This window comes from Zavarzinia compransoris, from assembly GCF_003173055.1.
GTDB lineage: Bacteria > Pseudomonadota > Alphaproteobacteria > Zavarziniales > Zavarziniaceae > Zavarzinia > Zavarzinia compransoris.
Genome location: NZ_QGLF01000001.1, coordinates 1 through 55,670, shown reverse-complemented (window position 1 = coordinate 55,670; position 55,670 = coordinate 1). Strand labels below are relative to the sequence as shown.

53 protein-coding genes, 3 tRNA genes and 1 pseudogene (1 of these 57 running past the window's edge) are annotated in these 55,670 nt (G+C 67.2%); 31 read left to right on the top strand and 26 right to left on the bottom strand.

Annotation, left to right across the window (positions count from 1 at the left end; translation table 11 throughout):
* From DKG75_RS00285 to DKG75_RS00275, 3 genes are all read right to left on the bottom strand, one after another.
* Positions 1-741, bottom strand: the 5' portion of a protein-coding gene (locus tag DKG75_RS00285) for an ABC transporter permease (protein WP_166646454.1). 387 nt of this gene lie to the left of the window's left edge; only the first 741 of its 1,128 coding nucleotides appear in the window; the start codon lies at positions 739-741; its stop codon lies off the left edge, out of view.
* A 181-nt stretch (positions 742-922) separates the two neighbouring features.
* Positions 923-1,267, bottom strand: a complete 345-nt coding sequence (locus tag DKG75_RS00280) for a PepSY domain-containing protein (protein ID WP_109919085.1) — start codon at positions 1,265-1,267, stop codon at positions 923-925.
* 253 nt (positions 1,268-1,520) lie between these two features.
* Positions 1,521-1,594, bottom strand: a tRNA-Gln gene (locus DKG75_RS00275).
* 213 nt (positions 1,595-1,807) lie between these two features.
* On the opposite strand from DKG75_RS00275, the gene rpsD reads away from it, so the two are divergent.
* Together rpsD and DKG75_RS00265 are read left to right on the top strand one after the other, a co-directional pair.
* Positions 1,808-2,419, top strand: a complete 612-nt coding sequence (gene rpsD / locus DKG75_RS00270; RefSeq protein WP_109919084.1) for a 30S ribosomal protein S4 — start codon at positions 1,808-1,810, stop codon at positions 2,417-2,419.
* 88 nt (positions 2,420-2,507) lie between these two features.
* Positions 2,508-3,074 carry a hypothetical protein gene (locus tag DKG75_RS00265; RefSeq protein ID WP_109919083.1) on the top strand — a complete coding sequence of 189 codons (567 nt, stop codon included), beginning with the start codon at positions 2,508-2,510 and terminating at the stop codon, positions 3,072-3,074.
* A gap of 484 nt (positions 3,075-3,558) precedes the next feature.
* On the opposite strand, the gene DKG75_RS00255 is transcribed toward DKG75_RS00265, so the two are convergent.
* Positions 3,559-4,878 (bottom strand): DEAD/DEAH box helicase, encoded by a 1,320-nt coding sequence (locus DKG75_RS00255; protein WP_109920084.1) that lies wholly within the window; start codon positions 4,876-4,878, stop codon positions 3,559-3,561.
* Between the two features lie 353 nt (positions 4,879-5,231).
* Between DKG75_RS00255 and DKG75_RS00250 the strand changes: the two genes are divergently transcribed.
* Entirely contained in the window at positions 5,232-5,765 is a 534-nt protein-coding gene (locus tag DKG75_RS00250; RefSeq protein ID WP_109919081.1) for a dihydrofolate reductase family protein, read from the top strand.
* Here the strand turns inward: DKG75_RS00250 and DKG75_RS00245 are convergent.
* Both DKG75_RS00245 and DKG75_RS00240 read right to left on the bottom strand, forming a co-directional pair.
* The gene (locus tag DKG75_RS00245) at positions 5,747-6,664 is read right to left on the bottom strand and encodes a DUF429 domain-containing protein (RefSeq protein WP_109919080.1); all 918 of its coding nucleotides are present in this window, start codon (positions 6,662-6,664) and stop codon (positions 5,747-5,749) included. The genes DKG75_RS00250 and DKG75_RS00245 overlap by 19 nt on opposite strands.
* Positions 6,661-7,104, bottom strand: a complete 444-nt coding sequence (locus tag DKG75_RS00240) for a MerR family transcriptional regulator (RefSeq protein ID WP_109919079.1) — start codon at positions 7,102-7,104, stop codon at positions 6,661-6,663. Before DKG75_RS00240 ends, DKG75_RS00245 begins: the two co-directional genes overlap by 4 nt.
* 74 nt (positions 7,105-7,178) lie before the next feature.
* Between DKG75_RS00240 and DKG75_RS00235 the strand changes: the two genes are divergently transcribed.
* The 3 genes from DKG75_RS00235 to DKG75_RS00225 all read left to right on the top strand — a co-directional run bounded on the left by DKG75_RS00235 (position 7,179) and on the right by DKG75_RS00225 (position 11,676).
* Positions 7,179-9,338 (top strand): heavy metal translocating P-type ATPase, encoded by a 2,160-nt coding sequence (locus tag DKG75_RS00235; RefSeq protein ID WP_109919078.1) that lies wholly within the window; start codon positions 7,179-7,181, stop codon positions 9,336-9,338.
* A 55-nt stretch (positions 9,339-9,393) separates the two neighbouring features.
* Entirely contained in the window at positions 9,394-10,146 is a 753-nt protein-coding gene (locus DKG75_RS00230) for an SDR family oxidoreductase (protein ID WP_109919077.1), read from the top strand.
* A gap of 102 nt (positions 10,147-10,248) precedes the next feature.
* Positions 10,249-11,676: a DHA2 family efflux MFS transporter permease subunit gene (locus tag DKG75_RS00225; RefSeq protein WP_109919076.1), complete on the top strand. Its 1,428-nt coding sequence runs from the start codon at positions 10,249-10,251 to the stop codon at positions 11,674-11,676.
* Here DKG75_RS00225 and ilvA read toward each other — a convergent pair whose 3' ends face one another.
* Complete coding sequence (gene ilvA, locus DKG75_RS00220; protein ID WP_109919075.1) at positions 11,677-13,185, bottom strand: threonine ammonia-lyase, biosynthetic; 1,509 nt, start codon at positions 13,183-13,185, stop codon at positions 11,677-11,679.
* A gap of 112 nt (positions 13,186-13,297) precedes the next feature.
* Here ilvA and DKG75_RS00215 point away from each other — a divergent pair, with 112 nt between their 5' ends.
* Both DKG75_RS00215 and DKG75_RS00210 read left to right on the top strand, forming a co-directional pair.
* Complete coding sequence (locus tag DKG75_RS00215; protein WP_109919074.1) at positions 13,298-13,963, top strand: hypothetical protein; 666 nt, start codon at positions 13,298-13,300, stop codon at positions 13,961-13,963.
* 86 nt (positions 13,964-14,049) lie between these two features.
* Complete coding sequence (locus tag DKG75_RS00210; protein ID WP_109919073.1) at positions 14,050-15,504, top strand: flavin-containing monooxygenase; 1,455 nt, start codon at positions 14,050-14,052, stop codon at positions 15,502-15,504.
* Between the two features lie 12 nt (positions 15,505-15,516).
* Here the strand turns inward: DKG75_RS00210 and DKG75_RS00205 are convergent, their stop codons facing one another.
* Positions 15,517-16,185 (bottom strand): TetR/AcrR family transcriptional regulator, encoded by a 669-nt coding sequence (locus DKG75_RS00205; protein ID WP_109919072.1) that lies wholly within the window; start codon positions 16,183-16,185, stop codon positions 15,517-15,519.
* 134 nt (positions 16,186-16,319) lie between these two features.
* On the opposite strand from DKG75_RS00205, the gene DKG75_RS00200 reads away from it, so the two are divergent.
* From DKG75_RS00200 to DKG75_RS00190, 3 genes are all read left to right on the top strand, one after another.
* Positions 16,320-17,333: an NAD(P)H-dependent flavin oxidoreductase gene (locus tag DKG75_RS00200; RefSeq protein ID WP_109919071.1), complete on the top strand. Its 1,014-nt coding sequence runs from the start codon at positions 16,320-16,322 to the stop codon at positions 17,331-17,333.
* Between the two features lie 210 nt (positions 17,334-17,543).
* Positions 17,544-17,611: transfer RNA gene (locus tag DKG75_RS00195), tRNA-OTHER, on the top strand.
* Positions 17,612-18,013: 402 nt separating this feature from the next.
* Positions 18,014-19,159 (top strand): slipin family protein, encoded by a 1,146-nt coding sequence (locus tag DKG75_RS00190; protein WP_109919070.1) that lies wholly within the window; start codon positions 18,014-18,016, stop codon positions 19,157-19,159.
* A 44-nt stretch (positions 19,160-19,203) separates the two neighbouring features.
* Here DKG75_RS00190 and DKG75_RS00185 read toward each other — a convergent pair whose 3' ends face one another.
* The 4 genes from DKG75_RS00185 to DKG75_RS00170 all read right to left on the bottom strand — a co-directional run bounded on the left by DKG75_RS00185 (position 19,204) and on the right by DKG75_RS00170 (position 22,554).
* Positions 19,204-21,006, bottom strand: coding sequence for an NAD(P)/FAD-dependent oxidoreductase (locus DKG75_RS00185; RefSeq protein ID WP_109919069.1), 1,803 nt, complete (start codon positions 21,004-21,006; stop codon positions 19,204-19,206).
* Between the two features lie 131 nt (positions 21,007-21,137).
* Entirely contained in the window at positions 21,138-21,398 is a 261-nt protein-coding gene (locus tag DKG75_RS00180) for a hypothetical protein (RefSeq protein ID WP_109919068.1), read from the bottom strand.
* Positions 21,399-21,443: 45 nt separating this feature from the next.
* Entirely contained in the window at positions 21,444-22,067 is a 624-nt protein-coding gene (locus DKG75_RS00175) for a glutathione S-transferase family protein (RefSeq protein ID WP_109919067.1), read from the bottom strand.
* Positions 22,068-22,071: 4 nt separating this feature from the next.
* On the bottom strand, positions 22,072-22,554 hold the full coding sequence (locus DKG75_RS00170; RefSeq protein WP_109919066.1) for a hypothetical protein: 483 nt from the start codon (positions 22,552-22,554) through the stop codon (positions 22,072-22,074).
* A 125-nt stretch (positions 22,555-22,679) separates the two neighbouring features.
* Here DKG75_RS00170 and gabD point away from each other — a divergent pair, with 125 nt between their 5' ends.
* The 3 genes from gabD to gor are packed head-to-tail and all read left to right on the top strand — an operon-like array spanning position 22,680 to position 26,181.
* A complete protein-coding gene (gabD, locus tag DKG75_RS00165; RefSeq protein ID WP_109919065.1) occupies positions 22,680-24,140 on the top strand; it encodes an NADP-dependent succinate-semialdehyde dehydrogenase in 1,461 nt (486 codons plus the stop codon).
* A complete protein-coding gene (locus DKG75_RS00160; RefSeq protein ID WP_109919064.1) occupies positions 24,137-24,796 on the top strand; it encodes a hypothetical protein in 660 nt (219 codons plus the stop codon). The genes gabD and DKG75_RS00160 overlap by 4 nt, the downstream gene beginning before the upstream one ends.
* Entirely contained in the window at positions 24,793-26,181 is a 1,389-nt protein-coding gene (gene gor, locus DKG75_RS00155; protein WP_109919063.1) for a glutathione-disulfide reductase, read from the top strand. The genes DKG75_RS00160 and gor overlap by 4 nt, the downstream gene beginning before the upstream one ends.
* On the opposite strand, the gene DKG75_RS00150 is transcribed toward gor, so the two are convergent.
* Complete coding sequence (locus DKG75_RS00150) at positions 26,182-26,457, bottom strand: FecR/PupR family sigma factor regulator (protein ID WP_109919062.1); 276 nt, start codon at positions 26,455-26,457, stop codon at positions 26,182-26,184.
* 62 nt (positions 26,458-26,519) lie between these two features.
* A complete protein-coding gene (gene scpA / locus DKG75_RS00145) occupies positions 26,520-28,670 on the bottom strand; it encodes a methylmalonyl-CoA mutase (protein ID WP_109919061.1) in 2,151 nt (716 codons plus the stop codon).
* Between the two features lie 142 nt (positions 28,671-28,812).
* On the opposite strand from scpA, the gene DKG75_RS00140 reads away from it, so the two are divergent.
* The gene (locus tag DKG75_RS00140) at positions 28,813-29,820 is read left to right on the top strand and encodes a lipid A deacylase LpxR family protein (protein WP_166646455.1); all 1,008 of its coding nucleotides are present in this window, start codon (positions 28,813-28,815) and stop codon (positions 29,818-29,820) included.
* A gap of 39 nt (positions 29,821-29,859) precedes the next feature.
* On the opposite strand, the gene DKG75_RS22605 is transcribed toward DKG75_RS00140, so the two are convergent.
* From DKG75_RS22605 to DKG75_RS23835, 3 genes and pseudogenes are all read right to left on the bottom strand, one after another.
* Positions 29,860-30,042, bottom strand: coding sequence for a hypothetical protein (locus tag DKG75_RS22605; RefSeq protein WP_133636914.1), 183 nt, complete (start codon positions 30,040-30,042; stop codon positions 29,860-29,862).
* Positions 30,043-30,072: 30 nt separating this feature from the next.
* Positions 30,073-30,693 carry a hypothetical protein gene (locus DKG75_RS00135; protein ID WP_109919059.1) on the bottom strand — a complete coding sequence of 207 codons (621 nt, stop codon included), beginning with the start codon at positions 30,691-30,693 and terminating at the stop codon, positions 30,073-30,075.
* Between the two features lie 228 nt (positions 30,694-30,921).
* Positions 30,922-31,146, bottom strand: a pseudogene (locus DKG75_RS23835) (IS701 family transposase); the annotation flags it as partial.
* 595 nt (positions 31,147-31,741) lie between these two features.
* On the opposite strand from DKG75_RS23835, the gene DKG75_RS00125 reads away from it, so the two are divergent.
* From DKG75_RS00125 to DKG75_RS00075, 11 genes are all read left to right on the top strand, one after another.
* On the top strand, positions 31,742-32,983 hold the full coding sequence (locus DKG75_RS00125; protein ID WP_243746513.1) for a tyrosine-type recombinase/integrase: 1,242 nt from the start codon (positions 31,742-31,744) through the stop codon (positions 32,981-32,983).
* 304 nt (positions 32,984-33,287) lie between these two features.
* Positions 33,288-33,533 carry a helix-turn-helix transcriptional regulator gene (locus tag DKG75_RS00120; RefSeq protein WP_109919057.1) on the top strand — a complete coding sequence of 82 codons (246 nt, stop codon included), beginning with the start codon at positions 33,288-33,290 and terminating at the stop codon, positions 33,531-33,533.
* Positions 33,534-33,545: 12 nt separating this feature from the next.
* Positions 33,546-33,896: a hypothetical protein gene (locus DKG75_RS00115; RefSeq protein WP_109919056.1), complete on the top strand. Its 351-nt coding sequence runs from the start codon at positions 33,546-33,548 to the stop codon at positions 33,894-33,896.
* On the top strand, positions 33,893-36,364 hold the full coding sequence (locus tag DKG75_RS00110) for a primase-helicase family protein (protein ID WP_109919055.1): 2,472 nt from the start codon (positions 33,893-33,895) through the stop codon (positions 36,362-36,364). Before DKG75_RS00115 ends, DKG75_RS00110 begins: the two co-directional genes overlap by 4 nt.
* Positions 36,365-36,427: 63 nt before the next feature.
* Positions 36,428-36,991, top strand: coding sequence for a hypothetical protein (locus tag DKG75_RS00105; RefSeq protein WP_109919054.1), 564 nt, complete (start codon positions 36,428-36,430; stop codon positions 36,989-36,991).
* Between the two features lie 573 nt (positions 36,992-37,564).
* A complete protein-coding gene (locus tag DKG75_RS00100; protein ID WP_109919053.1) occupies positions 37,565-38,191 on the top strand; it encodes a recombinase family protein in 627 nt (208 codons plus the stop codon).
* Positions 38,188-38,616 carry a hypothetical protein gene (locus tag DKG75_RS00095; protein ID WP_109919052.1) on the top strand — a complete coding sequence of 143 codons (429 nt, stop codon included), beginning with the start codon at positions 38,188-38,190 and terminating at the stop codon, positions 38,614-38,616. The genes DKG75_RS00100 and DKG75_RS00095 overlap by 4 nt, the downstream gene beginning before the upstream one ends.
* Entirely contained in the window at positions 38,600-40,006 is a 1,407-nt protein-coding gene (locus tag DKG75_RS00090; RefSeq protein WP_109919051.1) for a PBSX family phage terminase large subunit, read from the top strand. The genes DKG75_RS00095 and DKG75_RS00090 overlap by 17 nt, the downstream gene beginning before the upstream one ends.
* A 208-nt stretch (positions 40,007-40,214) precedes the next feature.
* Positions 40,215-40,967, top strand: coding sequence for a hypothetical protein (locus tag DKG75_RS00085; RefSeq protein WP_109919050.1), 753 nt, complete (start codon positions 40,215-40,217; stop codon positions 40,965-40,967).
* Positions 40,968-41,157: 190 nt separating this feature from the next.
* Positions 41,158-41,346, top strand: coding sequence for a hypothetical protein (locus DKG75_RS00080; RefSeq protein WP_109919049.1), 189 nt, complete (start codon positions 41,158-41,160; stop codon positions 41,344-41,346).
* 117 nt (positions 41,347-41,463) lie between these two features.
* Complete coding sequence (locus DKG75_RS00075; protein WP_109919048.1) at positions 41,464-42,333, top strand: GIY-YIG nuclease family protein; 870 nt, start codon at positions 41,464-41,466, stop codon at positions 42,331-42,333.
* A 6-nt stretch (positions 42,334-42,339) separates the two neighbouring features.
* Here DKG75_RS00075 and DKG75_RS00070 read toward each other — a convergent pair whose 3' ends face one another.
* The 4 genes from DKG75_RS00070 to DKG75_RS00055 form a co-directional block, all read right to left on the bottom strand.
* A complete protein-coding gene (locus DKG75_RS00070) occupies positions 42,340-42,789 on the bottom strand; it encodes a hypothetical protein (RefSeq protein WP_109919047.1) in 450 nt (149 codons plus the stop codon).
* Positions 42,790-42,793: 4 nt separating this feature from the next.
* Positions 42,794-43,027 carry a hypothetical protein gene (locus tag DKG75_RS00065; protein ID WP_133636916.1) on the bottom strand — a complete coding sequence of 78 codons (234 nt, stop codon included), beginning with the start codon at positions 43,025-43,027 and terminating at the stop codon, positions 42,794-42,796.
* 171 nt (positions 43,028-43,198) lie between these two features.
* Positions 43,199-43,291, bottom strand: a tRNA-Ser gene (locus DKG75_RS00060).
* Between the two features lie 112 nt (positions 43,292-43,403).
* On the bottom strand, positions 43,404-45,026 hold the full coding sequence (locus tag DKG75_RS00055) for an acyl-CoA dehydrogenase family protein (protein ID WP_109919045.1): 1,623 nt from the start codon (positions 45,024-45,026) through the stop codon (positions 43,404-43,406).
* 65 nt (positions 45,027-45,091) lie between these two features.
* On the opposite strand from DKG75_RS00055, the gene DKG75_RS00050 reads away from it, so the two are divergent.
* On the top strand, positions 45,092-45,883 hold the full coding sequence (locus tag DKG75_RS00050; RefSeq protein WP_109919044.1) for a hypothetical protein: 792 nt from the start codon (positions 45,092-45,094) through the stop codon (positions 45,881-45,883).
* Positions 45,884-45,931: 48 nt separating this feature from the next.
* On the opposite strand, the gene DKG75_RS00045 is transcribed toward DKG75_RS00050, so the two are convergent.
* From DKG75_RS00045 to pstS, 3 genes are all read right to left on the bottom strand, one after another.
* Positions 45,932-46,930 carry a DUF808 domain-containing protein gene (locus DKG75_RS00045; RefSeq protein ID WP_109919043.1) on the bottom strand — a complete coding sequence of 333 codons (999 nt, stop codon included), beginning with the start codon at positions 46,928-46,930 and terminating at the stop codon, positions 45,932-45,934.
* Between the two features lie 118 nt (positions 46,931-47,048).
* On the bottom strand, positions 47,049-48,776 hold the full coding sequence (locus DKG75_RS00040) for a Na/Pi cotransporter family protein (protein ID WP_109919042.1): 1,728 nt from the start codon (positions 48,774-48,776) through the stop codon (positions 47,049-47,051).
* A 124-nt stretch (positions 48,777-48,900) separates the two neighbouring features.
* Positions 48,901-49,986 carry a phosphate ABC transporter substrate-binding protein PstS gene (gene pstS, locus DKG75_RS00035; RefSeq protein WP_208112037.1) on the bottom strand — a complete coding sequence of 362 codons (1,086 nt, stop codon included), beginning with the start codon at positions 49,984-49,986 and terminating at the stop codon, positions 48,901-48,903.
* Between the two features lie 421 nt (positions 49,987-50,407).
* Between pstS and DKG75_RS00030 the strand changes: the two genes are divergently transcribed.
* The 4 genes from DKG75_RS00030 (at position 50,408) to DKG75_RS00015 (ending at position 54,070) form a co-directional block, all read left to right on the top strand.
* Positions 50,408-51,154, top strand: a complete 747-nt coding sequence (locus DKG75_RS00030) for an acetoacetate decarboxylase (protein ID WP_109919041.1) — start codon at positions 50,408-50,410, stop codon at positions 51,152-51,154.
* Positions 51,155-51,168: 14 nt separating this feature from the next.
* Entirely contained in the window at positions 51,169-52,341 is a 1,173-nt protein-coding gene (locus tag DKG75_RS00025; protein WP_109919040.1) for a patatin-like phospholipase family protein, read from the top strand.
* A gap of 124 nt (positions 52,342-52,465) precedes the next feature.
* Complete coding sequence (locus tag DKG75_RS23145) at positions 52,466-52,909, top strand: hypothetical protein (protein ID WP_208112038.1); 444 nt, start codon at positions 52,466-52,468, stop codon at positions 52,907-52,909.
* 195 nt (positions 52,910-53,104) lie between these two features.
* Positions 53,105-54,070 (top strand): magnesium and cobalt transport protein CorA, encoded by a 966-nt coding sequence (locus DKG75_RS00015; protein WP_109919039.1) that lies wholly within the window; start codon positions 53,105-53,107, stop codon positions 54,068-54,070.
* Between the two features lie 48 nt (positions 54,071-54,118).
* Here the strand turns inward: DKG75_RS00015 and DKG75_RS00010 are convergent, their stop codons facing one another.
* Both DKG75_RS00010 and DKG75_RS22830 read right to left on the bottom strand, forming a co-directional pair.
* Complete coding sequence (locus DKG75_RS00010) at positions 54,119-55,126, bottom strand: YDG domain-containing protein (protein ID WP_109919038.1); 1,008 nt, start codon at positions 55,124-55,126, stop codon at positions 54,119-54,121.
* Positions 55,035-55,652 carry a YDG domain-containing protein gene (locus tag DKG75_RS22830; protein ID WP_425319008.1) on the bottom strand — a complete coding sequence of 206 codons (618 nt, stop codon included), beginning with the start codon at positions 55,650-55,652 and terminating at the stop codon, positions 55,035-55,037. The genes DKG75_RS00010 and DKG75_RS22830 overlap by 92 nt, the downstream gene beginning before the upstream one ends.
* Positions 55,653-55,670: the final 18 nt, after the last annotated feature.

Here is a 55,670-nt window from a genome sequence, read left to right as displayed (position 1 = left end):
AAACAGCCAGTGATCGGCATTGAGCGCACGGAATTCGGCCGTCGTCAGGACCTCGGCGGACGGCAGGCGCCTTGCGAGTTCGGCCTGCACCCCGGCCGGCGCGGCGCCCTCCTCCAGTTCGATCGTCAGGTAGGTTGCGGCGCCGGTCTCGAGACCAAGGGCGTTCCGCGCCCGATCGATCCTGGTGAAGACGTAGGGCGAGGTCGTGAACGACCGGATGCCGTGCGTGAAGCCCGCGATCCTTGCCCGGCTCTCCTCGATCTGCACCAGTTCACCCGAACGGGCGATGCCGAGATCGCCGGCATAGGTCCGATCGACGACGACGGCATCGGGCTGCCGCAGCGCCGTGCCGGCGTCCACCTCCGACGACCACGGCAGATGCCGGTCGGCGCCGGCGGTCGTGCCGATCAGGATGACGGACGTGGCATCGCCTCGGGCGGCCTGCCAGCGCGCGAACCCCACGACCAGCGGGCTTGCGCGGCTTACGCCCGGCACGGCCGCGGCGGCGGTGGGATCGATCCCCAGGGTGCCGGCCGGATCGTCGAAGTTGCTGGTGCCCTTCGGCACCACCCAGAGCGCCGCGCCGGCATGATCGATCATGGCCGACGTCATCTGCCGGAAGCCCAGGAACAGGCCAAGCTGGACATGCACCAGGGTGATCGCGATCGCCACCCCTGCGGCAACCAGGCAGAGATTGACCCGGTCGTGCAGGAGATTCCGGCAGGCCAGAACCAATCTCATGGCCGCCTCCCGCGCTCTTTCGACGACATCCGCTCGGCCTCCGTCGCTTCGCCTTCGCCGCGCCATGCCCGTGACCGGGCAAGGCGGCACAGAGCGAATAGCAGCCGCAAATTATCCGGGACTTAGCCGCACGATCGGCACCGGACGCTCCGCCCGGTGCCGATCGTGGCCGCGACCGCGATCAGTCGTCGTCGTGCTCCCCGTCACCGTCGCCGCCGGCCGCCTCGCCGGGCAGCACGGCGCCGGTCATCGCATCGACGAACACGGTCTTCACGGCGTCGCCCTGCGCCAGTTCGATTTCGTAGCGGGGCTTTCCGTCATCGGTCGCGAGGTCCGCGCTGACCGCCAGGGCACCGGCGGCCTGCGCCGCGGTGACCGCATCCGCCAGGGAAATCTTCACCTGGCCGGCCAGCGCCGCGTCTGCGGCATCCCGGTCATGATCCTTGCTCTCGGCATGCGCGCCGCCAGCCAGCGCAACCAGGGCGACCGCCGCAAAGGCGGCCAGACCTAGGGAACTATGCGTCATTGTCTTCTCTCCTGACACAGGGCCATCGGCGGCCCTCGGTCACGACAATGCTTCGCCAACCTGAAGCCGACATCGCCGACGCCATACTGTTTGGTAAGATTCGATTGCGCCGGCAGGGAAACCGGTCCGCTGCCACGCCAGGCGCGGACCGACCACAGGCCTGGGCCGCAACGCGACCCGGACGCCGGAGAGAAGCCCCGGCCGGGCCTGGAAAGACGGCAATTTCATGGGTTTGCGCGGACGAAAGGAGCGATGGCTGGGGGACCTGGATTCGAACCAGAGCTACCGGAGTCAGAGTCCGGGGTTCTACCGCTAAACTATCCCCCAGCGGGATCGTCGCGACGAGGCCGGCGTTATAGTCTTGCGAATCCCGGCTGTCAATCGGCTTTGCGGCGTTGAAACGGGTTTGACATTTGGGGCCGGCTGGCTATAGTCCGCCACCTACGCCGGGGTGTCATAGCCCCGGCTCATCATTTTTACTGGTTCCTACCCGCTCGGTGCGGGACGCGAAAAGCGGAAAATGCTGGCGGCATCGGAAACATGAGCAAGCGCGTTCAAGCGAAGTACAAGATCAACCGTCGTCTCGGCGTCAACCTCTGGGGTCGCCCGAAGAGCCCGGTCAACAAGCGCGAATACGGCCCGGGCCAGCATGGCCAGCGCCGCAAGGGCAAGGTCTCGGACTTCGGCATCCAGATGGCCGCCAAGCAGAAGCTGAAGGGCTATTACGGCAACCTGACCGAGCGTCAGTTCCGTAACCTCTATGCCGAAGCCGTGCGCCGCAAGGGCGACACCGGCGAGAACCTCGTCGGCCTGCTCGAACAGCGCCTGGACGCGATCGTCTACCGCCTGAAGTTCGTGCCCACCGTCTTCGCCGCCCGCCAGCTGGTGAACCACGGCCACGTCAAGGTGAACGGCCGCCGCGTCAACATCGCCTCCTATCAGGTGAAGATCGGCGACGTGATCGAACTGACCCAGCGTGCCAAGGAGATGGCCCTGGTCATGGAAGCGCAGCAGTCGTCGGAGCGTGAAGTGCCGGACTACCTGTCCTTCGACGGTACCAAGGCCACCTATATCCGCGTGCCCGGCCTTTCGGACGTGCCTTACCCGGTGCAGATGGAGCCGAATCTGGTCGTCGAGTTCTACTCGCGCTGATCGGCCGTCAGGCTTTTCGGAAACAAAGGGCGGCAGCGATGCCGCCCTTTTTTCTTTTCGTTCGCCAGATCGAATCGAGGGGTGCGGCATGCTGGAACATCGCGGGCGCGGCCTTGCCTTCGGCCGCCGGACCGTCTGGCGCCTCCACGACGATCGCCTGGAGCATGCGGTGGAGGGGCGTGACGCCGTCGCCATTCCCCTGCGGGACATCGCCGCCCTTTATGTCGGCCATGATCCGGCCAAGGGGGTCAGCCAGCGCTATCGCTGCGATATCGAATGGCAGGGCGAGACCTTCACCCTGTTTTCCTGCGACATGGGCGCGCTGAGCAGCGCCGACGGCGCCGAGACTTACGTTCCCCTGGTGCGCGCCCTGATCGCCGCCATCGCCAGGACCAACCCGCGCTGCCGCTTCATCAAGGGGCGGCGCCTGCCGTTCTCGCTTCTGATGCTGCTGATCGGGCCGGGAATCAGCCTTTTCGCCTTCGGTCTCGGCGCGTTCGCGGGCATGGGCGACGATGAGCGGGAGACCTTCGCTCTCCTTGCCCTGGTCGCCGGCCTGCTGGCCAGCCTGCCGACCGCCTGGGCGCGCTGGCCGCGCCCCTTCCCGCCCGAATCGCCGCCGGCGGATGCGCTGCCGGCGGCATCGAAGGGATGACGGGGAAGGGATGACGGGCGGCCAAGCCCCCCTCCCCGCCTCGACGAACGACCCGACGCTCGCGGCCTGTTCTTTCAGATAATTATTTGAATGAAACCGTCAGTCATCGCTCTCGCGCAGCTTCATCACACCAAAACCAGAAATCCATATTGAGGGGGAAAAACTCCACCAGGCCGAGGATGCACGTTTCATCACGATCACTCATCCAGTGATACTCATGATGCCGCCACCCTCCCCGCACCTCGACCGGGCCGGAATACTTGCTGCAATCAATACCCCTGCGCTCACACGTCAAATCGAGATCCTCCCGCACCCTCTCGACCAGAACGGGGGACACGGTCATATACTCATAGATGCTGTAGACCAGGAATAAAGCCGCCACGGCAGAAAAGGCGTAAAAGAAAACTATTACGCCTGATCGCATCTTCATCTTTCCGGGGTTAAACTTGATCGTTTCCCAATAAATTCAACCCCGGAACCTTCCTTACCCCCGGGCGCGGCGGCGGTCACCGCCGCCGGACGGGCCCTGGCCGCGCGCCTTCTGCGGCTGGCCCTGCGGCCTTTGGCCCTGGGGTTTCCGCCCTTCGCCCGGCCCGCCCTGGGGCCGGCGATTCTGGCTGCCCTGGGGCCGGCGCGGCTGTGCCTTCGCCGGCGCCGCTTCCGCCGGGGCGGAAGGGTCGGCGCGGCGGTCGATCACCGGCAGCTTCTGGCGCGTCACCTTCTCGATGTCGCGGAGATAGGCCACCTCGTCGCGGTCGCAGAAGGAAATGGCGATGCCGTCATTGCCCGCCCGCGCGGTGCGGCCGATGCGGTGGACATATTGTTCCGGCACATTGGGCAGCTCGAAATTGACGACATGGCTGATGCCGTCGATGTCGATGCCGCGGGCGGCGATGTCGGTCGCGACCAGCACCTTCACCGTGCCGGCCTTGAAGCCGTCGAGGGCGCGCTCGCGCTGGCCCTGGCTCTTGTTGCCGTGAATGGCGGCGGCCGACAGGCCGTAAGCCTCGAGGTGTTCGGCCACCCGGTCGGCACCGCGCTTGGTGCGGGTGAAGACGATCGGGCGCACCACTTCCTGCTTCGAGAGCAGTTCGAGCAGGAGGCCGCGCTTGCCCCCGGCTTCGATCAGATAGACCTGCTGGGTCACGCGCTCGGCGGTGGTCGCGACCGGCGTCACCTCGACCTTCACCGGCTCGCGCAGCATCTCGCCGGCGAGGGTGGCGATTTCCTTCGGCATGGTGGCCGAGAAGAACAGGCTCTGGCGCCGGCTGGCGAGGCGGCTGACGATCTTGCGGATGGGCACGACGAAGCCGAGGTCGAGCATGTGATCCGCCTCGTCCAGCACCACCACCTCGGTATGGTCGAGGCGGCAATGGCCGGATTCGATATGGTCGAGCAGGCGGCCCGGCGTCGCCACCAGGATATCCACCCCGCGCGAGAGGGCGCGGATCTGGGCGCCATGCGGCACGCCGCCGAAGATCACGGCGACGGACAGGCGGGTGAAGCGGCCATAGGCGCGGAAACTCTCGCCGATCTGGGCCGCCAACTCGCGGGTCGGGGCCATGATCAGGGCGCGCACCGTGCGCGGCACCGGCCGTGCCGGATTGTTCAGCAGGCGGTTGAGGATGGGCAGGGCGAAGGCCGCGGTCTTGCCGGTGCCGGTCTGGGCGATGCCCAGCATGTCCCGGCCCTCCAGCAGGGCGGGGATGGCGCGGGCCTGGATCGGGGTCGGGGTCGCGTAGCCCTCTTCATTGAGGGCGCGAAGCAAAGGCTCGGCGAGGCCGAGATCCGAGAATTGAGTCACCAATAATCTTTCACAAACGGCCCCGGCGACACCGCCCCGCCGATCATGCGGCGTCAGGCGATGCCCACCTCGGGCATGTGAACCTGGCAGCCCCGCGTGCCTGGGCAGCCAATGTCGGGAAAATCGATGCGCCCCTGAGGATCAACCCGTCGTCTGTTGCGACGGTCCTACGCGGCGGGGGCGCCTGATGCCGGCACCGCCGGACGTGCTCTTATCGCAGATGCGAAAGGCGAAGTCAAACCATCCTGCGACAACGGCAAAAGCCCGGCCCCGGTCGTCGACGCCCTTCGCCTTTTGACCGATGCTCGGCTAGAACCACGGGCCTAGCCTTCATCGCCATGCCGGAACCGTCCATGCCCCGTCCCCGCGTCTCCGTCTATATCGCCGCCAGCCTCGACGGCTTCATCGCCCGCGCCGACGGCGGCATCGAATGGCTGTCCGTGGTCGAGGACGAGCATGGCGAGGATTACGGTTTCGGCGAATTCATCGCCGATGTCGATACGGTGGTCATGGGGCGCAATACCTTCGACATGGTGGCGGGCTTCGAGCCCTGGCCCTTCGCCGACAAGCGGGTGGTGGTGCTCAGCCACCGGCCGCTGGAAGATGCCCCCGCGGGCGTCGCCCGCCACGACGGGGCGCTGGCCGACCTCATCCTCGCCCTGGGCGAGGAGGGGGTGCGGCGGGTCTATCTCGACGGCGGCGAGAGCATCCGCCAGGGCCTGGCCGAGGATCTGGTGGACGACCTGACCCTGTCCCACATCCCGGTCATGCTGGGCCGGGGCCGGCCCCTGTTCGGGCCCGAAGTGCCCCACGGCCGCTGGCAACTGCTGGGCGCCCGCCATTTCCCGACCGGGCTGGTGCAAGCGACCTACCGCAGGCTGGAATAGGCCTGCCCCAGGATCCAGCCTTCGAACCGGCGGATCACCGGATCCTCCTCCGGCCCCGGAGGGCGGTGCCCGGCGGCGACCTCGATCAGGCCGAGGAGGCCGATCAGGGCATCGAAGGCATCCTCCCCCGTCGGCGCGGGGCCGAAGCCGGCCAGCACCGCCGCCCGGGCCGGCAGTTCGAAGACCACATCGTGCCGCGCCGCCCAGTCGAGCAGCGGGGCCGCGCGGGCGCGCCGGTCGTCCTGCCGGCGCTTGCTGTCCCCGCCCTGGAAACGGCAGCCGAGATGGTCGTAGATCTCCCCCGGATAGCATTCGGCCAGCACCGTGCCGGACAGGCTCGCCAGCGGCCCGTCGAAGGGCCAGAGCTTGGCGCCTCGGGCCAGGGCCGGGCGGATCACCTCGCGCCAGCCGGCGATGGCGGCCTTGCCCACCTGATTGCCGCCGAGGGTCCAGAACAGGGCGGCGGCGGCCCGGCGCCGCGCCGTCGCCCGTTCGCAGCGGCGGTGCAATTCGTCCAGCGCGGCAACGCCATGGGCGGCGAGAAAGGGCGCCTGCCGCACCCCGGCCGTGGCCCGGGCGGGATAGAAGGGCCGGTGCAGGCCGACCTCCGCCACCCTGTCGGCCACGGTGAAGACATCCGCCCAGGCGCCCTCACCGAAAGCGGCCAGGGCGGCGCGGAAATCGGCAAAGCCCGTGCGCCGGCCATAGGCATCGGGCAGGCCGATCGGGAAGTCGAAGCCCGCCAGCACCGGCGCCGCCAGCAATTCGTCGAGAAAGCCGTCACCGACCGGTGCCGGCGCCGACACCAGCCAGCGCCCGCCCGACCACACCGCCCGCGCGGCAAAGCGCTTGCGCCGGTCGACGCTCCAATCCGCATGGACGAGGCGGGTGAACCTCAATGGCCGTGCCCGCACAGGGCATGGTCGGACAGGACCTCGATCACCCGGCAATCGGCGATCGAGCCGCCGTCGCACCGGTGCTGGTCGATCATGCGCTTCAACTCTTTCTGCAGGGTGCGCAGGCGCTTGATCCGGTCCTCCACCTCGGCCAGATGGCGGCGGGCGATGGCATCGGCATCGCCGCAGGGCTGCTCCGGGTGGTCCGACAGGCGCAGGAGATCGCGGATCGCCTCGACCGGGAAGCCGAGGTCGCGGGCATGGCGGATGAAGGCGAGGCGCCGCAGGGTGGACAAGCCATAGACCCGTTGCTTGCCCTCGGTGCGGGCCGGCGCGGGCAACAGGCCGATCTCTTCGTAATAGCGGATGGTCTGGACCTTGGTTTCCGTTCGCCTGGCCAGATCGCCGATGGACAAGTCTTTGATTTCCAGCGGGTTTCTCATCGAAATTTTCCCCTTGAAGCTCCAGTGGCTTCAGGTTCCATGGTGATCCTCACAAGATGGTGAGGACAAGTGTCATGAACAAGACTGCGCCCCGGCACCGCCTGAAGGTGGAAGGCATGGATTGCGCCAGCTGCGCGATCAAGATCGAGACGGCGTTGAAGCGCCTGCCCGGTGTCGACGAGGTCAATGTGAATGTGACCGGCGGTACGGTCGCGGTCACCGAGGGGGCGGTCTCCCCGTCCCTGGCCGACATGCAGGCGGCGATCCGCCGCCTCGGCTTTACCGTGATCGACAACGAGGCCCGGCACGATCACCAGTCCCACGACCATGGCCACGATCACGACCATGATCACAGCCACGACGATCCGGCCGACCGGGGCAAGCCCTGGTGGCGCACCGCCAAGGGGCGGCTGGTGCTGGCTTCCGGCGCCCTGCTTGGCCTTGCCTTCGCCGTGGAGATGGCGGTGCCGGCGGCCGGGCCCTGGGCCTTCGGCCTCGCGACCCTGATCGCCCTGCTGCCGGTGGCGCGCCGCGCCCTGGCCGCCGCGACCGCGGGCAGCATCTTCACCATCGAAATGCTGATGACGATCGCCGCCCTCGGCGCCCTGGCCATCGATGCCGGGGAAGAGGCGGCGGTGGTGGTCTTCCTCTTCGCCGTGGGCGAAGTGCTGGAAGGCTATGCCGCGAGCCGGGCCCGGCGCAGCATCGAGGCCCTGGCCGACCTGACGCCGCGCACCGCGCTCCGCCTGGCCGGCAGCACGACGGAGGAGATCCCGGCGGATCAGGTGAAGGTGGGCGATTTCCTGCTGGTCCGCCCGGGCGACCGGGTGCCGGCCGACGGCATCATCTGGGAAGGCATGTCCAGCCTAGACGAATCGCCGGTGAACGGCGAATCCGTGCCCCGGGCCAAACAGCCGGGCGACGACGTCTTCGCCGGCACCATCAATCTCGACGCCGCCCTGAAGCTGGAAGTGACCCGGGGTGCCGAGGACAATACCATCGCCCGCATCATCCGCCTGGTCGAGGAAGCGCAGGAGGCGAAGGCCCCGGTCGCCCGCTTCATCGACCGCTTCGCCCGCATCTACATGCCGGCGGTGGTGGCGATCGCCCTCCTCGTCGCCCTGGCGCCGCCCTTGCTGGCGGGCCAGGATTGGGGCACCTGGGTTTACCGGGCGCTGTCGCTGCTGCTGATCGCCTGCCCCTGCGCCCTCGTCATCTCGACCCCGGCCGCCATCGCCGCCGGTCTCTCCACCGGCGCGCGCCAGGGCCTGCTGATCAAGGGCGGCGCCGTGCTCGAAGCCCTGGGCGGGCTGAAGACCGTCGCCTTCGACAAGACCGGCACATTGACCGAAGGCCGGCCCCAGGTGACCGACGTAGTGCCGCTGGCCGCGACGAGGGACGAGGTTCTCGCGCTTGCCGCCGGCCTCGAGGTCGGCTCCAACCACCCGCTGGCCCGGGCGATCCTGGCCGAGGCCGGCCCCCGCGCCCTCGTCCCCGCCGACAATGTCGCCGCCCTGGCGGGCCAGGGCCTGACCGGCACGATCGCGGGCGAGCTGCTGTTCCTCGGCAGTCCGCGGGCCGCCGCCGAACGCGCCGCCTTCGATGCCGGCCCGGTAGCGGCGCTGGAGGAAGCGGGCAAGACCGTCGCCGTGCTGACCCGGGGCGAGCAGGCGCTGGGCCTGATCGCACTGCGCGACGAGGCGCGCGACGATGCCCGCCAGGGCCTGGCCCGGCTGGCCGCCATGGGCATCGAGGGCGTGATGCTGACCGGCGACAACCGCCGGACGGCCACCGCCATCGGCGCCGATCTCGGCGTCGAGGTCCATGCCGAACTGATGCCCGCCGACAAGGCCCGCATCGTCCGCGACCTGGCCGCCGCCGGCAAGGGCCCGGTCGGCAAGGTCGGCGACGGCATCAACGATGCCCCGGCGCTGGCCGCCGCCGCCGTCGGCATCGCCATGGGTGGCGGCACCGACGTCGCGCTGGAAACCGCCGACGCCGCCCTGCTGCACAACCGGGTCGGCGGCGTTGCCGACCTGATCGCCCTGTCGCGGGCGACGCTGGCCAACATAAGGGTGAATGTCGCCCTGGCGCTGGGCTCCAAGGCGATCTTCCTGGTCACCACCGTGCTCGGCCTGACCGGCATGTGGATCGCGGTGCTGGCGGATACCGGGGCGACCGTCCTCGTCACCCTGAACGCGCTGCGCCTGCTGCGCTTCCGGGCCTCGTCGTGACCCGCCTGCCTGTCGTATCGTCCCGTATTTCCGGCTTGAAGGCGCAGGTGATGGGATGAGTTTCGATCTGACCGGCGGCGTGGCCCTGGTGACCGGGGCCGGGCGCGGCCTCGGGCGGGAGATCGCCCTGGCGCTGGCGGCGGCGGGCGCCCTGGTGCTGGTCCATGGCCGCGCCCTCGAACCGCTGGAAGCCGTCGCCGGGGAAGCCATCGCCCGGGGCGGGCAGGCCGTGCCCCTGCCCTTCGACCTCGGCGACGAGGCGTCGGTGGCCGCCGCCCTCGACTGGGCGGGGCAACGTTTCGGCCCGGTCACCATCCTGGTCAACAATGCCGGGGCGCGGGACCGCCGGCCCCTGGCCGATCTCGACCGGGGCGCGGTCCGGGCGCTGCTCGAAATCGATCTCGTCGCCCCCTTCGATCTTGCCCGGCAGGTGGCGGCGGCCATGCCGGCGGGCGGGCGGATCGTCAACATCACCTCGATCGCGGGGCCGATCGCCCGGGGCGGCGATGCCGCCTATACCGCCGCCAAGGGCGGGCTGGACGCGCTGACCCGGGCACTGGCCGCCGAACTCGGGCCGCGCGGGATCACGGTGAATGCGGTCGCCCCCGGCTATTTCGCCACCGAGGCCAACCGCGCCATGGTCGAGGACGCGGGCGTGGCGGATTGGCTGGCGCGGCGCACCTCGCTCGGGCGCTGGGGCCGGCCGGCGGAGATCGCGGGGGCGGTGGTCTTTCTCGCCTCGCCCGCCGCCGCCTATGTCACCGGGCAGACGCTGGCGGTCGACGGCGGCTATCTGGGGCATTTTTGAACGCGTCGAACCTGCATGGCAGGCATGGCAAAGCCTGCCGTACCGCCCCGCGCCGAATCCCGGCATAAGGGGCTACCACAGCGACAAGAGCGGCGTTCCCCCATGACAGGCGCAGACGAGACCGGCCGCGGCCCGCCGGGTTACCGCACCATCGCCCTGATCATCGCCGCCGCCCTGTTCATGGAACAGCTGGACATCACCATCCTGGCGACGGCCCTGCCGGCCATGGCGCGGGATTTCGGCACTTCGGCACCCAATCTGTCGCTGGCCCTGACCGCCTATATGCTGTCGCTGGCGATCTTCATCCCGGTTTCCGGCGTCATCGCCGACCGGTTCGGCACGCTGAACGTGTTTCGGGTGGCGATCGTGGTCTTCACCCTCGGCTCCGCCCTGTGTTCCCTGGCGGAGGGGCTGGCCTCGATCGTCGCCGCCCGCCTGCTCCAGGGCCTGGGCGGGGCCATGATGATGCCGGTCGGGCGCCTGATCCTGCTGCGCGCCGTCGACAAGAAGGACATGGTGGCGGCAACCGCCTGGCTGCTGGTGCCGGCCCTGGTCGGGCCTATCGTCGGGCCGCCGCTGGGCGGTTTCATCGTCACCTATCTCGACTGGCGCTGGATCTTCTACATCAATGTCCCGATCGGCCTGCTCGGGATCGTGCTCTCCAGCCTTTACATTCCGAACCTGAAGGTGGCGCCGGCACCGGGCCAGCGGTTCGACCTTGCCGGCATGATCCTGTCGGGGATCGCGCTCGGCGGCCTGTTCTTCGGCGCCGAAATGGCCAGCCGCGAGGGCGAGGGGCGGGTCGCCGTCGGGCTGGTCGCCCTCGGCCTGGTCTTCGGCGCGCTTTACCTGCGCCATGCCCGGCGCCACCCCTCGCCCATTCTTGACGTGTCGCTGCTTCGGGTGGAGACGTTCCGCCTGTCCATGGTCGCAGGCTCGCTGGCCCGGATCACCCAGGGGGCCCATCCCTTCCTGCTGCCGCTGATGTTCCAGCTGTCCTTCGGCCTCAGCGCCGCCGAGGCCGGCGGCCTGATCCTGGCGACGGCGCTGGGCGCCACCGCCATGAAAGCCTGCGCGCCCTATCTGCTGCGCCGCTTCGGCTTTCGCGACTGCCTGACCGTGAACGGGGTGCTGTCCAGCCTGACCTATGGCGCTTGCGCCTTCTTCACCCCGGACTGGCCCCATGGGGCGATCCTGCTCGTCCTGTTCTGCAGCGGCTTTTCCATGTCGTTGCAATTCACCGCCTATAACACCATCGCCTATGACGAGATCGGCCCGGAACGGATGAGTTCCGCCACCAGCTTCTACACCACCTTCCAGCAGTTGATGCTGTCGGCCGGTGTCTGCGCCGCCGCCGCCGTCCTCCATATCGCTTTGGCGCTGGGCGGGCGCGATGCCCAGGCGCCGGGGGATTTCTCCGCCGCCTTCCTGGTGGTGACCGGGATTTCCCTGCTCGCGACGCTCTGGAACCGCCGTTTCGCCCCCGATGCCGGCAGCGACATCAGCGGCCACCACCTGCGCGACCGCTGATCACAGGAACAGGCGATAGGCCGGGTTGCCGGTCTCTTCCTCGTGGGGGTAGCCGAGCGCATCGAGCATGGCATCGAAGCGCGGGCGCTGGCCCGGCGGGACTTCGATCCCGACCAGCACCCGGCCGTAATCGGCGCCGTGGTTGCGGTAGTGGAACAGGGTGATGTTCCATTCCGCCCCCACCCCGTCCAGGAAGCGCATCAGCGCCCCCGGCCGCTCGGGGAATTCGAAGCGCAGCAACACCTCGTCGGTCAATTCCGGCGACTTGCCGCCGACCATATAGCGGATGTGCAGCTTCGCCGTCTCGTCCGCCGACATGTCGAGCACGCGGTAGCCGAGGGCGGTCAGGCTGTCGACGATCGGCGGCTTCTCGCGCCGGGCATTGTTCAGCTTCAGGCCGACGAAGACATGGGCTTCGCTGCCCGCGGCATAGCGGTAGTTGAATTCGGTGATGCTGCGGTCGCCCAGCACCTGGATGAAGCGGCGGTAGGACCCGGGCACTTCGGGGATGGTGACGGCCAGCAGGATTTCCCGCGCCTCGCCGATCTCCGCCCGCTCGGCGACATGGCGCAGCCGGTCGAAATTCATGTTGGCGCCGCTGGCGACGGCGATCAGGGCGCCGGTGCGCACCGGGTTCGCCGCCGCATAGGCCTTGAGCCCGGCCAGGGACAGGGCCCCCGCCGGCTCGGCGATGACGCGGACATCCTCGAACACATCCTTGACCGCGGCGCAGATCGCATCCGTATCGGCCAGGATCACATCGTCCAGCAGGTCGCGGCACAGGCGGAACGTCTCCGCCCCCGCCTGGCGCACGGCGACGCCATCGGCGAACAGCCCGACCCGGTCCAGCACCACCCGCGTGCCGGCGTCGAGCGCCGCCTTCATCGAGGCGGCATCGACCGGCTCGACCCCGATCACCCTTGTCTCGGGGCGCAGGAACTTGACGTAGGAGGCGATCCCCGCCGCCAGCCCGCCGCCGCCGATGGGCACGAAGATCGCCTCGATCGGGTCGGGATGCTGGTGCAGCACCTCGACCGCCACCGTGCCCTGGCCGGCGATGACGTCCGGATCGTCGTAAGGATGGACGAAGGTCAAGCCCTGGTCCCGTTCCAGCCGGCGCGCGTGCTCATAGGCGACGTCGAACGTATCGCCGTGGAGGACGATCTCGGCACCCCAGTAGCGCACGGCCTCGACCTTGATCGCCGGCGTCGTCACCGGCATGACGATGACCGCCCGCAGGCCCAGCCGCCTGGCCGACAGCGCCACCCCTTGGGCATGATTGCCGGCGGAGGCGCAGATCACCCCCGCCGCCCGCGCCGCCGCATCCAGCCGCACCAGCTTGTTGTAGGCGCCCCTGATCTTGAACGAGAAGATCGGCTGCAAATCCTCGCGCTTCAGCAGGACCGACGCCCCCAGCCGCTGCCCCAGCCGCACCATGGCGTCCAGCGGCGTCTGCACCGCCACGTCATAGACACGGGCATCCAGGATCCTGCGGACATAGTCGGTCACGATCGCACCTCCGGTAAGCGGGGGAAGTGTTTTAGCGGAAAACCAACGGCTATGTCGCCGGGCCTGCGCGGGATATCTTCGGCCCCGGTCGGAAATTCGTGAAAGGCCCCCTATGCGCAGCATCGATTTCGGCTCGTGGCAGGGCCTGATCGCCACGGTGGTGGGCCTCGCCCTGGTCACCCTGATCGGCGTCGGCATCCGGCTCTTGATCATGTTCACGATCCAGCAGCGCCGGGAACGCCTGAACCGGCAGATCAACGAGCGCCTGCGCACCCTGATCGCGGCCTATAAGACCCTGGGCGGCTCGTTCACCGGCAATCTGGCGGTGGACCCCACCCATCTGCGCGACCTGCGCCGCCGCGACCGCGAAAGCGGCGGCGAGGACGGCGGCGGATCGGACCGGCCCCGGCGCATCCGCGATGCGGTCGAGGCCGCCCTGTCGGACATCATCCTGCTCGGCACCGAGGATCAGGTCCGCCTGGCCGAACGGGCGGCGCGGGAACTGGTCGCCGGGCGCCCCGTCCATACCCACGACCTCGTCGTCTCGCTGCGCGACTTCATTCGCGAAGCCCTGGACCTCGCGCCGATCCCGGCCGACCTCGCGATCCCGGTGCAGGGCCCGGCGCGCCCCTCCGGCACCGGCGGGCGCGGCAAGGGCGAGGGCGGGGCGAAGGCGGGCCGGCAAGGCGGCGGTGACGGCATGGGCGGCGGCATGGGGCTGGGGGTCGGGATGGTTCGCGACCCGGATGCGCCCGGGCCGGCCGATCTCCCGCCATGATACCGGGATACCCCCCCGACATCCCCCCTTGCCCTGCCCCGCCCCCCGCGTAGACTGACAAAAAACCAGCATGCGAGGGGAGCGAGATGAGCGGAATTCTGGATGTATTGGTCATCGGGGCGGGACTGTCGGGGATCGGCATGGCCTGCCATCTGGCGAAGGAATGCCCGGGCAAGCGCGTCGGCATTCTCGAACGCCGGCAATCGGTGGGGGGCACCTGGGACCTGTTCCGCTATCCGGGCATCCGGTCGGACAGCGACATGTTCACCTTCGGCTATAAGTTCCGGCCCTGGCACGACCTGAAGGTCCTGGCCGACGGGCCGTCGATCCGGCAATACATCCGCGATACCGCGCGCGAATACGGCGTCGACCGCAAGATCACCTTCGGCTTCAAGACCGAACGGGCGGAATGGTCGAGCGCGGACAAGCTCTGGACCGTTTCCGGCATCGACGAGACGACGGGCGAGGCCCGCCAGTATCAGGCGCGCTTCATCGTCGGCTGCACCGGCTACTACAATTACGACCAGGGCTTCCAGCCCGATTTCCCGGGGCGGGAACAGTTCAAGGGCCAGTTCCTGCACCCGCAGCATTGGCCGGAAAACCTGGACTATAAGGGCAAGCGCATCGTCATCATCGGCAGCGGTGCGACCGCGGTCACCCTGGTGCCGGCCATGGCGGACGAGGCGGCCCATGTCACCATGTTGCAGCGCTCGCCGACCTATATCTTCTCCGTCCCCGCGCTCGACAAGATTTCCGGCGTGCTGCGCCATGTCCTGCCCGACGCCTGGGTCTACGGCCTGGCCCGCAAGCGCAACATCATCGCCCAGCGCTGGCTCTATATCGCCGCGCGGCGCTGGCCGCAGCGGGTGCGCAACTTCCTGCTGAACAATGTGAAGAAGCAGATCGGCCCCGATGTCGACATGCGCCACTTCACGCCCAGCTACATGCCCTGGGACGAGCGGCTCTGCGCCGTGCCGAGCGGCGACCTGTTCCGGGCGCTGCGCGAGGGCAAGGCCGCCATCGCCACCGACCAGATCGAGACCCTGACCGAGACCGGCATCCGCCTGAAATCGGGCGCCGAACTGCCGGCGGACATCATCGTTTCCGCCACCGGGCTGAACATCCGCCTGTTCGGCGGCATGCAGCTGGCGGTCGACGGCAAGCCGAGCGATCCCGCCGCCTCGATGATGTACAAGGGCGTCCTGGTGCAGGATGCCCCGAATCTCGCCTATATCTTCGGCTATATCAACGCGCCCTGGACCCTGAAGGCGGACCTTGCCTCCAGCTATGTCTGCCGCCTGCTGAACCATATGGACAGGAACGGCATCGCCGTGGCCACCCCGCGCGATGCCGAGGGCTGCGCGGTCGACGATACGATCATGGGCGACCTTTCGTCCGGCTATGTCCGCCGGGCCAAGGGCACCCTGCCCCGCCAGGGCAGCCGCCTGCCCTGGCGCGTGCTGCATCATTACGAGAAGGACACGCGCATGCTGCTGAAGGACGGGATCGAGGACGACGTGCTCGAATTCGCCAAGGCGTGAGACGGGCGCCCCTCACCCGCCGCGGGGCGAGGGGCGTAACGCCAGGGCCTCCGGCGGGACGGCGATGCCATGGCGGGCGAGCACCGCCAGCATCGTGTCGTCGAACAGCCGTTCCGCCATCTCGCGCCCGCCGATCAGCTGGCGCAGTTCCAGGCTGACCACGCCGTGCATCACCGCCCAAAGGGCGCGCATGATGAAATCCGCCTCCGCCGCCCTCATGCCCGGGCGGCAGGCGGCCAGGGTCTGGCGCATGGGCCGCGTGGTGTTCCAGGCGTGGCGCCGGCTTTCCGCGCTCGGGGAAAAGCCGGTGCCGGCGTCGCCGAACATCACCGCATAGAAATCGGGCCGGGCCAGGGCATAGAGCCGGTAGCCCCGGGCCAGCATGATCAGGCGATGGCTGGCCGGCTCGATCGCCGCGACATCGGGCAGATGGGTGGCGATGCCGTCGAAGGCATCGCGGTAGAGCGCTTCGAGCAACCCCTCCTTGCCGCCGAACAGCGTATAGACCGCCTTGGTCGAGACATTCACCTTCTCGGCGAGATGGCGCACGGTCAGCGCGCCCAGCCCCTCCTCCGACAGGATGCGGGCGGCGGCGGCCAGGAGGGCGGCGCGCAGGTCCTCGCGCAGGTCGGCCCGGGTCTGCCGCGCGTCGAAGGTCCGGGCATCGAAGGTTTCGCTCAACGGTCGCCGCTCCTGTCGCGCATCATGCTCGCATTCGTTTATCGGCCTTTTTCGGGCCTTGTGGCAACATCGTTTCTTATGGTAACAACGTTTCCATCATCGCATTTCATAAAGAACGACCCCGGGAGAGCACCATGATCATCGACCGCAGCCATGGCATCGCTGAAGGCCTGCGCCGCCGCCTGTCCCTGCCCGCCATCGCGGCGCCGCTGTTCATCGTCTCCAACCCGGACCTGGTGATCGCCCAGTGCAAGGCGGGGATCGTCGGCTCCTTCCCGGCGCTCAACGCCCGCCCGGCGGCCCAGCTCGACGAATGGCTGGCCCGCATCACCGAGGAACTGGCGGCCTGGGACCGCGACCATCCGGAAAGCCCTTCGGCCCCCTTCGCCGTCAACCAGATCGTGCACCGCTCGAACGACCGGCTGCAACACGACGTCGAAATGTGCGTGAAATACAAGGTGCCGGTGGTCATCACCTCGCTCGGCGCGCGGGAGGATGTGAACGCCGCGATCCATTCCTACGGCGGCATCGTCATGCATGACGTCATCAACCAGGTCTTCGCCCGCAAGGCGGTCGAGAAGGGCGCGGACGGGCTGATCGCGGTCGCCGCCGGCGCCGGCGGCCATGCCGGGCAATTGTCGCCCTTCGCCCTGGTCCAGGAAATCCGCGCCTGGTTCGACGGGCCGCTGGCCCTGTCCGGCTCGATCGCCCGGGGCGACGCGATCCTGGCGGCCGAGGCCATGGGGGCCGACTTCGGTTACATCGGCTCCGCCTTCATCGCGACGAAGGAAGCCAATGCCGCCGAAGCCTACAAGCAGATGGTGGTCGACAGCACGGGCGAGGACATCGTCTACACCAACCTCTTCACCGGCGTGCACGGCAATTACCTGAAGCCCTCGATCGTCAACGCCGGGCTCGACCCCGCCAAGCTGCCGGTCTCGGACCCGAGCAAGATGGACTTCGGCTCGGGCGGCAATACCGGCGCCAAGGCCTGGCGGGACATCTGGGGTTGCGGCCAGGGCATCGGCGCGATCGATGCCGTGCTGCCCGCCGGCGAATTGGTCGCCCGCTTCCGCCGCGAATATGACGCCGCGCTGGCCCGCCTGAACGGCCGTACCGGTATCACCCGCGCCCGCGCCGCGGAATAAGGCGCCGCGGGCCCCTGTGGCCCGCCCGCAACAGGTGATGCGGCAACGACACCGGCGTGTGACGTTGCCGCTTGCCGCCCTGCTGTCCGCGGCGTAAATACACGCCGCGGTCTTAGAACCGGCAAGAGCACAACGGTCGGCGTTCGCGAACGCCACCCTCGCAGGCGGCACTGCCGTCCTGCGTCAGGCGCCTTGCCGATCGGGCCGTATGAGGCCTTAGCTCAGCGAGAGCGCCGGTCGTCCGGCAGACGCGGGTTCGACGCCCGCAGGCTTCGCCATGGGAAAGCACCAGATCGCGAATCTGCGTGTTGAAGGTTCGAAGCCTTCTCCACCACTGGTCTTGAAAACCAGCTGCACCACCCGGTGCCCGGAATGCGGGGCCGGGAACCGGCCTGCAAGGAACCCCCGGCTTCACAAGATCCGGGGTGACCGAGCCTTCCGCCGTCGCCGGTTTCGGGTGACGGAGACGACACGGCCCCGCCACCGGATCAGGTTCGCCCGCTCCGGCCGCGCGGCCGCCTCTGCCCCCTCTCCCCGCGCTCCGCGGCGGGCGGATGTCGCCGGTTCCCGGTCCTTTTCCGTCAACCCCCAACCTCATCCCGGACCGCATCGCGGCCCGGAACCGCCACACGAAAGGACGATCGACGCATGCCGTGATCATGCCCGATGGAGTAACGACGATGACGACTTTTCTCGATCTGATCAGGGGCCGCAAGCGCCTCCTCGCCAAGGAAAACGAGCGGATCCTCGCCCTTTACCAGGGCCGCCTGCTGGGCCTTTTCGGGCCCGGCGAAATCGCGCTGCCGAGCCGCGGCGGGATGCTGGAAACCCATGTCTTCGACATCGGCCAGGGCCGCTTCCTCTCGCCTTATGAAAAGCCGTTGTTCGATCGTCTCCCGGCCGTCGCGGCCCGTCACCTGACCGCTTTCCGCACCGGGCGCGACGAGACCGCGGTCATCGAGCGCGACGGCCAGATCTTCGCCGTGCTGAAGCCGGACAGCCGCCTGACGGTCTGGACCGATGCCGGCCCCTGGGCCGCGACGGTGGTCGACATCCAGGCGGTGCCGCGGGTCGCCCCGGCCCTGCTGAAGCGCCTGGTGCTGGCCGGCAAGACCGAGGGGATCGCGGTCGCCGCGGTGGCGGAAGGCTGGGTCGGCCTGCTGACGATCGACGGCGTCCTTGCCGAGACTCTGCCCCCGGGCGTGCACGGCTTCTGGAACGCCGGCCGCACGGTCACCGTGAAGCAGGTCGAGACCAGGCGCCAGTCGCTGGATATCGCGGGCCAGGAAGTGCTGACCCGCGACCGGGTGACCATCCGCATCAACCTGACCGCGGAATATCGCGTCACCGATCCGGTGACGGCGGTGATCGCGGTCAAGGATTTCGCCGACAGCCTGTACCGCGCCCTTCAGCTTGCCTTCCGCAAGACGCTGGGCGCCCTCAGCCTCGACCAGATCCTCGAGCGCAAGGTCTCGCTCGATGCCGAGGCGGCGGAAGGGGTGACGGCGGAAATGGCGGCGCTCGGCGTCGAGGTGATCGACATCGCCCTGAAGGACGTGATCCTGCCGGGCGAGATGCGCGAGATCCTGAACCAGGTGGTCGCGGCGGAAAAGCAGGCGGAAGCCAATGTCATCCGCCGGCGGGAGGAGACCAACGCCACCCGCGCCCTGCTGAACACGGCCCGGGTGATGGCGGAGAACCCCGTCATGCTGCGCCTGAAGGAGCTCGAGGCGCTGGAGACGATCGCCGGCAAGGTGGAACGCCTGACGGTGCACAACGGCACCGGCGGGCTGTTGAACGACCTCGTCCGCCTGCGCGACGAGTGAAGATGGGGCGGCGGCCCGTCCGCCGCCCCCGTTCCCGGGCCGGGTCAGCCCTTGTGGTGCACGGGCTGCATCCCGTAGACCGGGGTTTCCAGCCCTTCCATCCGCGCCTTCAGCTGCAACGACAGATATTGCGAATAATGGCGCGACTGGTGCAGGTTGCCGCCGTGGAACCACAGGGCTTCCTGCTGCGTGGGCTTCCACATGTTGCGCTGCTCGCCCTCCCACGGGCCGGGGTCCTTGGTGGTGTCGGAGCCGAGCCCCCAGCATTTGCCGACCTTCTCCGCCACCGCCGGGCTGATCAGGTCCGCCGCCCAGCCGTTCATCGAGCCATAGCCGGTGGCATAGACGACGAGATCGGCCGGCAGCCGGGTGCCGTCCTTCAGGACCACCGCATCCTCGGTCAGGTGGGAGACGTCGGACCCCGACTTCAGCTTGATCGAGCCGTCGATGACGAGATCGCAGGCGCCGACGTCGATGTAGTAGCCCGACCCCCGGCGCAGATATTTCATGAACAGGCCCGAGCCGTCGTCGCCCCAGTCGAGCATGAAGCCCGCCGCCGCCAGCCGGTCGTAGAACTCCTTGTCCCGCTCGCGCATGCGGTCGTAAAGCGGGATCTGGAACTCGTGCATGATCCGGTAGGGCAGCGAGGCGAAGATCAGGTCCGCCTTCCGCGTGGTCATGCCGGCGGCCAGGGCGCGCTCGGAATAGAGATCGCCGAGGCCGATATCCATCAGCGTCTCCGAACGCACGATATGGGTCGAGGAGCGTTGCACCATGGTGACGTCCGCCCCCGCCTCCCACAGGGCCGCGCTGATGTCGTGGGCGGAATTGTTGGAACCGATGACGACCGCCTTCCGCCCGGCATAGGCGTCGGGCCCCGGATGGCGGGAGGAATGCTGCTGCTCGCCCCGGAATACGTCCTGGCCGGGGAAGACCGGCACATTGGGCTTGCCCGACATGCCGGTGGCCAGCACCAGCTGCTTCGGCCGCAGCACCACGTCGCGGCCCTCGCGGGTGACCGTCACCACCCATTCCTGCGCCGCCTCGTCGAAGTGGGCGGACCGGCAGGTAGTGGAACCCCAATAGTTCAGTTCCATCACCTTGGCATACATTTCCAGCCAGTCGCCGATCTTGTCCTTGGGCGTGAACACCGGCCAGTTCTCGGGGAAGGGAATATAGGGCAGGTGGTCGTACCAGACCGGGTCGTGCAGGCAGAGCGACTTGTAGCGCTTGCGCCAGCTGTCGCCCGGGCGTTCGTTCTTCTCGACGATGATAGAAGGCACCTTCAACTGGCGCAGCCGCGCGGCCAGGGCGATGCCGCCCTGGCCGCCGCCGATGATCACCACATAGGGCTGGTTGACGTAGCCGAGTTCGCGCGCTTCCTCGGCCCGTTTCTCGGACCAGGTGCTGCGGTTGCGGCGGCTGCCGTGCTCGGCGCCCAGGGGCCGGCGGATGCCCTTCGGTTCCTCGTGGCCCTTCAGTTCGGTCATGGTCGTCAACAGGGTCCAGATCCGGCCGTCGCGGATGCGGATATGGCCATAGCCGCGGGCGAGCGCCGTCTCGAACTCGAACCAGCCGTCGGTGACGCCGTCCGCCTCGCCCGCCGGCTCCCGCGTGTCGCGGCGCAGGCGTTCAGGCGCGATCCGGGCAAGCTGGCTTTGCAGCATGGCGCGGATCTGGTCCCGCCCCTCCAGCGTCTTCAGGTTCCAGGTGAAGGCGACGAGGTCGCGCCAATAGCTGTCGGTGGCGAAGAGATCGACGGCGCCGTCGATATCGCCGGCGGCCAGCGCCTCGCCCAGGCGGCCGAGAATGGCATCGACCCTGGTGGCGGGACTATGGTCAAGCATGGTGTTCCTCCCTGTTCTGCTTGTCGTGCAGGGGGAGGAGGAGCAAGCGCCGTGCCAGGGGGAAAGGCGCGGAAATCCGGGCTTCGGCTGTGGCGCGGGCGGGCCCGGCGCCACAGGTGCGGCGCGGCCGGTCAGCCCGGCTGGATGTTGCAGCCGCAGACCGGGCAGGCCTCGGCCGCCGTCAGCGGCAGGGGCACGCCGGCCTTGCCCAGCAGCGCCAGGGCGCGTTGCAGATGGCCGCCGTGAGGCCCGACCTCGCAGCGGCTGGCGAACAGGGCGGCGTCTTCCGGCCCCATGTCCTGGGTCGACCAGGCAAGCGCGGTGGTGGCGCCCAGCGCCATGGCAGGCGTCGATACGGTGGCGAAGAGAAACGCGCGGCGGCTGATCGACATGATGGAAACCTCTCGGACGCACCTTCCTCCCGTTACGGCGGCGCGTCAACGGGGGGCGATGAAGGGCTGGCGGATCTCGGCGAAGACCGCCAGGGCCTCGCAGGCATCGGCATGGGCGGCCAGGGCCGGATGGCGGCCGCGGACGAACAGCCCGGGATGGGCGGCGTCGAGGAAATGCAGGACGCAGCCGAGGGCGATATCGGCATGGCCGGGGCTTGCGCCGAACCAGAAGCCGTCCTGCCCCGCCCGCTCCGCCTCCAGCGCCGCCAGGGTTCCCGCGACCTGCCCCTCCAGCCGCGCGGTCCAGGCCGGGGCCGGAACCTCGTGCATCACCCGTTCGTAGAACAGCGCCACCGCCTTGTCGGCAAGGCCGGTGGCCAGCGCGATCCGCCGCAGGTCCCGGTGGCGGGCGGGGCCGGCGGCGGCGATCAGGGCGCGGTCGCGGCCCCGGGCTTCGTCGAGATAATCGAGAATCCCGGCGCTTTCGATCAGGGCGCTGCCGTCGTCGAGCACCAATGTCGGCACCCGCCGCAGGGGATTATGGGCGGCCAGCCGGTCCGCATCGGAAAAGGCCGACCAGGGCAAATGCTCGAAGGCAAAGCCATAGAGCCGGAGCGCGATGCCGACACGGCGGACGAAAGGCGAATCATATTGGCCGATCAGAATCATGGCGTCACACGCTGGGGCAGCCGTCCTCGCCGAGCGGCAGGGGTTCCGTATTGCCCTGGCTCCATTGTTCCGCGATGGCGCCGGGAATGCCCGTGTTGCCGGGATCGCCGCCGATCGGATAGAAGCGCTCCCGCCCCGTGGGGCCGCCGACGGCAAAGCACGAGGGATCGTCCTTGGCGTTCAGGCTCGGGTAGTCGAAGCAGATGATGGGCGTGCCCGCCTGCAGCATGCCGAAATCCTGCGCCAGGCTTTCCACCCACCAGGTGCCGGAATGCAGGCACTGCAGCTGGAAATAGGCGACCCGGCCGTCGGGCGCGTAATATTCCTTGAACGTATCGCCGGACAGGAAGCGCCCGACCAGGGTGCGGTCGGCGAACAGGCGCTGCAACTGGTCGGCGCTGCGGATGACGTCGACCTCGGCCCGGGCCGGCCCGGCGGCCAGGACGGCGGCGGCCAGCATCAGGGCGGACATCAGGCGACGGCGCATCTCAACCTCCTCGGGCGGCACGCCTCTGGTATGCGCCAATGGTGCCGCCAGGGGAAGCCCCGGGGACTTCCCCGCGCGATCGCCCGGGTCTTAAGATGGCGGACGCCGACAACAGGGAGGACAGAATGGTCGCGCTGAAAGATCCCGGCTTGTTCCGCGAGCGGAACTATATCGGCGGCGAATGGGTGGCGGCGGACGATGGCGCCACCGTCGAGGTGACCGACCCCGCCACCCTGGCCGTGCTCGGCACCGTGCCCAGGGCCGGCCGGGCGGAAACGGCGCGGGCGATCGCCGCCGCCGACATCGCCCTGCCGGCCTGGCGCAAGAAGACCGCCAAGGAACGCGCCCTGGTGCTGCGCCGCTTCGCCGACCTGATGATGGCGAATCAGGACGACCTCGCCCTGCTCATGACCCTCGAACAGGGCAAGCCGCTGGCCGAATCGAAGGGCGAGATCGCCTATGCCGCCGCCTTCCTCGAATGGTTCGGCGAGGAGGCGAAGCGGATCTACGGCGAAACCATCCCGTCCCATGCCGCCGACAAGCGGATCATCGTCACCCGGGAACCGGTGGGCGTGGTCGCCGCCATCACGCCGTGGAATTTCCCCGCCGCCATGATCACCCGCAAGATCGGTCCGGCGCTTGCCGCCGGCTGTACCGTGGTGGTGAAGCCGGCGACCCAGACCCCCTATTCCGCCCTGGCGCTGGCCGAGCTTGGCGCCCGGGCCGGGCTGCCCGCCGGCGCCCTCAATGTGGTCACCGGCGCGGCCCAGGCGATCGGCGGCGAGATGACCGCGAATCCGATCGTGCGCAAGCTGACCTTCACCGGCTCGACCGAGATCGGCAAGGTGCTGATGGCGCAATGCGCCGGCACGGTGAAGAAGGTCAGCCTGGAATTGGGCGGCAATGCCCCCTTCATCGTCTTCGACGATGCCGATCTCGATGCCGCGGTCGAGGGGGCGATCGCCTCCAAGTTCCGCAACACCGGCCAGACCTGCGTCTGCGCCAACCGGATCCTGGTCCAGGACGGGGTGCATGACGCCTTCGTCGAGAAATTGTCCCGCGCCGTCGCCGCCCTCAAGGTCGGCAGCGGCATCGAGCCCGGCGTCACCCAGGGCCCGCTGATCGACATGAAGGCCGTCGCCAAGATCGAGGACCATATCGCCGACGCCCTGGCCAAGGGTGCCAGGCTGGCGACCGGCGGCCGGCGCCACGCCCTTGGCGTCTCCTTCTTCGAGCCGACGGTGCTGACCGGCGTCACCCCGGCCATGGCGGTCGCCCGGGAGGAGACCTTCGGCCCGCTGGCCCCGGTGTTCCGCTTCGCGGACGAGGGGCAGGCGATCCGCATGGCCAATGATACCGAATTCGGCCTCGCCTCCTATTTCTATGCCCGCGACGTCGGCCGTATCTTCCGGGTCGCGGAAGGGCTCGAATACGGCATCGTCGGCATCAATACCGGCCTGATCTCGACCGAGGTCGCCCCCTTCGGCGGGGTGAAGGAATCCGGCATCGGGCGCGAAGGCTCGTCCCACGGCATCGACGATTACGTCGAGATCAAATATCTCTGCCTCGGCGGGCTCGACCGATGACCGCGTCCCCGCCCCTGCTGGCCGGGGAGGCCCTGATCGCCCTGCTGGCGGAGGCCGGCGGCGCCGGCGATGCCGCCGGCAGCCCCCTGCCCCTGGTCACCCTCGGCCTTGCCGAGGCGGCGGAGGTGCAGGGCCGGGTGCTGGGCCTCATCGGCAGCGATCCCCGCTGGCTGGTGCTGGTCGACGGTGTCGAATTGCACCATGTCCGCCTCGACCAGATCAGCCGCATCAGCCTGTCGGCGGAAAGCCTGCGCCAGGTTCAGGCGGCGAAGGCGGCGGCGGGCGTGCCCAGCCGGCTCGGCCTCGTCCGGCGGGCGGCGGCGATCGCGGCGGCGGTACAGGCGGAACTGGCCGCGCCCTTCGCCATCGACCTCGCCTTCGATCATTTCCCCGAGGATGCGGCCTCGCTGCGGGCTATCGACGGCGCCCTGGACGAACTGGCCGAGGCGCTGCGCCAACAGACCGCCAGCCCCCTTGGCATCGAGCGCCTCAGCGTCCACATCAGGGGGGTACAGATTGCCCTGGCCGATCCGGATCATCCGGCCGGCCTCACCCGCGCGGGCGACCGCCTGGTCCTGCGCCTGCCGGTCGCCGGCAGGACCGCCGGCCGGCCGGGCGGCGACCTGCCCCAACATTTGCAAGCGGTGCTTTCATGACCAGCCCATCCTATGACTACGATCTCTTCGTCATCGGCGCCGGTTCGGGCGGCGTCCGGGCGGCGCGCATCGCCGCCGGCCATGGCGCCCGCGTCGCCGTCGCCGAGGATTACCGGGTCGGCGGCACCTGCGTGATCCGCGGCTGCGTGCCGAAGAAACTGCTGGTCTATGCCGCCCATTACGGCGAGGAGATCGAGGATGCCGCCGCCTTCGGCTGGACCGTGCCGGGCAAGGCCAGCTTCGACTGGGCCCGCCTGATCGCCGCCAAGGACAAGGAGATCGAGCGCCTGAGCGGCCTCTACGTGAAGGGGCTGGACGGGGCCGGCGCCGCATTGCTCCGCGGCCGTGCCCGCCTGATCGATGCCCATACACTCGATGTCGGCGGCCGCCGGGTGACGGCGGCGACGATCCTGGTCGCCACCGGCGGCACGCCGGAGGTGCCGGCGATCCCCGGCGCCGAACATGCCATCACCTCGAACGAAGCCTTTCACCTGCCCGCCCAGCCGAAACGCGTGGTGGTGGTGGGTGCCGGCTATATCGCGGTCGAATTCGCCGGGATCTTCCACGGCCTCGGCAGCACGACCACGATCGTCCACCGCGGCCCCCGCCTGCTGCGCGGCTTCGACGACGATGTCGCCGACCGTCTCCAGGACGAATACCGCGACAAGGGCATCGCCCTGCACCTGAACGCCAGCCCGACCGCCATCGACAAGGGCCCGGACGGCCTGACCCTGCATCTGTCGGACGGCAGCGCGATCGAAACCGATGCGGTGATGTTCGCCACCGGGCGGCGTCCCAACACGCAGGATCTGGGTCTCGAGGCGGCGGGGGTCGAGACCGGGCCCAAGGGCGAGATCAAGGTCGATCTCTATTCCCGGACCAATGTGCCCAACATCTATGCCGTCGGCGACGTCACCGACCGGGTGGCCCTGACCCCGGTGGCGATCAAGGAAGGCCATGCCTTCGCCGACACGCTGTTCGGCAACCGCCCGGCCCTGGCCGATCATCACGACGTCCCGACCGCCGTCTTCAGCCAGCCGCCCATCGGCACCGTCGGCCTGACCGAAGCCCAGGCGGTGGCGCGCTTCGGCACCGTCGACATCTACGAGGCCGGCTTCCGCCCGATGAAACATGCGCTCACCGGCCGCAACACCAGGACCTATATGAAGCTGATCGTCGAACCCCGTTCCGACCGGGTGGTGGGCGCCCATCTGATCGGCGACGATACGCCGGAAATCATCCAGGTGGTCGGCATCGCCGTGAAGCTGGGCGCGACCAAGGCCCAGTTCGACCGCACCGTCGCCGTCCACCCCACCGCCGCCGAGGAACTGGTGCTGATGCGCAGCAAGGCCCGCACCGCCACGGCCAAGGCGGCGGCGGAATAGTCAGCGCCCGAACAGGAACCGCCGGAGCCGCGCCCCGAACGACAGGGGTGGTTCCGGCGGCTCCACCCGACCGGCCCAGCGGGCGTCGAAGGCCGGCGGAATCTCGCCCAGCATCGCCATGGCGCGGCGCGCCCGGCTCCACGCCACCCAATGGGCGGAATCGAGGGCAAGCCAGCCGGCGATGGCCCGGCGCAGATCGTCGTCGTCCGGCCGCTCACGCAGCCGGGCCAGCCAGCCGGCGGCCTCCTTCAGCAATGTCTCGCGCCGATCGTCCATGCCGCTCCGCCGACAAAAAAGCCCCGCACGCCGGCGGGGCTTTTCCGTGGTGTTCCAATCGCTCAGGCGGCCTGGCGGCGCTTGGCGATGATCGTCATGATCTCGGCCGCGGCGGACGGGATATTGGTGCCGGGGCCATAGATGGCGGCGACGCCCGCCTTGTAGAGGAAGTCGTAGTCCTGCGCCGGGATGACGCCGCCGCAGACCACGAGCACGTCTTCCGCGCCCGCCTGCTTCAGTTCGGCGATCAGTTCCGGCACCAGGGTCTTGTGGCCGGCGGCCTGGGACGAGACGCCGACGACATGGACGTCGTTCTCGACCGCATCGCGGGCGACTTCCGCCGGGGTCTGGAACAGTGAGCCGACGTCGACGTCGAAGCCGATGTCGGCGAAGGCGGTGGCGATCACCTTGGCGCCGCGGTCGTGGCCGTCCTGGCCCATCTTGGCCACCAGCATGCGCGGGCGGCGGCCCTCCTCGCGGGCGAAGGCGGCGACTTCCTGGCGGATGCGGTCGAAGCCCTCGTCACCCTCATAAGCCGCGCCATAGACGCCAGAGATCGAGCGGATCACCGCCTTGTGGCGGGTGAAGACTTTCTCGAGGGCATCCGAAATCTCGCCCACGGTGGCGCGCACGCGGGCGGCCTTGACCGAGAGATCGAGAAGATTGGCCTCGCCGCCCTTGGCGCCTTCGGTCAGGGCGTCCAGGGCCGCCTGCACCGCCGCCTCGTCGCGGGTCCCGCGGATCTGCTTCAGGCGGGCGATCTGGGCTTCGCGGACGGCGACATTGTCGACGTCCAGGATGTCCACCGGCGCCTCTTCCTTCAGGCGGTACTTGTTCACGCCGACGATGACCTCGTCGCCGCGGTCGATCGCGGCCTGGCGCCGTGCCGCCGATTCCTCGATGCGGAGCTTGGGCATGCCGCTTTCGACCGCCTTGGTCATGCCGCCCAGGCTTTCCACTTCCTCGATGATCTTGCGCGCTTCGGTCACCAGTTCGGCCGTCAGGCTTTCGACGTAATAGGACCCGCCGAGCGGATCGACGACATGGGTGACGCCTGTCTCCTCGGCCAGGATCAACTGGGTGTTGCGGGCGATGCGGGCCGAGAATTCGGTCGGCAGCGCGATCGCCTCGTCCAGCGAATTGGTATGCAGCGACTGGGTGCCGCCGAAGATCGCCGCCATCGCCTCATAGGCGGTGCGGACGACATTGTTGTAGGGGTCCTGCTCGGTCAGCGACACGCCGGACGTCTGGCAATGGGTGCGCAGCATCAGGCTGGACGCCTTCTTCGGCTTGAACTGGGCCATCAGTTCGGCCCAGAGGAAGCGGGCGGCGCGCAGCTTGGCCACTTCCATGAAGAAATTCATGCCGATGGCGAAGAAGAACGACAGGCGGCCGGCGAAATCGTCGACGTCCAGGCCCTTGGACAGGGCGGCGCGGACGTATTCGAGGCCGTCCGCCAGGGTGAAAGCCAGTTCCTGAACCTGGTTCGCGCCCGCTTCCTGCATGTGATAGCCGGAAATCGAGATCGAATTGAACTTCGGCATGTTCTTCGACGTATAGGCGATGATATCCGCAATGATCCGCATCGAGGGTTCGGGCGGATAGATATAGGTATTGCGGACCATGAACTCCTTCAGGATGTCGTTCTGGATCGTGCCCGAGAGCTTGTCCTGCGAGACCCCCTGTTCCTCCGCCGCGATGATGTAATTGGCGAGGCAGGGCAGCACGGCGCCGTTCATGGTCATCGAGACCGACATCTTGTCGAGCGGGATGCCGTCGAACAGGATCTTCATGTCCTCGACGCTGTCGATGGCGACCCCGGCCTTGCCGACATCGCCGATCACGCGGGGATGGTCGCTGTCATAGCCGCGGTGGGTGGCGAGGTCGAAGGCGATCGAGAGGCCCATCTGGCCGGCGGCCAGATTCTTGCGATAGAAGGCGTTCGACGCTTCCGCGGTCGAGAAGCCGGCATACTGGCGGATGGTCCAGGGCCGGTTGGCATACATGGACGCCCGCACGCCCCGGGTGAAGGGGGCGAAGCCCGGCAGGGTGTCGGCCGTCTCCAGACCCTCGACATCGGCCGCGGTATAGAGCGGCTTCACCGCGATGCCCTCGGGCGTGTTCCACGTCAGGCTGTCGGCCGGCTTGCCGCCCAGTTCCTTCGATACCAGTGCCTGCCAGTCTTCGAGACTACGCTTCGGAAAATCGGCCATCCCCATTCCCTCGTACAATTTGAGTGGTAATAGGATTATCGGCCGGGATAAGTCAATGAACTGGCTCAACCGACCTTGGGCGAATAGGGGCGGATTCGGGCCGCTTCAGATGCCCCCGCAAGGCTTTCGTCGCGAGGTGATCATGTCCCTGTCCCATCGTGCCCTTCTTGCCTGCGGCCTCGCGCTTGCGGCCGGCAGTGCGCTGGCGCAGCCCTCGTCGCCCCCGACCGACCCGAACGGCACCTTTTCCTTCCTGTGGGAAAACGATGCCTTTGCCGCCACCGACCGCTATTACACCAATGGCGTGCAATTCTCCTGGCTGTCGCCGTCCAGCCCGCCGCCCTGGTTCGACGGTGCGACCGATACCACCCGCTTTTTCCTCGGGCCCGACTCCCAGGTGCGCTGGGGGCTGGCGCTGGGCCAGACCCTGTTCACGCCGGAAGACACGGAACGCCGGGTGCCGGATCCAAGCGACCGGCCCTATGCCGCCTATCTGTTCGGCGCCGTCTCCCTCGTCGCCTATTCCGACGAGACGCTGAACACGATCCAGCTTCAGATCGGCATGGTCGGCCCCTCGGCGCTGGGCGAGGAAGTGCAGAATAATTTCCACGACCTGATCGGCGACGGCCATGCCGAGGGCTGGGATCACCAATTGGACGACGAATTGGGCATCAACCTGATCTTCGACCGCAAATGGCGCGCCGTCAGCCTGACCGGCCCGCGCACCGGCCTCGGCATCGACCTGACCCCCAGCGTCACCCTATCCCTCGGCAATGTCGCGACCTATGCCGCCGGCGGCCTGATGTTCCGCCTGGGCCAGAACCTCGATTCCGATTTCGGCGCCCCGCGCATCCGCCCGGCCCTGACCGGCGCCAATTTCTACGACAAGCGCGACGGCTTCGGCTGGTACGTCTTCGCCGGGGCCGAGGGACGGGCGATCGCCCGCGACATCTTCCTCGACGGCAATACGTTCGACGGCGACGGCCCCCATGTCGACAAGCGCATCCTGGTGGGCGACGCCCAGGCCGGCCTCTCCCTCTTCCTCGGCTCCACCCGCCTGACCTATACCTATGTGATCAGAACCGAGGAATTCGAGGGCCAGGACGGCTTGTCCAAATTCGGCTCCGCCTCGCTCAGCTGGAGTTTCTGACTCCCCTCCCGGAGGCAGGAGGACGCCTGCCGGACCTGTTCAATATTCGTAGAATCCGACAGCGAAGAACCCCGGCTCATCGACGCGGAGAGAGGTTACGGCACTCGCCTGCTCGTCGACCGTGCCATACTCATCAAAGGATCTAATGCTCCCCGATACCTTGCAATCATTTGCTTTTGCAGATTCTTTCACCAGCTCGGGCGTGCGACCGAGAATGATCATGTAGCCTCTTGGCATGTTTCCCTCCGCCGGTTATTGGCCCAATAGCCAAGTCTGCCCCTGCTGGCGCAGATCTTCAGAGCAACCACGCGCCTTCAACTGCTCGATCGCCAGGATCGAGACGATCAATCGCTGGTCGCGCACCGCCTGGATGGACAATTCCAACTCGTCGTAGCCGCCGCCCATGTAGCGCTCGCAGGTCCGGTACATCAGTTCGCGCAGCATGTTGATCGTCTGCGTGCGCGAGATGGTCGAACCGTTCTCGGCCCTGCTGAAGGCCGCGCGCAGCGCCACTTCGAGCGTCTTCGGGTCGGTCGCCTGGCCGAAGCCGAGCGCACCGCTGTACGACTGCGCGAGGACGGAAAAGACATCGGGGCTCGGCTCGGCGCAGAAGCGCTGGATCGCGACGGTCTGGGTCTCGGTCTGGCCGGGGATGGCGCCGAAGACGTCGCGCGCCCGGGTAACCTTCACTTCGGTCGGGACCGTGGCGGTCAGGATCGAGCGCTGCTTGGCGTCGATCAGGACGATTTCCGCGCCGTCCCCGTCGAGCGTATTCGACCGGTAGATCGAGTTGAAATTCGCATCGCAGCCCGCAAGGCCCGGACAGGCCATGGACAGACAAACCACGGGCAGCCACGCCAGAAATGCGCGCATTCCTCTTCCCCCTTTCCGAACCCGCCGCTTTGCGATCGGCCCCGACCGCAACCTATCCATTAGTACTACAGTTGCCTATCTGTTGTTTATATTGCGCTATCGCAGCACCGGCTTGATGCCGCCTTCGCCAGATTGACCATTGGAGGATGAAGCGCCGCTTGTGGCCGGGCGGTAAGACAAGACGTGCGATGAGGTTGGCGATTTCTGGAACATTGGGGATGAGCAGGTTCAGGCGGCGGAGGCGCTGATTGGACTCGTTTCGTTCGGTTTGCTGTTGTCGGGTCCGCTGGCGGCGCGGCGCAGATCGGCGGCGAGTTTGGCCAGGAAGGCCGCCGCCATCATGACCAGGCTCATGTGGCGATGCCATCCGGTCCAGGAGCGGGCTTCACAATGATCCAGGCCGAGATCATCCTTGGCGCGCAGGAAGCACTCCTCGATCGTCCACCGCAGGCCGGCGGCACCGGCCAGTTCCGGGAGGCCGGCCGCCTCGGGGGCGAAGGCGAAGTAGTAGGCGAGCGCATTGGGATCGGCACGGCCGCGCCGGATCAGCAGCCAGCGCCGGTAAAGGCCGTTGCCGTCACCATAGCGGCCCGAATCTGTCACCGTCTGAACAAACCTGGGGCTAAGTTTATTGATCGCCGTTCCCGTCATGTTCTCCTGCCCTGTCCACTTCCTGTCCACCACAACGGCGGGGATAGCGGCGAACAGAGATAAGCATTCCAGGAATCAGACCCCAACGAACGACTATGCAAGTTTCGCGAAACTCACATATTTTCAGGGTCTTCCGGGAATGTTTGGGACGACCGCGAACAGCGGCGAGTGTTGCCAAAACGGCACAATGGCGGAGTCGGAGTCCCCCACCGTAGCGTCTCGCGTCATCGCGTAACGTCGCCATAGTGCCAGCAAACCCGCGTAAATACAAGACTTCTGCCGCGGCGATCGTCTCGGATGGTCTCGACTTATCGCGTAAGATCGCGTAATCTTAGGCGGGTGTATAGGCGGGTGCGAGATTATGCCACGAGTTGCGAAAGAACTATCAGCGTTGGAGGTGAAACGCCTCTCACAGCCGGGAATGTACGCCGTTGGGGGTGTTCCTGGGCTCCATCTTCAAGTCCTCCCCGGCGGAGGAAAGACCTGGCTGCTGCGGGTCACTATCGGTGCGACCGCGAGCGGCAAGCAGCGCCGCAGCGAGGTCGGCTTGGGCGGGTATCCGGCGGTGACGCTACAGCAGGCCCGAGACAAGGCGCGGGAGGTCCGGGAGAAGATCACCCAAGGCATCGACCCGATAGCGGAGCGCAAGGCCGCGCGCTCCGCGCTGCTGGCGAGCCGGGCGACTGAGATCACGTTCGAGGAGGCCGCGCGGTTGTGCATTGAGGCGAAGTCCCCCGAGTGGAAGAACGCGAAGCACGCCCAGCAGTGGACCAACACGCTGACCACTTACGCCTTCCCGACCCTCGCCAAGCTACAGGTGCGCGACATCGACACGCCGCATATCTTGGAAGTGCTCGAACCGATCTGGAAGGTGAAAACCGAGACAGCCGAACGGCTCCGCGGGCGCATCGAGTCCGTTCTGGATTGGGCTACGGCTCGCAAGTACCGCGACGGCTCGAACCCGGCGCGCTGGAGGGGGAACCTTGAGGCGATGTTGCCCAAGCCGTCGAAAGTGGCGAAGAACGGCAACCATGCCGCGCTGCCCTTCGCGGAGGCCCCCGCGTTCATGACGCATCTGCGCAAGATGGAAGGCACCGGCGCGCGGGCGCTGGAGTTCACCATTCTGACCGCCGCCCGCTCCGGCGAGGTACGCGGGGCGAAGTGGGACGAAATCGACCTTGAGGCCGGAGTCTGGACGATCCCGGCGGACCGCATGAAGATGGGCAAGGAACACACCGTGCCGCTCACCGAGGAGGCGGTGGCCTTGTTGAAGGCCCTCCCGCGGTTCGAGGACAACAACCTTGTATTCCCCGCATCCCGTGGCGGCGAGTTGTCGGATATGACGCTGGCCGCAGTCATCAAGCGTATGCACGAAAGCGAGACGAAGGCCGGGCACAAGGGCTACATCGACCCGAAGCAAACCGACAAGAACGGCAACCCGAAGGTTGCCACCCCGCACGGGTTCCGCTCGACCTTCCGTGACTGGGCAGGCGAGACAACGCACCACCCCCGCGAGGTCATCGAACACGCCCTTGCGCACCAGCTCAAGGACAAGGCCGAAGCCGCCTATGCGCGTGGCAGTCTTTTCCAGAAACGACAGGCACTTATGGCCGATTGGGCCGCGTACTGCGCGAAGTGAAGGCACTATACTTTTTCGGTAAGTGACTGATCCGTATAGACTTCTGTCGTCTTATTCGCTACTATTCCCCTCGATTGATCGCTGGAGACAGGAGGCGACGCCAACGAAGCGGCGTTGACCTGCCGGTATCTCCACAAGGACACAGGTTCCGGGGCGCTGCCCCGGCCCAGCACGGGTCCTGATCCGCTGTAGTTGCAGCGGTGGCGTGAGAGTAGCCGCCCCTCATGGGGCTTGCCGCTCCCGCCGCCCGCGCAGCCTACAAGGTCCCCGGTGGCGTGAGCTGAACGCTCAAGGATTCGCCACCATGAAACAAGAAACGATCCCGCTGCCAGCCTTGAAGCAGGCTGTAGCCGAAGAACTCGCCCGCCGCCAAGAACGGCGCAACGCCCGCCCCACCGGCACCGCTCAATATCTGGGCGTCAGTCTCGCCACCCTCTGGCGCTGGCACGCCGAACGCCCCGACTTCCCCCGCGCTCGCAAGATCGGTCCCCGTGCAACCGTTTGGGACCTGAACGAGATTGATGCGTGGCTGAATGCGCAAGAGCAGTGAGGAGGCGGACCCATGAAACCGAGCCTCACTGCGCAAATAGCTGCGCCCGCCGAAGCCCGCCGCGCGTCCTACGTCGCATGGCTGCTCCGCCTCGACCCTCTCCGCGTGTTCCCTGCCGGGCCTGAGTGCAACACCGAAGCCGATCAACACCTTGTTGATACGGTCCTTGCCCAGCTCGAAGAACTGACCGAGCAGGCCGCGCGCTCCTCCGACCGCTCGCCGCGGGCCGTCTGGTTCCGTCGCACCCTCGAACACTGCAACGAGGTGATGGGCGGCAAGGCCGATCCCGCCGACAACGGCTGGTTCGACAACAAGGCCGGGTATCGCCGCGGAGTGTACGTGTTTCAGGAGGTCGCAGAATGATTGCTGACTTCCTCAACAAGTTCCGTCCCGGCGGGCCGTGGCTGCTGGTCGCCATGCACCCGGACAAGAAGGGAACACCGCCCGGCGTCACATTCACCGATGCGGCGAAGGCGGAAGCGTGGGCGCTGGAGAAGAACAAGACCCACAACATCTACTTCGGCATCAACCCCACGCGCGAGCCGATCAACAAGAAAGCCGAGAAAACCGACATTGCCCGCCTCGAATGGCTGTGGGTCGATGTTGACCCGCGTGCAGGCGAGGACTTCGAGCAGGAACGCCAACGCATCAGGTCCCTGCTGAATGGTGGAATGCCCAAGGACATTCCTGCGCCGTCGCTGGTCATCGACTCCGGCGGAGGCTATTGGGGGATGTGGCGCCTTTCGGAACCGCTCGACATTCCGACCCCGGCCAGCGAAACCGACAAGCCGTGGGAGAAGGCCGAAGCGTTCAACGTCGAATTGGCAAACCGCCTTGGCGGTGATCACTGCTTCAATGTTGACCGTATCGCGCGCCTGCCGGGGCTGACGAACTGGCCCGATCCGAAGAAGCGGGCGAAGGGCCGCGAGCCGAGCAAGGCCGAGGTCTGCGGCTGGAATGATGCGGCCTATCCGCTGACCGCCTTCAAGGCCGCGCCCCCGAAAGCCGAAACGATCACCGGCGGCACACCTACGGCCAGCAGGAAGGCATCGCCGCGCCCTTCTGTGGGCGACGGTACAGCCGCGCCGTCTGACTGGGTTCCGGGCCACGTCGCGCCGTGCAGCACCGATGACCTGCGCGAGTGGGCCGCTGCGAACGGCAATACGATCCGCGACAACACGCTTGCGCTGATCGCCACCGGACAGGACCCGGTAGAGCCGACCAAGTACCCGTCGCGCTCCGAACCCTTGTTCAAGGTCTGCCTCGACCTCGTGCGCGCGGGCGTCGATGACGCGGTGATCTTCCGGGTCATCACCGATCCGGGCAACGCCATCGCTGAGAGCGTGCGCGAACAACCGAGCTGGGAGGGCTACGCAAAGCGCCAAATCTTCCGCGCATGGGAGGAGATCGGCCGCAAGTGGTGGCGGCATCCGAAGATCGCCTTGGAGTATCTGAACAACATGCACGCCGTCCTGAGTCAGGAAGGCGGCAAGTGTCGCGTGCTCGCGTGGTCTTGGGTTCCGCTGATGACTGACGATGACGACGACAAGCCGCGCGAGGAACAGCGCGGGCGCTGGGTGCCGCTGCTTCAATCGTTCGAGGACTTCCAGCACCGCTACTGCCACCTGCGAGTTGAGGCCGGAACCGACAAGGACGGCAAGCCCATCGAGGTCCCCGTGGGCAAGTGGTGGCTGCTGCAAGAAGCTCGCCGCCAATTCGATGAGCTGTGCTTTCACCCGAAGAAGCCCGAGACGGTCGGCAGGAACCTGAACCTCTGGCGCGGCTGGGGCGTGAAGCCGCAACCGGGCGACTGGTCACTGATGCGCGCCCACGTCGAAGCCGTCCTGGCCGATGGCAACGCCGAGCACGCCGACTACATCCTGAAATGGGCTGCGTGGGCCGTTCAGAACCCCCACAAGCCTGCGGAGGCTGCGCTGGTGTTCCGGGGTGGCAAGGGCGCGGGCAAGGGCATGTTCGCGCGGGCGCTGAAAGACCTGTTCGGCCAGCACGGCCTTCACATCTTCTCGGGGGACTACCTGACCGGCAAGTTCAACGCTCACCTCCGCGATGCGGTGCTGGTGTTCGCTGATGAGGCCGTCGCGCCCGACGACAACGAACGCTCCGGGCGCTTGCAGGGCCTCATCACGGAGCCGACCTTTGTTGTTGAAGGCAAGGGCGCGAACGCGGTGCAGGTCAACAACATGCTCCACGTGGTCATGGCGTCCAACGAAAAGTGGGTGGTGCCAGCCAGCAGCGATGAGCGCCGCTATGCGGTGTTCAACGTGAACGGCAACCGCGCGCAGGATCGGGACTACTTCGGCCCCCTCGCTGAACAGATGGCAAACGGCGGGCTGGCCGCGATGCTCCATGACCTGCTCGAAATGGATCTGGACGGCTTTCACCCGCGCTGGAACATCCCCCAGACCGACGCGCTGACTGAGCAGAAGCTCGCCGGCCTGCGGGGCGTGGAGCGGGCCTTTCTCGACATCCTCCAAACCGGCGAGCTGCCGGTGGAGCGGTGGCTGGACAAGAAAGCGCGCACGCTGCCTTTCGTCTCGACCACGCGGCTGTGCGAACTCGTGAACGCCCGGCTCAGGAAAGATCGCGGGCGCGACGTGACGCCCAACGAGGTGGCCGACCTGCTGAAGGCGCTGGGGTTCGAGTATCGCCAGTACCCCGTGCGCGGGTTCGCTCTGCCCACTCTGGCGGATGCTCGCGCCGCATGGGACCGGGTGAAGATTCCGGCACCGTGGGACGGCTCCGACCGCTGGACAGACCTGCCGCCGCCGAAGAAACCGGACGCCGATGGTGATGACGGATCGCCGTTCTGAAACGACTTGGGGACGCCGCCGGGCTCCCCTGTCGAAAGCCCGGCGATCCTTCGGAGAACTGACATGAAGCTGTACATGAGCGACTGGCTGCGCGACGAACGCGGCAACATCACCAACAACTACAAGAACGTGGTCCGCGCGATCCAGATGCTGGGCTGCCAAGCCGAGGACTGGAACGGCCCACCGACTGACGACCGCTGGATGCTTCGCCTCAAAGGCCGGGAGGAGTCCATCCCAGCGGTGGATGCGCACCGTCACTTGCGTGAGATGGTGCAAGAACACTTCGGCTTCGACATTGGCGACTTCGCAATGCTGACCGCTTGGGCCGTTCGCTACCTGACGCGCCATTGGGACGCTGTCGATGATCGCGGAACCCCGCTGCCGACCTATCGGAACACCCGCAGCGCCGCGCGTGCGCTGGTTGATCGGCTCCAGTATGCGCCGGGACGCGAGGATGAAGGCCGCGTGTTCCTGTCGTTCGGGAATGACTCTGTGGGCCTGCCGCTGCACCGCGCTGCGATCCGTGTGCGCGAGGCGATCAGGGAAGCCTTCGGCTTCGATCCGGGGCGCGAGAACGTCCTGACGTTTGTGGAGGCCGTGGTGGAGTCGCACCTGGATCAAGTCTGAGGGCCGCTGGAATCTCACGGCCTCGCTGAAACTTCTTCGGGGGCCGTGATACAGCGAAAGCCCATAGCGACTGGGGCTTGGGTGATTTTCCCACGACTACATCGACTATCGCGGGGGTTTTATCTCGGGGGGATTCTGCGGCTGCTATGCCCAAGGGGCGGACGGAGGAAGGCCGCGATTTCCTCCCGAGATTATTTAGCCGTGATAGTCGTCTGAGTCGTTAGAAAAGAGAAAGAAAGCCAGAAACGGCTGGGGGTTCTGAGTATCACGGCCCCCTAAAAAGTTCTGATGTAGGCCGCTGGAGCCGTGTGAACTCGCCGCTTGCGCTGCTACTTGGGCGGATCGCACCGCGCCGCCGCCCGGCGTCATGGGCCAGCAGCGACCGGCACGCATACAAGATCACGCCGCGCGGATTATGGCGGAGGCTTTCTCCCCGCAGTTCGCCATAGTCTTTGGAATTTCCGCATGTTTCGCGGATAAACCCGCCTATACACCCGCCTAAAAACCTTTATCTCCCGTGATCCGGTCGCTAGAATCTAATCGAAATCACAACTTCGATAGGCACCGACAATCATGGCCCGCTTCATCCTGTACGCCCGCCGGGCACTCGACACCGACCCCGCCACTGAGGACCAGTTCGCCCCGCTCCGCGCCTTCTGCGCCGCTGCTGGGCATGAGGTGGTTGCTGAGTACGCTGACGAGAACATCGACACCCGCGCCGCCCGCGATCCCCGCCCGTACCTTGACCGCGCGATCTTCGACACCCTCCGGGGCGCAGCGGATGGCATCGCTGCTGTTTCGTTCGACCGGCTGGCCCGTAGTGTGGGCGACCTCGAAAAACTGCTCCGCGAGCTGTCCGTGGCTGGCGCTGGCCTGTACGTCGCTGACCTCGACCTCGACACCCGCACGCCCGCCGGGGCCGCGATCCTCCGCGCCGTCGCCGCCGTGGTCACGTTCGACAAGGCTGTGCGCGTAGAGGCCCTGCGCCGGGGCCACCGCAAGGCGAGGGCCAAGGGCGTGAAGATCGGCGCACCTCGCATGTCCCGGAGCCTTGAGGACAAGATCGCCGCGCTGCTCAAGGCCGGGGTGAAGCCCGACCGTGTCCGCACGATCACGCACGCCGGCAAGTCCGCGATCTACCGCATCAGGAAGGACTTGGAAGCCGCCGCCGCCCTCGCCACCGAGGAGGCCGAAGCATGAGCCGCAACACCCAACTGACCAAGGGCATCGTCCGCGACCTCGCCACGAAGGGCCTGCCCGCTGACGCGCTGAACGTAGTGCGCGAACTCGCCGCCGAAGGGTGCCGCGAGCACGCTATCCGCCGGACCCTTGGGCTATCCCCCGCGCAGTGGAACGCCCTCAAGAAGGACGACGCCGAAGGCGAGCTGTCCCCGCTGGCGCTGGCAATCGAGGAAGGCCGGGCCGAAGGCGCGGGCGAGGTCATCGCCGTCATGCGCGCCCGGATGAAGGAAGGCGACACCCGCGCCGCGGAGTGGCTGGGCGACAAGCTCTACAAGATTGGGCGCGAGGACGGCCCCGGCGAAGCGCCCCGCGTCCTCATTCAAATCAATGCGGCCTTGAGCCCCGAGGAATACGCGAGGGTGATCCATGTCCAGCCCACCTAACAACATCATTGCCCCGACCCCGTTCCAGGCGCGCGTGCTCGCCGTCCCGGAAGATCATTTCTTGTTCCTTGGCGGGGGCCGCGGGGGCGGCAAGTCCTTCGGCCTGCAACTGCTCATCCTGCGGCACTGCGACCAGTACAAGAACCGCGCCCGCGTCCTCGTGACCCGCCGCCGGTTGAAGTCGCTGCTTCAGTTCGCGGAGGAAACCCGCGCGCTGCTGCGCTCCGCCTATGGGCGTGAGGTCGCCTACAACATGAACGACAACGTGTTCAGGCTCCCGAACGGGGCCACGATCACGCTGACGCACGTTGAATCGAGTTCGGCCCTGAGTGACGTTGCGCAGGGTCACTCATACAGCCTGATCGTGGTCGATGAAGCGGGCGAAGGTCCGGGCATGGACGTAATCGACCAGCTCGGGCTATCGCTGCGCGCGCCGGGCGTCCCGCTTCGCATGGTCTTGGCCGGGAACCCCGGCGGGCAGAATCACAGCGCCCTCGCTGAACGCTACGTGACCGCGCGGACCCCTTGGGCTCCGTTCGAGTTCGGCGGCAACACTTGGGTCTATGCGCCCAGCGTGGTCGATGACAACCCGCACCTGCCGGAGGCGTACCGCCGCAACTTCGAGGTCTTGAAACACACCGACCCGGCGCTGTACCGGGCGCACCGTGAGGGCGATTGGTCCGCGCTGACGGGAGACTTCTTCAGCGGGTCATGGCAGCACTCGCGCGCCGTGTTCGATCATCACGAGGTCCCGCCCGACTTGTTCACCTCGTTGAAGCTCGGCATCGACTGGGGCAGCGCCGCACCGATGGCCGCTGTGCTGGGCGGTCAGCTCGCCTTCGATGTTCGCCTGAGCGATGACCGGGTGATGCCGCGGGGCTCGTGGGTCATCTACGATGAACACGCGGAGTTCGACCCGCGCAACATCGCCCGCGGCACGGGCCGTTCGCCGTCGCAGATTGCGCCCGCCCTTCACGCCATGTGCGCCCGCTCCGGTGTCCGCGCGCGGGGCGTCATCGACGCCGCCGCCGAAGCCAAGACCGCCGGGCGTCACGAGGACAGCATCAGCGATCTATTCCGCGCCGCCGGTGTGCGGGTCACGCCCGCTCGCAAGGGGGCGCGCGTCCCGCGCTTCGAGGTCATCAAGCAACTGATGGTGCAGGGGGAGTTCTTCGTGGCCTCGCGCTGCCGGTTCTGGCTCTCCACCGTCCCGGCTCTGCCGCGCGATCCGCGCCGCCCAGAGGACGTGGACACCTCCGCGAACGATCACATGCTGGATGCCACGTCATATTTGATCAGTGGGGCTTCGCAGGGTGTCGTGAGCGTGGGCGACTTCGCCGGACCTCCGCCGCGCCTGCCCGACACGGGGGACCGGATCATGTATGTGTGAGGGGTTCGGGGGGCACCCCGGCGGACTTTACTTTTTACGCAAGTCATTGATCTACAACTTCTTTTTCTTGCCGCGCTGTCCATTCTTCCAGTATGGTTCCTCGAAAGTGCGGGCATTTGGCGCTCGCGCTTTAGGTTGGGAGTGGCCCCGCCGGTGACGTGTCAAGAGGCCCTTCCGAGTCGTGATGACTTTTCAGAGGAGCCCGAACATGGCCACCGTAGATTTCAAGAAGGTCCCCACCGATGTTCCGCTGACCGCGGAGAACATCGACCGGCTGACCGCCCGCGCCACCGAACTTGCGACCGCCTTTCAGGCGCGCATCGCCAAGATTCAGCAGCAGGTAGCGGAGGCCCGCGACCGCTTCAGCCGCGAAGCTGAGGAGGTTGTCCGCGAAACCGAACCGGCCAACCGCACCGTTGCCCGCCAGTTCGCCAAGCAGCAAGAAGCCTCCCGCATCGCCAAGTTCCGCCTGACCATCGCGGAATCGTCGCGCGCCCAGCGCGAGGAACTGTTGCGCCCGTTCGCCAAGCTCGCCGCTGACGCCGAATTCCTGCTGTCCCTGAACCAGTCCCCGGCGCAGGCCCTTGGGCGGATCGCCCTGGGCGACACGAAGCGCCTGAACTACCAGCTCACGCTCGAAGGGGCCGGGCCGGTGGAACTCGAAACCGCCGCCGTGACCGCCATCGCCACCAATGACCTCCCGCTCGCCGCCGCCATCGCAACGGTTGTGGATCGCCGCCCGCGCGACCGCCGCCCGTTCTCCGTGGGCGACTTCGCCCAGCGGGTGTTCGGTGCGCAGCACGCGGAGATTGTCGCCAAGCTCAAGGGCGTGATCCTCGCCTATGAATCGGCCATCGCCGCCGACCGCGAATTTGTCCGCGGACAGGCCGACCCGATCAAGAACCTGTCGCTGGCGCTCGCTGAGAAGGCGATTGCGCAAGCCGCGGGCGATGAAGCCTGAGACCGCCCCGCCCAAGCCCAAGTGTTGGGGTGGGCATGTACCGAGGTGGCTGCGTGACGGCGATCCGCGGGTCAAAGTCCGCCGCTGCCTTCGGTGTTCCTCCGACTTCTGGTCAGCGCACGCGGGAAACCGCATCTGTCCGAAGTGTGCAGAGGAAATCCGCAACATCTACTGATTGGAGGAACCGACCATGACCACGAAACCGATGCCCGGCAGCGTGCCGAACGTGAAGAAGGCTGCACGCATCCACGAGGAGCGCGCAGCCGCCCGCAACACCCAGATTGCCGCGATGAAGCGGGACACTGTCGCCACGAAGCTGAAAGGCTTCGTCAATCACGCCTACAAGCGCCCGAACGCGAAGCCGCGCACGGGTCGCTGACCGAGTTCAGCCCCGAGCCGGAAGCCGCTCGACCTCACGCAATAGCCTCGCCCCTCACGAGGCGTGAGCGGTCGATGGTTTCGGGGCTGACCTTCTACAAGAAATGGAGCGCACGCCATGAACACGATCCGCGCCACGATGACCCGCCGTCTGCTGGGCGAAGCCTCCGGCCCGCTCGCCGGAATCTACGTTGTCACGCATCGCACGACCGGGAAGCGGTACGTGGGTCAGTCCGTGAGCATCGCCACCCGCTGGAAGGATCACCTGTCTGGACAAGGAAACAGCCCGAAGCTCGCCGCCGCTTTGCGAAAGCACGGCCCGGACGCCTTCGGGTTTGAGATCGTGGAGCTATGCGCCCGCGAGGAGCTGAACGACCGGGAATGCTTCTACATCTGGGGCTTCGACTGCCTGAGCCCGAAGGGATACAACCTCACCTCCGGTGGAGGGCAAGCGCAGTGCTACACGACAGAAGCACGGGCGAAGTTGTCAAGCTCTCTGCGCAGCTCAGACAACTTCAAAGCGGCCATGCGCCGCCTTCGCGCGGACCCGGACGTGCAAGCCCGCCGCCTCGAAGCCTCCCGGCGGGCAACCGCAACGCCAGAGTGGAAGAAGGACAACCGGGAGAAAATGGCCCGCCTTCGGGATGATCCCCAGTGGCGGGCAAGCAGCACTGAACAGCTCTCCCGCATCCGCGCAGACCCTGAAACGGAGGCCCGTCGCCTTGCTGGGCTTCGTCGCGTCCACTCCGACCCGAGTTTTCAGGCCCGGCGCATCGAGGCCATACGCAACTCGGAGGCTGTCCGCCGGGCGCACGCTGATCTGACAACTTACATGATCGTCAACGTCAGGACCGGCGAGCGCGACACCGGCACGCGCCTAGACTTCCGCGGGCGGCACGGCATCAGCAGCACTTGCTTTGGCGACCTACTGCGGGGGAAGCAGAAAACCGCCCGCGGCTGGCGGTTGGCCTTGCCCGAGGAGCTGTAACGAGCGTCAGACGCCCCCGTGCCCGATCCGCTCCCATGCCTCGCGGAACGGGTCCTGCTCATAGTCTCCGGGCTGCAACCAGTACGACACGCGCCCGTCCTTCTCGCCGCGGTGGGCGCGCTCCCGGACCTCCGAGGGCAGGAGGATGAAGGCCGAAGGGGTAGGCGTGGCGACCTTGTTCACGATCACCCAGAAGTCCCCCATGATCTTGTCCAGTGAGGTCCCGAGGGGAACCGGGTTGCGCTTGCTCAGGGCCTTGACCTGCACCCCGACGAAGCGGGAGGCGTCCCGGCTGTAGGCGATGATATCCACCCCGCGGGCGTTGCGCGCGGTCGGCATGACGTTCCACCCGAGGAGGGAAAGCCGATAGCAGCAGTAGTACAGCCCCACGTTGCCGGTAAGCTGCGGGTCCAATGGTGCGATTCCGTTGCCGGTGCTGTTGGGCACGTTCGCCATGACCTCAGACCCGCTCGATGCTCGTGACCTTGACGAAGCCGCCGCCGGTGTGAACCCGCTTCCCGACCGTCAGCACGTTGATGCTCAACGGGGTTGCGCGTCGATACTCCGGCGGATACTCGCGCGTGCGCACCCAGCCCGCCGCTGGGGTGTCTCTGGGCGGGTGGCTCTCAATCTCGACCACCTCGCCGTCCCGGTACTCGATCACAGAACCATCCTCGAAGGTCACGCGCAACATAGTCCTCTCCCGAAGGCATCGACGCCCCATAGCAAAAAGCCGCCCGAGGGCGGCTTTCTTCATCGTCTCACAGGGCCTTACCCCATCGCATCCCATCACTTCGGGAAAGGCGGGTTTTTAGGCGGGTGTGCCGTCATAACCCTGCGGGAAGGCCAGTAAAACTGGCAAAATTGGCGGAGTCGGAGGGATTCGAACCCTCGATACGGGTTTACCCCGTATAACGGTTTAGCAAACCGCCGCCTTCAGCCGCTCGGCCACGACTCCGCATCAGGAGCGGCTTGTGTAGCCAAGCCGCTTGCACATGTCAAATGGTGGCGCGCCGAATTTGCCCAGTTTCGCTTTTCGCCCGCCGCCGGGAGAAGGCGCGCCCGTCCCGTCAGGCCCGGGGCATGGCGCGCTCGATGATCGACCGGGTGTCGATATCGGCGTCGAAAGCGCCGTAAAGCCCGCCGCGGCCGCGCAGGCGCAGCGCGCAGAAGGCGTCCGCCAGCGGATTGTCCCATTCGAGCAGCACCGCCGCCTGCGCCGCCAGGGCCAGGCGCTCGACCAGCAGGCGTGCATTGCCCTCGGTTACGCCGCCGAGGTCGATCGCGGCCAGCCAGCGGTCGTAATCGCCGTTCCGGCCGGCCTGTGCGGCCAGATAATCGCGGAGCGCAGCCACCCCTTCCGGCTCCCGCGTCATGGCGCGCAGCACGTCGAGGGCGATGACATTGCCCGAGCCTTCCCAGATCGCATTGAGCGGCGACTGGCGGAACAGGCGCGCCATCGGGCCGGTCTCGATGTAACCGGCACCGCCATGGCTTTCCATGGCCTCGTAGACCACGCCCGGGGTGCGCTTGCACACCCAGTATTTAGCCACCGGGGTGAGCAGGCGGGCGACGGGATCGGCCTGGTCGAAAGCCTGGGCGAGGCGGAAGCCGAGGGCCAGCGCCGCCTCGCTTTCGAGGGCCAGATCGGCCAGGACGCCGGCCATGGCCGGCTGATCGACCAGCCGGCGCTGGAAGGCCGAGCGATGCGCCGTGTGCCACAGGGCCTGGGCCACGGCGCCGCGCATGATCTGGGCCGAGCCGACGACGCAGTCGAGCCGCGTGTGCTGCACCATCTGGATGATGGTGGCGACGCCCCGCCCCTCCGGCCCGAGGCGCTGGGCGAGCGCGCCGTGATATTCGATCTCGGACGAGGCGTTGGAGCGGTCGCCCAGCTTGTCCTTGAGACGCATGACGCGAAAGCCCGCGTTCCGCTCGCCGTCCGGCAGCCAGCGCGGGACCAGGAAACAGGTCAGGCCGCCCTCGGCATAGGCCAGGGTCAGGAAGGCGTCGCACATCGGGGCCGAGCAGAACCACTTGTGCCCGCTCAGCCGGTACCAGCCCTCCTCGCCCGCCGGCACCGCCCTGGTGGTATTGGCGCGAACGTCGGAGCCGCCCTGCTTCTCGGTCATCGCCATGCCGATGGTGACGCCCGCCTTCTCCGCGGCCGGACGGGCGGCGCGGTCGTAACGGCCGGCGGTGATACGCGGCACCCAGACCTCGGCGACCGCCGGTTCGGCCCGCAGCGCCGGCACCGCGGCATAGGTCATGGTCATCGGGCAGATCGTGCCCGAATCCGCCTGGCCGACGACATAGAGGATGGCCGCATGGCCGACATGGCCCGCCGGCGAACCGTCCCAGGCGACGGCGGCGAAACCATTGTCGAGGCCGAAATGCATGAGGTCGTGATAGGCGGGGTGAAAGCGCACCTCGTCGATCCGCTGGCCATAGCGATCGAACGTGTCGAGTTCGGGGGTCTTGCGGTTGGCCTCGGCCCCCCAGTCGATCACTTCCGCCGTGCCGGCCCGGGCGCCGAGGGCGGCCAGCCGCGGGGCATGGACGGCACCGCCCGCCTTGGCCACCGCCTCGGCCAGGGCGATGTCGCCGGAGAAGAGATTGAGCCCCTCGAACGGCGGCGGCTGGTTGAAGACCTCATGGGTTTCAAGCTGGGTCAGCGGCCTGATGCTGGACATTCTCTCTCTCCCCGTCGCGATCTTCGTTGTTGCGATATTTGTCACATAAGGACAATTATAGCAACATGATTCACGATCCTCCGCCGCTCAGCGCCCGCGCCCTGATCCTCGATCTTTTGGACACGGGCGCGCCGCCCGATTTCTCGACCGGGGAACTGGTCCAGGCCGGCGCTGCGCTGGGCCTTGAAGCGACGGCGATCCGCACGGCGCTGACCCGCCTGCGCCAGGAAGGGCGGGTGCGGACGCTGGATCGCGGGCGCCATACGATCGGCGCCCGGGCGGCGCCCCTGCAGCAGCGCATCCAGGGCTGGCGCCGGGTCGAGGCGCGGCGGCAGCCTTGGGCGGGGGGCTGGCTGCTGGCCATCGCCGGGCCGCAGGACCGGGCCGACCGCACGGTCTGGCGCCACACCATGCGCGCCCTCGATCTCGAAGGTTTCGTCGAGGCGGAGACCAATGTCTGGGCCCGGCCCGACAATCTGGCCGGCGGCCCCCTGATCCGCGACCGGCTGCGCGATCTCGACGCCGCGCCGAACCTGCTGGTGGTCGCGGCATCGGGGCTGGACGAGGCCAGAACGGCGCGTTTTCCCGCCCTCTGGCCGGTGGCGGCGCTTCAGGCGGCGCATGGGCAGCGGGCGGCGGCACTGGCGGCCAGCGCCGCCCGCCTCCCCGACCTGCCCCTGGCCGCGGCCGCGGCGGAATCCCTGCTGACCGGCCGGGCGGCGATCCGCGCCATCCTGCGCGATCCCCTGCTGCCCGAAGCCCTGTGCCCGCCCGCGGCACTTTCCGCCCTGATCGCCGCCATGGACGATTACGACCGCCGGGGCAAGGCGATCTGGGCGCGCTATCTCGCGCTGTGACGCGGAGGGACGGGCGCGAACGTCAGGCCCGCCCCCGCCCGGCCGACCTCAGGCGGCGCGCTTTCCGGGCAGATAGAGGGCAAGCCGGCGCCACAGCGGGGCGACGACATAGCTCGCCACCGGGATCGCGGCCGCCCCGATCACGACGCCGGCAATGCCCGATCCGATGGCCTGGACCAGCCAGGCGACGCCCGCCCCGACGGCGGGCAGCGCATCGGCCGCCGCCACCCCCGCATCATGGATGAGGTGGCTGAGCGCCCCGAAGCCATAGCCTTCCAGGCCGTGCAGGATGATACCACCGCCGACCCAGACCATGGCCGCGGTGCCAAGCACGCCGATCCCCTTGAGCAGATAGGGCATGCCCTGCACCAGACCGCGCCCGAACCCGCGCAGCAGCGCGCCCAGCGGCCCGGGAGACGAGCGGCGGGCGAGCCAGAGGCCGACGTCGTCCGCCTTGACGATCGCCGCGACCACGCCGTAGACGCCGATGGTGATCGCGATCCCGACGATGGCCAGCACCAGGGCCTGGCTGCCGAGGCCGGCCTCGGGCACCGAGCCGAGGGTGATCGCCATGATCTCGGCCGACAGGATGAAATCGGTCCGGATGGCGCCCGCGACCTTTTCATCCTCGAAGGATTTCGCATCGAGGTCGACCGAGCCGATTTCGGCCTCATGGGCATGGGCGGCATGCGGGAAGAAGAATTCGTAGATCTTCTCGGCGCCTTCATAGCAAAGGTAGAGACCGCCGAACATGAGCAGGGGCGTGATCGCCTGCGGCAGCAGGAAGCTGAGGGCCAGGGCCGCCGGCAGCAGGAACAGGAGCTTGTTCTTCAGCGAGCCGAGCGCGATCTTGCCGATGATCGGCAGTTCGCGGGAGGCGGAAAAACCGGTGACATAGCGCGGCGTGACGGCCGCATCGTCGATGACGACGCCGGCCGCCTTGCTGCCGGCCTTGGCCGCCTGCGCCGCCACGTCGTCGAGAGATGCCGCCGCCGCCTTGGCAAAGGCGGCGACATCGTCCAGCAGCGCAATCAGACCGATACTCATGGTGACGGCTCCCGCAATTGAGGCTCGCGAATACTCTAACAAACGAGGATCCGGGTCCACCCGGGAGCGATGCACCGCGGTCCGGAAACCGCGGTGCATCAGGTACTGTTGGAGGCTGTTACTCGCCGGGGACGGGGCTGAGGCCGCCCGGCACCGCCGGCTGCCCCAGGCCGCCCTGCCGGGACGCGCGCTCGACCACGCCTTCCCGGTTGACCGACTTCCGTTCGGCGTCGATGCGGTGGATCAGGATCTCCGCCCGCTCGACCGAGCCGAGCAGGGCCAGGATGGTGCCCCGCTCGCCGGCGCCGGCATTGGGACCGAGCGCCAGGGTCTTGGCGCGCAGGTCCTCGACGCTCGGATAGCTCACATGGCCCGCCGGCATCTGCGGGTCGGCGATGCCATAGGTCGGCATGATCGTGCGCAGCGAGGCATCGAGCTTGTCGAGCGCGGTGTTCACGATCGCCATGGCGTGGTTGCCGAAATGCTCGCGCTTCACGCGACGCGCCACCTGGTGCAGAGATTCGGTGAGCGCGGCGGTGAAGTCCGCTTCCTCGATCAGGCTGGCGATCAGGTCGAGCTGCTCGTAAGGCAGGTCTTCCTTCATCAGTTCAGCCGTATAGGCACGGATATCCCGGCTGAGGATATCGGTGGCCAGATAGTGTTCGCCCGGATCGGACGGCGCCTTCTTGTCGCCGCGCGCGATGTTCAGGAACATGGCGCCCGCCTGGAGGTGGCGTTCCGTCTCCTGCTGGACCGCCGGCACGGCCTTGGCGAAGTCGCTGGCGAGCTTGCGGTCGAGGAACTTCGGCGTCGAATAATCCTCGACATCCTCTTCCGCGGTGCGGCCGATGCGCGAGAGCACGCGTTCGAACACGCCGACGAAGGGGAACAGCAACAGCGTGTTGAAGATGTTGAACACGGTCGAATAGAGACCGACCGCGACCGGCACCAGGGGGAAGGTTTCCTTGCCGTTCACGACCACGGGAACGGCCGGATCGCCACCGAACCACTGCATGCCCCATTCGAGCAGGGAGATCGAGATGAAGAACATCGGGATCGTTATGCAGACCCCGATGATGTTGAAGGAAATATGGGCATAGGCCGCCCGCTTGGCATTCTTCGACAGGTTCAGCGACGCCATCCACGAAGTGATGGTGGTGCCGAGATCGGCGCCGAGCGAGAAGGCGATCGCCGTCTTCCAGTCGAGGATGCCGGCCGCGCCGAGGCCCATGACGATGCCGATGGTCGCCGACGACGAGTGGATCATCGCCGTCACGCCGGCGGCGATCAGCACGCATTTGATCACGGCGAAGTAGGAATCCGCCTGCAGCGTCTGCAGCAGTTCCATGACTTCGGGCAGGTTGCGCAGGGGCCGCAGGCCGCCGGTCATCAGGTTGAGGCCGTAGAAGATGAGCGCGAAGCCCATGCAGGCCAGAGCGATGTTCCGCAGCTTCTCGTTCTTCGCGAAGCAGTAGACCAGCGCGAAGGTGCCACCGAGGATGAGCCCGAGCGGCCCCAGCGGCAGCGCGATCAGCCCGTTGCCGAGGGTCGTGCCGATATTGGCGCCCATGATCACGCTGATCGCCGGCCGCAAGGCCACGACCCCGGCATTGACGAGGCCGACCACCATGACGGTCATGGCCGTCGACGACTGGATGACGCCGGTGATGAGCGTGCCGGCAAGCACGCCCTTGACCGGCGTGCCCGCCGCCTTGGCCAGGAACGCCCGCATCTTGTTGACGGACAGGGCCTGGATGCCGTTGGCCATGAATTCAAGGCCGAGCATGAAGATGCCCAGGCCGCCGATCACCGGCACCAGGACATCCTTGAAGATATCTATTTCCATGAGATCACCCGTTCTTGTCGGCTTCAGGTGGATTTAGGGCGTGTTCGGCACGGTTTTCGTTCCTAACACGCTCTAAATATTTGGCCTCACGCATCGCCGGACGATGCTTTAGCGGCCCGATGCTTCAATTGCTCGCCAGGCCGAAACTCGTGGCCCAATAGGCTTCGATCCGGTCCGCGAGTTCCGGGGAAACCGGGATGTAGCCGAGGGCCGCCGCCTCGTCCGCGCCTTGCCGGAACGCGATGCGGAACAGGTCGAGCACGCGGTTGACCCGCCCCTGCCCGCGATCCTTGGGCACCACGGCATAGGTTACGACCGCCATCGGATAGGCGCCCTCGCCGGCAAGGTTGGTGGTATCGGCGACGAAGCTGCGCGCCGGATCCCAGGCCACCGTGGCCAGCCCCGCCTGGAACGACTTCGGTTCCGGCCGGACGAAGGCGCCGGACTGGTTCAGGAGCGAGACGAACGGCAGGCCCGAGCGGACGACCTGGCCGTATTCGAGATAGGCGATGCTGTTCCGGGTCGCCGCCGTCAGCGCCGCCAGCCCGCCCGTGCCCTTCTCGCCGCGGCCGGTCGGCCAGGCGATCAGCGTGTCGGCGCCGTGCTTGCCCTGCCATTCCGGGCTGGTCTCGGACAGGAAGCTGGTGAAGGTGAAGGTGGAACCCGAGCCGTCCAGGCGGTGCAGCACCGCGATCGCCGCGTCGGGCAGTTCGAGCCCGGGGTTCAGCGCCTTGATGGCGGGATCGGACCAGGTCCCGATCTTGCCGAGATAGATGTCGGCCAGCACCGGGCCGGACAGGCGAAGCTGGCCGGCCCCGACATTGTCGAGATTGGCGACGACGACGATGCCGCCCATGACGATCGGAAACTGCACCAGGCCGCGCTTGGCAAGCTCCTCCGGCGTCAGGGGAGCGTCGGTCGCCGCGAAGTCGGTTTCCGGCTGAGCGAGGCGCATGAGCCCGGCGAGGGAGCCGACCGGCTCATAGTCGACCCGCCAGTCCGGCGAGGTGAAATCCCCGCCGTCCGTGCGCCGGGCTTCATAGTCGCGCGACCACTGGTTGATGATCGGCGCGGCGAAGGTCGAGCCGGCACCGCGGATCGGCTCGGCCTCGGCGGCGGCGCCGAAGGCCATGGCGGCGAACCCGACGGCGCCGAGCAGCCGGGCAGCCTTGCCCAGGGCTTTGCCCGCAAGGCGATCGAAAAATTCCACTGGAGTTCCCCCTTTTCGAATACACGCAGACGCGAAAAGAAATGGAATTCCCGACCAGCCCCCAGGGACAGTCAGGCTCAATACCGCCCGAATTGAAAACTCGGCCGGCGAAATATTCTTTTTCGCTTAATAGTCCGATTGCCTGACATAAAAATGACAGTGACACGCAAGATCAGAAATAAGATTTATGACAAGTTTATTCACACATAACCAGTTACCATCATTTTCTTGAAACGTAGCTGTGCTTCAAATCAAGCGATGAGCTAGAGGCACCGGCGAGAAAGACTGCGGTCCCGCCGATGTGCCGGCCGGCCGCGCCGCGCCTGTACGACGGGAATTTCGGATACGACGGGCATTTCGGACCCGCCGGGAATTTCGGACACGACAGGGATTTCGGAAAGAACACGGGATCGGGAAGACCATGAAAGCCAGAGACGTACGCCGCGCTTACGCCATGCCGCTGTCGAACCCGGCCTATCCGCCGGGCCCCTATCGCTTCATCGACCGCGAATATGTCATCATCAGTTACCGGACCGACCCGGACGCCCTGCGGGCGCTGGTGCCGGAACCGCTCGAGATCGTCGAGCCGATCGTCAAATACGAATTCATCAAGATGCCGGACTCGAGCGGCTTCGGCGACTACACGGAATCGGGCCAGGTGATCCCGGTGCGTTTCCAGGGCGAGGCGGGCGTCTATGTCCACGCCATGTATCTGGACGACGACGCCCCGATCGCCGGCGGCCGCGAGATCTGGGGGTTCCCGAAGAAGCTGGCCTTTCCGAAACTCGTCCATGAGGGCGAGGTGATCGTCGGCACCCTGCACTACGGCTCCGTGCTCTGCGCCACCGCGACCATGGGCTACAAGCACCGGGCCGCCGATACCGGCGAGGTTGCGCGCTCGCTCGCCGGGCCGAATTTCCTGGTCAAGATCATCCCCCATGTCGATGCGACCCCGCGCATCTGCGAACTGGTGCGCTACCACCTTGAAGACATAACCGTGAAGGGTGCCTGGACGGGGCCGGCGGACCTGCAGCTGTTCCGGCACGTCATCGCCGACGTCGCCCGCCTGCCCGTGCTGGAGATCGTCTCGGCCGTTCATTTCGTCGCCGACCTGACGCTCGGCCTCGGTGAGGTCGTGCACGATTACATGACCGACCCGGACCTTTGAGCGGAGACCCCGAGATGGACGATCTGTCGGAACCGCGGCCGAAGCGGCGAAACGCGGCGCCCAACATCGGCGAACTGCTTGCCGCCTACCCGTCGGTCGGGCTGGTGTTCCAGGGCGGCGGCGCGCTCGGCGCCTATCAGGCCGGCGTGTTCCAGGCGCTGGACGAAGCCGGCGTCGAGGCCAATTGGCTGTCGGGCGTTTCCATCGGCGCGGTGAACGCGGCGATCATCGCCGGCAACCGGCCGGGCAGCCGGCTCGACCGGCTGCGCGCCTTCTGGGACACGGTCTCGAGCCGCAGGATCTGGTCCTTCACCCCGGAAGGCGACCTGTTCCGCCGGGTCCGCAACCAGGCCAGTTCCATGATGACGATGCAGGCCGGCCTTCCCGGCTTCTTCAAGCCGCATGCCGTCAGCCCCTGGTTCCAGCTTCCCGGCGCGTCCGGGGCGACCAGCTTCTATGATACCGCCGAGCTGGAGGGAACGCTCAACCGCCTGATCGACTGGGAGGTGCTCAACGACCAGAAGCACCGCCTGAGCGTCGGCGCCGTGAATGTCCGCACCGGCAATTATCGCTATTTCGACAGCCATATCGAGGAACTGGGGCCGTGGCACATCATGGCGTCCGGCGCGCTTCCCCCGGCCTTTCCTGCGGTCCACATCGAGAATGAATATTACTGGGACGGCGGCATCGTCTCCAACACGCCGCTCCAGTATCTCCTGGAGCAGGAGGACGTGCACGACACGCTGGTGTTCCAGGTCGACCTGTTCAGCGCCCGCGGCATCCTGCCCCGCAACATGGCGGACGTGCTCGCGCGCCACAAGGACATCATGTATTCCAGCCGGACGCGGAACAACACCGATACCTTCCGGCGCATGCACAACATGCGGCTGAAGCTGCACCAGGCCCTGCTGCGCGTGCCGCCCGACGCCCTGACCGAGGAAGACCGCCTCTTCCTCGCCCGGATGGAAGACGTCCCCCAGATCAACATCATCCATCTCATCTACCAGCAGAAGGTCTATGAGAGCGATGCCAAGGATTACGAATTCTCCGGCACCTCGATGCGGGAGCACTGGGATTCCGGCTATCAGGACACCCGCAAGACGCTCCGCCATCGCCAATGGCTGGAAAAGCCGCCGGAATCGATCGGCATGACCGTGCACGACATCCACCGCGACGACCCGAGCTGATCCCATGACCGCCGCCCGACATAGCCTTCACCTCCTCGGCGTTTCCCCTTTCTTTATCTGGTCCCGCTTTTTCACGGCCTGGCTTTCCCCCTTCGCGACCACCCCGACCTCACGGAGAACGAACATGAGCATCGAGCGTGAAATCGAAAAGCTGTACACCCTGCCGGAATTCGTCGCCGAACTCCGCCGGCTGGCGGATGTGCTCGAGTCGAAGCAGCAGTTCAACATCCAGATCGAGGACGAGAACATTTTCGTTCCCGAACATGCGGTTGCCGCCGTCGTCTATGAAATCGAAGGCGGCCACGCCGAGATCGAATTTCAGCTGAGCTGGGAGACCGGCGAGGTTGCGGCCGACGAAGACGAAGACGCGGACGAAGACGACGCGGACGAGGACGAGGACGCCGAGGATGACGCCGAAGCCGTGACCGAAGCCGCGGACGAGGCTGAAGCCGCCGACGCTGCGGAAGTCGAAGCCGAAGTCGAGACCGCGAGCGACGAGGCGGATAACGCCACCGCCGAAGCCGTCGACGAGGCCGAAGCCAAGACCGACGACAAGGTGCCCGCGTAACTGGATCGACCTGCCCGCGAAACGCCCGTCCGCGCAACACCAAGCGGCCGGGATCATCGGAACCTCAACGCCAGTGCCGTCTGATCGCCGGCACTGGCGTTTTGGCGCGACCTTGCGCCGCCGGACCGCCGGCGCCTCTTGTCCCTGTCCCGGCCCTGTCCTGTCCCGGCCCAGTCCTTTCTGTTCGAGAACGCCATGCCCGTCATCGCTTCCTATCTCTATCGTGACGGCCGGCGGCTCGAAGCCGTTCCGTTCCATGCCGCGGTCATGCCCGCCGAGGCAAGCGACTTCATCTGGATCGGGCTGCATGAGCCGACCGCCGAGGAACTGGCATTTCTGAAGGTGGGCTTCGGCCTGCACGAACTCTCGGTCGACGATGCCCTGAACCCGCAGCAGACGCCGAAGGTCAGTGCCTATGACGATCAGATCTTCGTCATTGCGCAGACGGCGAAACTCGAAGGCGATGGCATCACCTATGGCCGCACCGCCATCTTCGTCGGCCGGCGCTATATCATCACGGTGCGCCACGGCTCCGACCGCGGCCACGGCGAATTGCGCCAGCGGCTGGAGACGGCCCCCCAGGCGCTTCGCCACGGTACGGATTACATCCTGCACGCCATTCTCGACTTCATCGTCGACGGCTATCTGCCGATCGTCCGCACCATCGAGGATTCGGTGCTCGACATGGAACGGGCCATGCTCGACGCCTTTCTCGACCGGGCCCAGATCAAGCGCATCTTCAAGCTGCGCCGGGAAGTCATCCTGTTCCAACGCGTGCTCGACGCGATGCTCGATCTCTGCGGCAAGCTGGTGCATCTCGACCTGCCCTGCCTCGATGCCGAAGCCAAGCCCTATTTCCGCGACGCGCTGCAACACATGCACCGTATCGAGCAGATGGTGGGCGGCCTGCGGGAAGTCATCACGTCGGTGTTCGAAGCCAGCAACCTGCTCGAACAGCAGCGGCAGGGCACGATCACCCGCCAGCTCGCGTCATGGGCGGCCATTCTGGCCGTGCCCACGGCGATCGCGGGGATCTACGGCATGAATTTCGAGAATATGCCGGAACTCAAGACCACTTACGGCTATTTCGTCGTGCTCGGGGTCATCGCCCTGTTCTGCGGGGGGCTCTATATCAGCTTCAGGCGCGCGAAATGGCTCTGACCGCTTCGGGATGGGCGCCCCTGCCCCATCCCGCGCGGCCAAGCCTTGCTACTCCCGTTCCTCGCCGCCCGGCGGTTCGGTGAGGAATGCGCTCAGGTCCGGATTGGCCTGCAACAGGATTTCGGCGATCTCCACCTCAATATTGCCTAAGCCGAAGCCCGGCAGCGGCCCCCCTCCCAGCATCGGCAAGGGCCGCCTCACGGCATCAGGAATATCCTTGCCGACGATCGTCTCCACATTGGTGTTCATCGGTACGAAGGTCACCAACAGGGTGCCGGCAACGAAGCGGGTAACATAATTCTCCGCCGACACCCCGCCCGGCATGATCGCATACTGCCCGGCCGGCGACGCCGCAGTGGCATCCGTCTCGAACGCCAGGGTGCCGATCAGGACACGCCGATCCTCGGCGCCGATGAAACCGTCATACCGCGCCGTAAACACCGGATCAGGCGCCCCCTGCGGTCTTTGTGCATCATCGGCCTGAATGACCAGCGTCTTCGCCGTGATCGTCCCGATCGTGCCGGTGGCCGTGGTCGAGGCCAGCATGTAGTTCGCGGCGTCGGTCCCGGTCAGGGTCAGGCCCGTCACGGTCACGATCTTGCCGATGCCCACAGCCTTGGTGTCGTAGGTGCCCGTGGTCACCGGCGTCAGGCTGACCGCTTCCGCGCCCAGGACGCCGGTGAGGCTGAAGTTGCCGGTGGTCAGCGTCGCGGTGGTGGCGCCGTCGTAGATCTTGCTCGCCGTGCCGGTCAGGCTCGCCGTCAGGGCCTTCGCCGTGATCGTCCCGATCGCACCGGTGACCGTGGTCGAGGCCAGCGTGTAGTTCGCGGAGTCGGTGCCGGTCAGAGTCAGGCCCGTCACGGTCACCGTCTTGCCGGTACCCACGGTCTTCGTGTCGTAGGTACCCGTGGTCACAGGGGTCAGGCTGACCGCTTCCGTGCCCAGGACGCCGGCAAGGCCGAAGTTACCCGTGGTCAGGGTGGCGGTCGTGGTGCCGTCGTAGACCTTGCTCGCCGTGCCGGTCAGGCTCGCCGTCAGGGCCTTCGCCGTGATCATCCCGATCGCGTCGGTGACCGTGGTCGAGGCCAGCGTGTAGTTCGCGGAGTCGGTGCCGGTCAGAGTCAGGCCCGTCACGGTCACCGTCNGTCAGGGCCTTCGCCGTGATCGTCCCGATCGCACCGGTGACCGTGGTCGATGCCAAGGTGTAGTTCGCCGCGTCGGTGCCGGTTAGGGTCAGGCCGGTGACCGTGACCCCCTTGCCGGTGCCCACAGTCTTGGTGTCATAGGTACCGGCCGTCACCGGGGTCAGGCTGACCGCTTCCGTGCCCAGAACGCCCGTGAGGTCGAGGTTGCCGGCGGTCAGGGTCGCGCCGGTGGTGCCGTCGTAGACCTTACTCGCCATGCCGGTCAGGCTCGCCGTCAGGGCCTTCGCCGTGATCGTCCCGATCGTGCCGGTGACCGTGGTCGAGGCCAGGGCGTAGTTCGCCGCGTCGGTGCCGGTCAGGGTCAGGCCGGTGACCGTCACCCCCTTGCCGGTGCCCACGGTCTTCGTGTCATAGGTGCCGGCCGTCACCGGCGTCAGGCTGACCGCTTCCGTGCC

What these genes read in the sequence shown, in the direction of transcription:
- DKG75_RS00280 (WP_109919085.1), bottom strand. Translation starts at nt 1,267, where the DNA reads ATGACGCATAGTTCCCTAGGTCTGGCCGCCTTTGCGGCGGTCGCCCTG.
- rpsD (WP_109919084.1), top strand. Translation starts at nt 1,808, where the DNA reads ATGAGCAAGCGCGTTCAAGCGAAGTACAAGATCAACCGTCGTCTCGGC.
- DKG75_RS00265 (WP_109919083.1), top strand. Translation starts at nt 2,508, where the DNA reads ATGCTGGAACATCGCGGGCGCGGCCTTGCCTTCGGCCGCCGGACCGTC.
- DKG75_RS00250 (WP_109919081.1), top strand. Translation starts at nt 5,232, where the DNA reads ATGCCCCGTCCCCGCGTCTCCGTCTATATCGCCGCCAGCCTCGACGGC.
- DKG75_RS00240 (WP_109919079.1), bottom strand. Translation starts at nt 7,104, where the DNA reads ATGAGAAACCCGCTGGAAATCAAAGACTTGTCCATCGGCGATCTGGCC.
- DKG75_RS00235 (WP_109919078.1), top strand. Translation starts at nt 7,179, where the DNA reads ATGAACAAGACTGCGCCCCGGCACCGCCTGAAGGTGGAAGGCATGGAT.
- DKG75_RS00230 (WP_109919077.1), top strand. Translation starts at nt 9,394, where the DNA reads ATGAGTTTCGATCTGACCGGCGGCGTGGCCCTGGTGACCGGGGCCGGG.
- DKG75_RS00225 (WP_109919076.1), top strand. Translation starts at nt 10,249, where the DNA reads ATGACAGGCGCAGACGAGACCGGCCGCGGCCCGCCGGGTTACCGCACC.
- DKG75_RS00215 (WP_109919074.1), top strand. Translation starts at nt 13,298, where the DNA reads ATGCGCAGCATCGATTTCGGCTCGTGGCAGGGCCTGATCGCCACGGTG.
- DKG75_RS00210 (WP_109919073.1), top strand. Translation starts at nt 14,050, where the DNA reads ATGAGCGGAATTCTGGATGTATTGGTCATCGGGGCGGGACTGTCGGGG.
- DKG75_RS00200 (WP_109919071.1), top strand. Translation starts at nt 16,320, where the DNA reads ATGATCATCGACCGCAGCCATGGCATCGCTGAAGGCCTGCGCCGCCGC.
- DKG75_RS00190 (WP_109919070.1), top strand. Translation starts at nt 18,014, where the DNA reads ATGACGACTTTTCTCGATCTGATCAGGGGCCGCAAGCGCCTCCTCGCC.
- DKG75_RS00185 (WP_109919069.1), bottom strand. Translation starts at nt 21,006, where the DNA reads ATGCTTGACCATAGTCCCGCCACCAGGGTCGATGCCATTCTCGGCCGC.
- DKG75_RS00180 (WP_109919068.1), bottom strand. Translation starts at nt 21,398, where the DNA reads ATGTCGATCAGCCGCCGCGCGTTTCTCTTCGCCACCGTATCGACGCCT.
- DKG75_RS00175 (WP_109919067.1), bottom strand. Translation starts at nt 22,067, where the DNA reads ATGATTCTGATCGGCCAATATGATTCGCCTTTCGTCCGCCGTGTCGGC.
- DKG75_RS00170 (WP_109919066.1), bottom strand. Translation starts at nt 22,554, where the DNA reads ATGCGCCGTCGCCTGATGTCCGCCCTGATGCTGGCCGCCGCCGTCCTG.
- gabD (WP_109919065.1), top strand. Translation starts at nt 22,680, where the DNA reads ATGGTCGCGCTGAAAGATCCCGGCTTGTTCCGCGAGCGGAACTATATC.
- DKG75_RS00160 (WP_109919064.1), top strand. Translation starts at nt 24,137, where the DNA reads ATGACCGCGTCCCCGCCCCTGCTGGCCGGGGAGGCCCTGATCGCCCTG.
- gor (WP_109919063.1), top strand. Translation starts at nt 24,793, where the DNA reads ATGACCAGCCCATCCTATGACTACGATCTCTTCGTCATCGGCGCCGGT.
- DKG75_RS00150 (WP_109919062.1), bottom strand. Translation starts at nt 26,457, where the DNA reads ATGGACGATCGGCGCGAGACATTGCTGAAGGAGGCCGCCGGCTGGCTG.
- scpA (WP_109919061.1), bottom strand. Translation starts at nt 28,670, where the DNA reads ATGGCCGATTTTCCGAAGCGTAGTCTCGAAGACTGGCAGGCACTGGTA.
- DKG75_RS00140 (WP_166646455.1), top strand. Translation starts at nt 28,813, where the DNA reads ATGTCCCTGTCCCATCGTGCCCTTCTTGCCTGCGGCCTCGCGCTTGCG.
- DKG75_RS22605 (WP_133636914.1), bottom strand. Translation starts at nt 30,042, where the DNA reads ATGATCATTCTCGGTCGCACGCCCGAGCTGGTGAAAGAATCTGCAAAA.
- DKG75_RS00135 (WP_109919059.1), bottom strand. Translation starts at nt 30,693, where the DNA reads ATGCGCGCATTTCTGGCGTGGCTGCCCGTGGTTTGTCTGTCCATGGCC.
- DKG75_RS00120 (WP_109919057.1), top strand. Translation starts at nt 33,288, where the DNA reads ATGAAACAAGAAACGATCCCGCTGCCAGCCTTGAAGCAGGCTGTAGCC.
- DKG75_RS00115 (WP_109919056.1), top strand. Translation starts at nt 33,546, where the DNA reads ATGAAACCGAGCCTCACTGCGCAAATAGCTGCGCCCGCCGAAGCCCGC.
- DKG75_RS00110 (WP_109919055.1), top strand. Translation starts at nt 33,893, where the DNA reads ATGATTGCTGACTTCCTCAACAAGTTCCGTCCCGGCGGGCCGTGGCTG.
- DKG75_RS00105 (WP_109919054.1), top strand. Translation starts at nt 36,428, where the DNA reads ATGAAGCTGTACATGAGCGACTGGCTGCGCGACGAACGCGGCAACATC.
- DKG75_RS00100 (WP_109919053.1), top strand. Translation starts at nt 37,565, where the DNA reads ATGGCCCGCTTCATCCTGTACGCCCGCCGGGCACTCGACACCGACCCC.
- DKG75_RS00095 (WP_109919052.1), top strand. Translation starts at nt 38,188, where the DNA reads ATGAGCCGCAACACCCAACTGACCAAGGGCATCGTCCGCGACCTCGCC.
- DKG75_RS00090 (WP_109919051.1), top strand. Translation starts at nt 38,600, where the DNA reads ATGTCCAGCCCACCTAACAACATCATTGCCCCGACCCCGTTCCAGGCG.
- DKG75_RS00085 (WP_109919050.1), top strand. Translation starts at nt 40,215, where the DNA reads ATGGCCACCGTAGATTTCAAGAAGGTCCCCACCGATGTTCCGCTGACC.
- DKG75_RS00080 (WP_109919049.1), top strand. Translation starts at nt 41,158, where the DNA reads ATGACCACGAAACCGATGCCCGGCAGCGTGCCGAACGTGAAGAAGGCT.
- DKG75_RS00075 (WP_109919048.1), top strand. Translation starts at nt 41,464, where the DNA reads ATGAACACGATCCGCGCCACGATGACCCGCCGTCTGCTGGGCGAAGCC.
- DKG75_RS00070 (WP_109919047.1), bottom strand. Translation starts at nt 42,789, where the DNA reads ATGGCGAACGTGCCCAACAGCACCGGCAACGGAATCGCACCATTGGAC.
- DKG75_RS00065 (WP_133636916.1), bottom strand. Translation starts at nt 43,027, where the DNA reads ATGTTGCGCGTGACCTTCGAGGATGGTTCTGTGATCGAGTACCGGGAC.
- DKG75_RS00055 (WP_109919045.1), bottom strand. Translation starts at nt 45,026, where the DNA reads ATGTCCAGCATCAGGCCGCTGACCCAGCTTGAAACCCATGAGGTCTTC.
- DKG75_RS00050 (WP_109919044.1), top strand. Translation starts at nt 45,092, where the DNA reads ATGATTCACGATCCTCCGCCGCTCAGCGCCCGCGCCCTGATCCTCGAT.
- DKG75_RS00045 (WP_109919043.1), bottom strand. Translation starts at nt 46,930, where the DNA reads ATGAGTATCGGTCTGATTGCGCTGCTGGACGATGTCGCCGCCTTTGCC.
- DKG75_RS00040 (WP_109919042.1), bottom strand. Translation starts at nt 48,776, where the DNA reads ATGGAAATAGATATCTTCAAGGATGTCCTGGTGCCGGTGATCGGCGGC.
- DKG75_RS00030 (WP_109919041.1), top strand. Translation starts at nt 50,408, where the DNA reads ATGAAAGCCAGAGACGTACGCCGCGCTTACGCCATGCCGCTGTCGAAC.
- DKG75_RS00025 (WP_109919040.1), top strand. Translation starts at nt 51,169, where the DNA reads ATGGACGATCTGTCGGAACCGCGGCCGAAGCGGCGAAACGCGGCGCCC.
- DKG75_RS23145 (WP_208112038.1), top strand. Translation starts at nt 52,466, where the DNA reads ATGAGCATCGAGCGTGAAATCGAAAAGCTGTACACCCTGCCGGAATTC.
- DKG75_RS00015 (WP_109919039.1), top strand. Translation starts at nt 53,105, where the DNA reads ATGCCCGTCATCGCTTCCTATCTCTATCGTGACGGCCGGCGGCTCGAA.
- DKG75_RS00010 (WP_109919038.1), bottom strand. Translation starts at nt 55,126, where the DNA reads ATGATCACGGCGAAGGCCCTGACGGCGAGCCTGACCGGCACGGCGAGC.